52 protein-coding genes (2 of these 52 only partly in view) are annotated in these 55587 nt (G+C 72.3%); 35 read left to right on the forward strand and 17 right to left on the reverse strand.

What is annotated here, in order from left to right:
• Nucleotides 1-282, reverse strand: partial view of a glycoside hydrolase family 43 protein gene (locus tag BJY16_RS41650; RefSeq protein ID WP_185045104.1) — the beginning only. 1932 nt of this gene lie to the left of the window's left edge; only the first 282 of its 2214 coding nucleotides appear in the window; it begins with the start codon at nucleotides 280-282; its stop codon lies beyond the left edge, outside the window.
• A gap of 58 nt (nucleotides 283-340) precedes the next feature.
• Entirely contained in the window at nucleotides 341-685 is a 345-nt protein-coding gene (locus tag BJY16_RS41655; RefSeq protein ID WP_185045106.1) for a nuclear transport factor 2 family protein, read from the reverse strand.
• 275 nt (nucleotides 686-960) lie between these two features.
• Here BJY16_RS41655 and BJY16_RS41660 point away from each other — a divergent pair, with 275 nt between their 5' ends.
• The 4 genes from BJY16_RS41660 to BJY16_RS41675 all read left to right on the forward strand — a co-directional run bounded on the left by BJY16_RS41660 (nucleotide 961) and on the right by BJY16_RS41675 (nucleotide 4154).
• Nucleotides 961-1575, forward strand: coding sequence for a DUF4360 domain-containing protein (locus tag BJY16_RS41660; RefSeq protein ID WP_185045108.1), 615 nt, complete (start codon nucleotides 961-963; stop codon nucleotides 1573-1575).
• Nucleotides 1576-1940: 365 nt separating this feature from the next.
• The gene (locus BJY16_RS41665; RefSeq protein WP_185045110.1) at nucleotides 1941-2303 is read left to right on the forward strand and encodes a PadR family transcriptional regulator; all 363 of its coding nucleotides are present in this window, start codon (nucleotides 1941-1943) and stop codon (nucleotides 2301-2303) included.
• A 2-nt stretch (nucleotides 2304-2305) separates the two neighbouring features.
• Nucleotides 2306-2854 (forward strand): hypothetical protein, encoded by a 549-nt coding sequence (locus BJY16_RS41670; RefSeq protein WP_185045112.1) that lies wholly within the window; start codon nucleotides 2306-2308, stop codon nucleotides 2852-2854.
• Nucleotides 2855-3095: 241 nt separating this feature from the next.
• Complete coding sequence (locus BJY16_RS41675) at nucleotides 3096-4154, forward strand: glycoside hydrolase family 26 protein (RefSeq protein ID WP_185045114.1); 1059 nt, start codon at nucleotides 3096-3098, stop codon at nucleotides 4152-4154.
• Nucleotides 4155-4198: 44 nt separating this feature from the next.
• Here BJY16_RS41675 and BJY16_RS41680 read toward each other — a convergent pair whose 3' ends face one another.
• Nucleotides 4199-4711 (reverse strand): hypothetical protein, encoded by a 513-nt coding sequence (locus BJY16_RS41680; RefSeq protein WP_185045116.1) that lies wholly within the window; start codon nucleotides 4709-4711, stop codon nucleotides 4199-4201.
• Between the two features lie 202 nt (nucleotides 4712-4913).
• Here BJY16_RS41680 and BJY16_RS41685 point away from each other — a divergent pair, with 202 nt between their 5' ends.
• The 3 genes from BJY16_RS41685 to BJY16_RS41695 all read left to right on the forward strand — a co-directional run bounded on the left by BJY16_RS41685 (nucleotide 4914) and on the right by BJY16_RS41695 (nucleotide 6608).
• On the forward strand, nucleotides 4914-5483 hold the full coding sequence (locus tag BJY16_RS41685; RefSeq protein ID WP_185045118.1) for a copper resistance CopC family protein: 570 nt from the start codon (nucleotides 4914-4916) through the stop codon (nucleotides 5481-5483).
• Between the two features lie 133 nt (nucleotides 5484-5616).
• A complete protein-coding gene (locus BJY16_RS41690; RefSeq protein ID WP_185045120.1) occupies nucleotides 5617-5823 on the forward strand; it encodes a hypothetical protein in 207 nt (68 codons plus the stop codon).
• Between the two features lie 47 nt (nucleotides 5824-5870).
• On the forward strand, nucleotides 5871-6608 hold the full coding sequence (locus BJY16_RS41695) for a GntR family transcriptional regulator (RefSeq protein WP_185045122.1): 738 nt from the start codon (nucleotides 5871-5873) through the stop codon (nucleotides 6606-6608).
• Here BJY16_RS41695 and BJY16_RS41700 read toward each other — a convergent pair.
• The gene (locus BJY16_RS41700) at nucleotides 6605-7102 is read right to left on the reverse strand and encodes an SRPBCC family protein (protein WP_185045124.1); all 498 of its coding nucleotides are present in this window, start codon (nucleotides 7100-7102) and stop codon (nucleotides 6605-6607) included. The genes BJY16_RS41695 and BJY16_RS41700 overlap by 4 nt on opposite strands.
• A gap of 268 nt (nucleotides 7103-7370) precedes the next feature.
• On the opposite strand from BJY16_RS41700, the gene BJY16_RS41705 reads away from it, so the two are divergent.
• The 6 genes from BJY16_RS41705 (at nucleotide 7371) to BJY16_RS41730 (ending at nucleotide 13616) form a co-directional block, all read left to right on the forward strand.
• Nucleotides 7371-7589: a hypothetical protein gene (locus BJY16_RS41705; RefSeq protein ID WP_239176687.1), complete on the forward strand. Its 219-nt coding sequence runs from the start codon at nucleotides 7371-7373 to the stop codon at nucleotides 7587-7589.
• A 31-nt stretch (nucleotides 7590-7620) separates the two neighbouring features.
• Nucleotides 7621-9210 carry an FAD-dependent oxidoreductase gene (locus BJY16_RS41710; RefSeq protein WP_185045126.1) on the forward strand — a complete coding sequence of 530 codons (1590 nt, stop codon included), beginning with the start codon at nucleotides 7621-7623 and terminating at the stop codon, nucleotides 9208-9210.
• Nucleotides 9207-9560 carry a 4Fe-4S dicluster domain-containing protein gene (locus BJY16_RS41715; RefSeq protein WP_185045127.1) on the forward strand — a complete coding sequence of 118 codons (354 nt, stop codon included), beginning with the start codon at nucleotides 9207-9209 and terminating at the stop codon, nucleotides 9558-9560. Before BJY16_RS41710 ends, BJY16_RS41715 begins: the two co-directional genes overlap by 4 nt.
• A 107-nt stretch (nucleotides 9561-9667) precedes the next feature.
• Nucleotides 9668-10531 (forward strand): CDP-alcohol phosphatidyltransferase family protein, encoded by an 864-nt coding sequence (locus BJY16_RS41720; protein ID WP_185045129.1) that lies wholly within the window; start codon nucleotides 9668-9670, stop codon nucleotides 10529-10531.
• Between the two features lie 245 nt (nucleotides 10532-10776).
• Entirely contained in the window at nucleotides 10777-12663 is a 1887-nt protein-coding gene (locus BJY16_RS41725; RefSeq protein WP_185045131.1) for a carbohydrate-binding module family 20 domain-containing protein, read from the forward strand.
• Between the two features lie 362 nt (nucleotides 12664-13025).
• A complete protein-coding gene (locus BJY16_RS41730; RefSeq protein WP_185045133.1) occupies nucleotides 13026-13616 on the forward strand; it encodes a TetR/AcrR family transcriptional regulator in 591 nt (196 codons plus the stop codon).
• Between the two features lie 922 nt (nucleotides 13617-14538).
• On the opposite strand, the gene BJY16_RS41735 is transcribed toward BJY16_RS41730, so the two are convergent.
• The 3 genes from BJY16_RS41735 to BJY16_RS41745 are packed head-to-tail and all read right to left on the reverse strand — an operon-like array spanning nucleotide 14539 to nucleotide 18594.
• The gene (locus BJY16_RS41735) at nucleotides 14539-16236 is read right to left on the reverse strand and encodes a glycerol-3-phosphate dehydrogenase/oxidase (protein ID WP_185045137.1); all 1698 of its coding nucleotides are present in this window, start codon (nucleotides 16234-16236) and stop codon (nucleotides 14539-14541) included.
• The gene (gene glpK / locus BJY16_RS41740) at nucleotides 16236-17753 is read right to left on the reverse strand and encodes a glycerol kinase GlpK (protein WP_185045139.1); all 1518 of its coding nucleotides are present in this window, start codon (nucleotides 17751-17753) and stop codon (nucleotides 16236-16238) included. Before glpK (BJY16_RS41740) ends, BJY16_RS41735 begins: the two co-directional genes overlap by 1 nt.
• Complete coding sequence (locus BJY16_RS41745; RefSeq protein ID WP_185045141.1) at nucleotides 17746-18594, reverse strand: MIP/aquaporin family protein; 849 nt, start codon at nucleotides 18592-18594, stop codon at nucleotides 17746-17748. Before BJY16_RS41745 ends, glpK (BJY16_RS41740) begins: the two co-directional genes overlap by 8 nt.
• Nucleotides 18595-18725: 131 nt before the next feature.
• Between BJY16_RS41745 and BJY16_RS41750 the strand changes: the two genes are divergently transcribed.
• Entirely contained in the window at nucleotides 18726-19481 is a 756-nt protein-coding gene (locus tag BJY16_RS41750; protein ID WP_185045142.1) for an IclR family transcriptional regulator, read from the forward strand.
• Between the two features lie 12 nt (nucleotides 19482-19493).
• The gene (gene glpK / locus BJY16_RS41755; protein WP_185045143.1) at nucleotides 19494-20996 is read left to right on the forward strand and encodes a glycerol kinase GlpK; all 1503 of its coding nucleotides are present in this window, start codon (nucleotides 19494-19496) and stop codon (nucleotides 20994-20996) included.
• Here glpK (BJY16_RS41755) and BJY16_RS41760 read toward each other — a convergent pair.
• Nucleotides 20987-21208 carry a zinc-ribbon domain-containing protein gene (locus BJY16_RS41760; protein ID WP_185045144.1) on the reverse strand — a complete coding sequence of 74 codons (222 nt, stop codon included), beginning with the start codon at nucleotides 21206-21208 and terminating at the stop codon, nucleotides 20987-20989. The two genes, glpK (BJY16_RS41755) and BJY16_RS41760, sit on opposite strands and share 10 nt — an antisense overlap.
• Before the next feature lie 53 nt (nucleotides 21209-21261).
• Between BJY16_RS41760 and BJY16_RS41765 the strand changes: the two genes are divergently transcribed.
• The 3 genes from BJY16_RS41765 (at nucleotide 21262) to BJY16_RS41775 (ending at nucleotide 23680) form a co-directional block, all read left to right on the forward strand.
• Complete coding sequence (locus BJY16_RS41765) at nucleotides 21262-21957, forward strand: nucleotidyltransferase domain-containing protein (RefSeq protein ID WP_185045145.1); 696 nt, start codon at nucleotides 21262-21264, stop codon at nucleotides 21955-21957.
• Nucleotides 21958-22330: 373 nt separating this feature from the next.
• Nucleotides 22331-22996, forward strand: coding sequence for an NADPH-dependent F420 reductase (locus BJY16_RS41770; protein WP_185045146.1), 666 nt, complete (start codon nucleotides 22331-22333; stop codon nucleotides 22994-22996).
• A 156-nt stretch (nucleotides 22997-23152) separates the two neighbouring features.
• Nucleotides 23153-23680, forward strand: a complete 528-nt coding sequence (locus BJY16_RS41775; RefSeq protein WP_185045148.1) for a hypothetical protein — start codon at nucleotides 23153-23155, stop codon at nucleotides 23678-23680.
• Between the two features lies 1 nt (nucleotide 23681).
• Here BJY16_RS41775 and BJY16_RS41780 read toward each other — a convergent pair whose 3' ends face one another.
• Nucleotides 23682-24212 (reverse strand): hypothetical protein, encoded by a 531-nt coding sequence (locus tag BJY16_RS41780; RefSeq protein WP_185045149.1) that lies wholly within the window; start codon nucleotides 24210-24212, stop codon nucleotides 23682-23684.
• Nucleotides 24213-24314: 102 nt separating this feature from the next.
• Here BJY16_RS41780 and BJY16_RS41785 point away from each other — a divergent pair, with 102 nt between their 5' ends.
• Nucleotides 24315-24917 carry a lipoprotein gene (locus BJY16_RS41785; RefSeq protein ID WP_185045151.1) on the forward strand — a complete coding sequence of 201 codons (603 nt, stop codon included), beginning with the start codon at nucleotides 24315-24317 and terminating at the stop codon, nucleotides 24915-24917.
• On the opposite strand, the gene BJY16_RS41790 is transcribed toward BJY16_RS41785, so the two are convergent.
• Nucleotides 24914-25930 carry a lipid II:glycine glycyltransferase FemX gene (locus BJY16_RS41790; RefSeq protein WP_185045153.1) on the reverse strand — a complete coding sequence of 339 codons (1017 nt, stop codon included), beginning with the start codon at nucleotides 25928-25930 and terminating at the stop codon, nucleotides 24914-24916. The two genes, BJY16_RS41785 and BJY16_RS41790, sit on opposite strands and share 4 nt — an antisense overlap.
• Before the next feature lie 192 nt (nucleotides 25931-26122).
• Between BJY16_RS41790 and BJY16_RS41795 the strand changes: the two genes are divergently transcribed.
• From BJY16_RS41795 to BJY16_RS41845, 11 genes are read left to right on the forward strand one after another with little or no spacing between them, the layout of a single operon-like run.
• Nucleotides 26123-26893 (forward strand): polysaccharide deacetylase family protein, encoded by a 771-nt coding sequence (locus BJY16_RS41795; RefSeq protein ID WP_185045155.1) that lies wholly within the window; start codon nucleotides 26123-26125, stop codon nucleotides 26891-26893.
• Nucleotides 26886-28019 (forward strand): aminotransferase class I/II-fold pyridoxal phosphate-dependent enzyme, encoded by a 1134-nt coding sequence (locus BJY16_RS41800; protein WP_185045157.1) that lies wholly within the window; start codon nucleotides 26886-26888, stop codon nucleotides 28017-28019. The genes BJY16_RS41795 and BJY16_RS41800 overlap by 8 nt, the downstream gene beginning before the upstream one ends.
• A gap of 6 nt (nucleotides 28020-28025) precedes the next feature.
• Entirely contained in the window at nucleotides 28026-29285 is a 1260-nt protein-coding gene (locus BJY16_RS41805) for a glycosyltransferase family 4 protein (RefSeq protein WP_185045159.1), read from the forward strand.
• A 19-nt stretch (nucleotides 29286-29304) separates the two neighbouring features.
• Nucleotides 29305-30840, forward strand: a complete 1536-nt coding sequence (locus tag BJY16_RS41810; RefSeq protein WP_185045161.1) for a tyrosine-protein kinase domain-containing protein — start codon at nucleotides 29305-29307, stop codon at nucleotides 30838-30840.
• Entirely contained in the window at nucleotides 30833-32131 is a 1299-nt protein-coding gene (locus BJY16_RS41815; RefSeq protein ID WP_239176656.1) for an MATE family efflux transporter, read from the forward strand. Before BJY16_RS41810 ends, BJY16_RS41815 begins: the two co-directional genes overlap by 8 nt.
• On the forward strand, nucleotides 32124-33341 hold the full coding sequence (locus BJY16_RS41820) for an O-antigen ligase family protein (protein ID WP_185045163.1): 1218 nt from the start codon (nucleotides 32124-32126) through the stop codon (nucleotides 33339-33341). Before BJY16_RS41815 ends, BJY16_RS41820 begins: the two co-directional genes overlap by 8 nt.
• Entirely contained in the window at nucleotides 33338-34492 is a 1155-nt protein-coding gene (locus BJY16_RS41825; RefSeq protein WP_185045164.1) for a hypothetical protein, read from the forward strand. The genes BJY16_RS41820 and BJY16_RS41825 overlap by 4 nt, the downstream gene beginning before the upstream one ends.
• Before the next feature lie 10 nt (nucleotides 34493-34502).
• Complete coding sequence (locus tag BJY16_RS41830; RefSeq protein WP_185045166.1) at nucleotides 34503-35525, forward strand: GNAT family N-acetyltransferase; 1023 nt, start codon at nucleotides 34503-34505, stop codon at nucleotides 35523-35525.
• 9 nt (nucleotides 35526-35534) lie between these two features.
• Complete coding sequence (locus tag BJY16_RS41835; RefSeq protein ID WP_185045168.1) at nucleotides 35535-36728, forward strand: FAD-dependent monooxygenase; 1194 nt, start codon at nucleotides 35535-35537, stop codon at nucleotides 36726-36728.
• Between the two features lie 22 nt (nucleotides 36729-36750).
• Entirely contained in the window at nucleotides 36751-37764 is a 1014-nt protein-coding gene (locus tag BJY16_RS41840; RefSeq protein WP_185045170.1) for a GNAT family N-acetyltransferase, read from the forward strand.
• Nucleotides 37765-37805: 41 nt separating this feature from the next.
• A complete protein-coding gene (locus tag BJY16_RS41845; RefSeq protein WP_185045172.1) occupies nucleotides 37806-41258 on the forward strand; it encodes a hypothetical protein in 3453 nt (1150 codons plus the stop codon).
• A gap of 770 nt (nucleotides 41259-42028) precedes the next feature.
• Here BJY16_RS41845 and BJY16_RS41850 read toward each other — a convergent pair.
• Nucleotides 42029-42637, reverse strand: coding sequence for a TetR/AcrR family transcriptional regulator (locus BJY16_RS41850; RefSeq protein ID WP_185045174.1), 609 nt, complete (start codon nucleotides 42635-42637; stop codon nucleotides 42029-42031).
• A 56-nt stretch (nucleotides 42638-42693) separates the two neighbouring features.
• Here BJY16_RS41850 and BJY16_RS41855 point away from each other — a divergent pair, with 56 nt between their 5' ends.
• Nucleotides 42694-44052 carry an MFS transporter gene (locus BJY16_RS41855; RefSeq protein ID WP_185045176.1) on the forward strand — a complete coding sequence of 453 codons (1359 nt, stop codon included), beginning with the start codon at nucleotides 42694-42696 and terminating at the stop codon, nucleotides 44050-44052.
• Between the two features lies 1 nt (nucleotide 44053).
• Here the strand turns inward: BJY16_RS41855 and fdhA are convergent, their stop codons facing one another.
• Entirely contained in the window at nucleotides 44054-45289 is a 1236-nt protein-coding gene (gene fdhA, locus BJY16_RS41860; RefSeq protein WP_239176657.1) for a formaldehyde dehydrogenase, glutathione-independent, read from the reverse strand.
• Nucleotides 45290-45415: 126 nt separating this feature from the next.
• On the opposite strand from fdhA, the gene BJY16_RS41865 reads away from it, so the two are divergent.
• A complete protein-coding gene (locus BJY16_RS41865; RefSeq protein ID WP_185045178.1) occupies nucleotides 45416-46303 on the forward strand; it encodes a WD40 repeat domain-containing protein in 888 nt (295 codons plus the stop codon).
• Nucleotides 46304-46330: 27 nt separating this feature from the next.
• Here BJY16_RS41865 and BJY16_RS41870 read toward each other — a convergent pair whose 3' ends face one another.
• Nucleotides 46331-46687 carry a hypothetical protein gene (locus tag BJY16_RS41870; protein WP_185045180.1) on the reverse strand — a complete coding sequence of 119 codons (357 nt, stop codon included), beginning with the start codon at nucleotides 46685-46687 and terminating at the stop codon, nucleotides 46331-46333.
• 84 nt (nucleotides 46688-46771) lie between these two features.
• Here BJY16_RS41870 and BJY16_RS41875 point away from each other — a divergent pair, with 84 nt between their 5' ends.
• Nucleotides 46772-48562: a peroxidase family protein gene (locus BJY16_RS41875; protein ID WP_185045181.1), complete on the forward strand. Its 1791-nt coding sequence runs from the start codon at nucleotides 46772-46774 to the stop codon at nucleotides 48560-48562.
• A 22-nt stretch (nucleotides 48563-48584) separates the two neighbouring features.
• Nucleotides 48585-48818 carry a hypothetical protein gene (locus BJY16_RS41880; RefSeq protein ID WP_185045182.1) on the forward strand — a complete coding sequence of 78 codons (234 nt, stop codon included), beginning with the start codon at nucleotides 48585-48587 and terminating at the stop codon, nucleotides 48816-48818.
• Nucleotides 48819-48875: 57 nt separating this feature from the next.
• Here the strand turns inward: BJY16_RS41880 and BJY16_RS41885 are convergent, their stop codons facing one another.
• The 4 genes from BJY16_RS41885 to BJY16_RS41900 all read right to left on the reverse strand — a co-directional run bounded on the left by BJY16_RS41885 (nucleotide 48876) and on the right by BJY16_RS41900 (nucleotide 54209).
• A complete protein-coding gene (locus BJY16_RS41885; RefSeq protein ID WP_185045184.1) occupies nucleotides 48876-50120 on the reverse strand; it encodes a hypothetical protein in 1245 nt (414 codons plus the stop codon).
• A gap of 139 nt (nucleotides 50121-50259) precedes the next feature.
• On the reverse strand, nucleotides 50260-50919 hold the full coding sequence (locus tag BJY16_RS41890; protein WP_185045186.1) for a sugar transferase: 660 nt from the start codon (nucleotides 50917-50919) through the stop codon (nucleotides 50260-50262).
• Nucleotides 50920-50931: 12 nt separating this feature from the next.
• On the reverse strand, nucleotides 50932-52188 hold the full coding sequence (locus tag BJY16_RS41895) for a nucleotide sugar dehydrogenase (protein WP_185045188.1): 1257 nt from the start codon (nucleotides 52186-52188) through the stop codon (nucleotides 50932-50934).
• A 50-nt stretch (nucleotides 52189-52238) separates the two neighbouring features.
• Nucleotides 52239-54209, reverse strand: a complete 1971-nt coding sequence (locus tag BJY16_RS41900; protein WP_185045190.1) for a nucleoside-diphosphate sugar epimerase/dehydratase — start codon at nucleotides 54207-54209, stop codon at nucleotides 52239-52241.
• A 425-nt stretch (nucleotides 54210-54634) separates the two neighbouring features.
• Here BJY16_RS41900 and BJY16_RS41905 point away from each other — a divergent pair, with 425 nt between their 5' ends.
• Nucleotides 54635-55587 carry the 5' portion of a glycosyltransferase gene (locus BJY16_RS41905; protein ID WP_239176658.1) on the forward strand. It continues 169 nt past the right edge of the window, so 953 of the gene's 1122 nt are visible here — the first part of the coding sequence; its start codon is at nucleotides 54635-54637; its stop codon lies off the right edge, out of view.

A 55587-nucleotide genomic window follows, 5' to 3' on the forward strand; every position in this document is an offset into this window, starting at 1 on the left:
GTCCGCCGCATACGTCCAGTGGACGAGATCGGGCGACGACAGGATCGGCAGGATGTGCTCGCCGGTCTCGCCCCGGCTGTGGAAGATCGGGTTGGTGGTGCCGTAGGCGTACCAGGTCCCGTCCTTGCCGCGGATCACCGCCGGATCCGGGAAGGTGTCCACGGTCCCGGCGCTGACCGGGTTGGTGTAGGTGGCGGGGGCGGCGGCGGCCCGCGCTCGGGCAGGCGTCGTCAGCCCGGCCAGCAGCGTCACCGCGACCGCCAGGCAAGCGCGTAATTTCATACCGGGAAGCTAGGACTGGGGCAATTTTTCCAGCAACAACCCGGCATATTCACATCCGTTACACCTGATCCGGGGCGGTCATCGGCTGCGAGACGTCCCAGTGCTCGACGATCAGGTCGTCCGCGAAGCGCCACACGTCGACCACCGCCTCGCCGAGACCGCCCTCCGGCGGGATCAGCTGGTAGTGGGCCACCACGAAGATGTCGTCGGCGATCACCCGCTTGAGGTCGATCGTGGAGTTGACCAGCGGGCCGCTCTTGGTGAACTCGATCCACGCGTCCTTGTCCCGCGGGCTCGACGGGTCGTGGTTGACGAAGTCCGCGCCGATCACCTCGTTCAGCACGTCGAGGTCACCGGCGGCGAACCGGCCGAACGCGTCCAGGAAGATGTCCTTGATGCTCATGCCGGAACCATGGCATCGCCGCGGCCGGCCCGTCGATTACCCCAGCGGTAACCACCGCCCATAGCACCGGGCCCGGACCGCGCGCGGCAGAATCGGACATTTCTGCCCGGAAAGCCGGTCCGGTGATGCGCTGATCGGACAAATGGCGGGTACCCGTGAGCGGGTCGAGTGCCGATATCACGGAATCCGGACCTGCCGAAACGTACGTTTCCTCTCGGCGCCCGGCCATTTTCCGGGCGCCTTTCCCATTCACTTTCCGCTGTCGGAGGACATCGATGCTGAGCACGATCACCGCGGGCGCCCTGCTGCTCTCCACACTGGGCGGGACGCCCGCCCCGCCACCGCTGGACAAGATGGTCATCGACGTGGTCGCGACGAACGGCTCCGGCTGTCCGGACAAGACCGCCAAGGTGCAGGTGTCGCCGGACAACACCGCGTTCACCGTGACGTACAGCGACTTCGTCGCCCAGGTCGGCCCGGACGCCGGGCCCACCGACTTCCGGAAGAACTGCCAGATGGCCCTCAACGTGCACGTGCCGCAGGGATACACCTACGCGGTGGCCGGCGCCGACTACCGCGGCTTCGGTCATCTGGAGGCCGGCGCGACCGGCTCGGAGACCGCGTTCTACTACTTCCAGGGCGAGTCGCACACCACCCGGATCCGGCACGACTTCAAGGGCTGGATGGACACCGACTGGCAGCACACCGACCGCGTCGAGGTCGGCTCGCTCTCCTTCCTCCCCTGCGGCGAGCAGCGCTACCTGAACGTCAACACCGAGCTGCGGGTGAACGCCGGCACCTCGTCCCGCAAGACCACCAGCTTCCTCACCATGGACTCCACCGACGCCAGCCTGCAGACCGTCTACCACGTCTCCTGGCTCAAGTGCTGACCCCCGCACCGAGCAACCCATAACCTTCACGATCAAAACCGGGATCTCGTACGACTTGTCGTTCCCGGCCTGGACAGCACGCAAGGCCGCACCACCCCGGACCGCCACGCGTGTCATGCGGATCCGCCGCTGCCCACGGTCGCCGCGGAGGTCCCGCCGCCCGGCCCGCGGCGCGAGGTCCGCCGTGCCACCGGACCGCGACGCGCCTCGCGGCCGCTCGGCTGGGCGTCAGGGGTGTCTCGGGGTACCCGAGACACCCCTGACTACCAGCCGGACCACCGCAAGACGCGCCACGGGCCGGGCCGACCGCTAACAGACGGCGACCAGTACTTGACATTCACTAGTACTGGGTCAAGCATAGAAGTGTGACCGAGAGCCATGACCCGCAACTCCTCAAGGGCGTGCTGTCGCTCCTGCTGCTGCACCTGCTCGCCGAGCGGGAGTCGTATGGCTACGAGGTGGTGCAGCGCCTGCAGGCGGCCGGGTTCACGGACGTGCTGGAGGGCAGCGTCTATCCGGCGCTGAACCGGTTGCAGCGCGACGGCCTGCTCGGCACCCGGCTGGTGCCGTCGCCGAACGGGCCGGCCCGCAAGTACTACCGGCTGTCCGAGCCGGGCCGGCGGGCGCTCGCCGAGTCCACCGCCGCCTGGGCCCGGCACGTCGCCGGCGTCGAGGCGGTGCTTTCCCGGCCGCTCAGCGAGGCCGCCGGCCACGAGGGAGGACACTGACCGTGACGATCGGATGGTTCGACCGGCTGCGCATCGAGCGCCTGGTCTGGATGCTCGACCAGCAGCTCTACGACCTGCCCCGCGCCCAGCGGATCGCCACCCGGCGGGAGGTCCGGGCCAACCTCGTCGAGGCGAGCGCGGACGTCGGCACGACGGAGGCGTTGCGCCGGATCGGTGGCAGCCGCGGGCTCGCCGAGCAGTATCTGCGGGCCGAGTTCGGCGACCGTCCCCGGCACTCGTGGATCGGCGCGGTGTTCGCCGCCGGGCTCCTTCCGCTGCTGCTGAACTTCGTGCTCAGCGAGGCGGCACGGGCCTTCCAGGACGGGGTCGTCGCCGCGCACGGCGCCGGCACGTTCACCTGGTCCGGGGTGGCCGGGCTGCAGACCGCGCTGACCGTCACGGTCACCGGCGACGGCCTGGTGAGCCGCTCCGGCGGCGGGTGGACCCCGCTCGCCTACGTGCTGTGGGCCCTGGCGGTGATCGCTTTCGGGCGTCTCTGGCGACTGCGGTTCCGTTCTTCTCATGTCGCCGCGACCTCGACCGACAAGTGACCCCGAGCGATTCTCCGGGCCGTGGCGGCGGTCCGGAGAGCAGCTGACCAGCGTCCCCACGACGGACCCCGGCGGCCCGGAGAGCAGCCTGACCAGCGTCCCCACGACGGACCCCGGCGGCCCGGCGAACAGCAACCGGCGAGCACCTTTCCGGGCACCGCCGTGACAACTCCGTCCCTGGAATCTCTTACCCATGCCCGGCGGGCAACACCGCTGGACAACTCGGGGGAGATTCCACGTGATGCGCTCGACGCTGCGCAAGACCGTTCTGACGCTGACCGCTCTCGCTGCCGGCCTCGGCATCGCGACGGCCGCGCCGGCTTCGGCCCAGGCCGCGCCGACCACCGCCGGTGCCACCGGCAAGACCTGCGTGACCGGCGCCAAGCTGGTCCCGTCCTGCGGCGTGCTGTGGGGCGCCGCGGCCGGCGGCTTCACCGGCAAGCCGCGCGACGCGGAGCACAAGGCCTGGGAGAAGCTCTCCGGCCGGACCGCGACGATCTTCCACACGTACCACAAGGGTGACGAGAAGTTCCCGACCGACGCCGAGATCGCGATGGCCCGGGACAAGGCGCACCCCCGGGTGCTGCTCCTGAACTGGCGCGTCGAGTACGGCTCGACCTGGGCGAACGTCGCCGCCGGCAAGATGGACAAGCGGATCGACGCGTTCGCCGACCGGCTGAAGAGCAAGTTCACCGACAAGTTCTTCCTGGTGCTCAACCACGAGCCGGAGGACGACGTCCGCACCGACGCGAAGCTGGGCATGACCGCGAAGGACTTCGCCGCGTCGTACCGGCACGTGATCCAGCGGCTGCGCAGCAAGGGCGTGACCAACGCGGTCAGCGTGATCGCCTACATGGGCAACGAGAAGTGGATGGGTCAGTCCTGGTGGAAGGACCTGTACCCGGGCAACGACGTGGTCGACTGGATCGGCCTGGACTCCTACGTCAGCGCCGAGAAGAACTACTACCACGCGGGGGTCTTCAAGGACCTGCTGGACCGTAAGGCCAAGGGCGGCGTCGGCTTCTACGACTGGGCGGTCAAGAACCACCCGGCCAAGCCGATCATGGTCGCCGAGTGGGGCGCCTACCACCGGGTCGGCACGGTCGTCGACAAGGCCGCGCAGTTCACCAGCGTCCTGCCGGAGCTGGCCAAGCGCCCGGCGATCAAGGCGATCGTCTACTTCGACACCAAGAAGGACCTGTTCGGCGACCGCGACATCAGCATCGACAGCACGCCGGCCAGCCTCGCGGCGTTCCGCAAGCTGGCCGCGAACCCGCTGTTCAACGTCACGGTCCGCTGATCCACCGAGCCGCCCGGCATGCTGCCGGGCGGCTCGTTCGCTTCCTAGCTCGACGCGGACGGCGCCGGGGTCGCGGCGGACGGCGCGGTTCCGGGCACGCCGCCCCGATCTCCGGTACGCCCATCGCCTCGCCGTCCGTCGCGTCCGAAGCCGCCCCGCTCGGTGCCGAACCGGTTCCCGGCCGGCCCGACCTGGTCGTGGTGCCCGCCGCCGCGGTGATGCCCGGCCACCGCCGCGCCGATCGCGGTCACGCCCGCGCCCAGCACGCAGCCGAGCAGCAGCGCCGCGACGGTGGCCAGCAGCGGGACGCGCCGGCCGCGCCACGAACCGGCCGGGCGGGCGGGGCCGCCCGGCGGGCCGACCGGGACGTAGGCCAGGCCGGGCGGGGGCGGCGGCAGGTGGCTGCTCGCGCCGGCGGCCGAGACGTAGGCCCAGCCGGGCGGGGGCGGCGGCACGGCCGGGGTCTCACCGGCGACCGCCGAGACGTGCTCGGTCGCGGGTGCTTCGGCCGGGGTGGCCGCGGTGGGTGCTTCCGAGGGTGGTGGGGTGTCGCTCATCAGGGACTCCGTAGTTCCGCGCATTCGGGGGGCCTGACCAGAGTGCCCGCGAACGGCTAAGAGGCGCAGCTCACGGCGGGTAAGAAACGGCTAAGAGCGCTCCGGCCGTACCGCCAACCGGTTTTGATCTTGAAGTCGCTGGAACCGGACGGCACCGTGGGCCGACTAACCGGCAACCCGGAGAGAGAGATCTACTGACGCCATGACGAAACGCCTCCTGCTCGCCCTCGCCGCCGTGCTGACCCTGCTGCTCCCGGCCGCGCCGGCGTGGGCGCACAACTCGCTGGTCGAGGCGACGCCGGCCAAGAACGCGACCCTGAAGAAAGCGCCGGCGGCGGTGAAGCTGCGGTTCCTGGACACCCTGGCGGACTCCACCAAGCTGGCGGTGACCGCGGCGGACGGGTCGACGCCGGCGCAGTCGCCGGCCACGGTGAGCGGCAAGACGATCTCGCTGACCTTCACCGAGCCGCTGCCGAACGGCGTCTACACGGTCGCTTACCAGGTGGCCGCCGGCGACGGGCACGTGACCGAGAGCAGCTACAAGTTCACCGTGGCCGCGCCGGTCGCGGCGACCTCGGCGCCGGCCGGCGCCCCGGCCGGCGTCCCATCCAGCGCCGCTCCGGCCGCCACCTCGCCCTCGGCGGCCCCGGCGGCCGAGCCGGTCGCCGACGACAGCGACGGACCGTGGCTGGGCCTGGCCGCCGGGCTCGGCATCCTGGTCCTGGCCGGCGCCGCGGGTTTCGTCTTCCTCCGGCGGCGCTCGGCTCGCTAGGTCTTTCTTCCGGCGGCCCACTGAGGCAATTGGTCCGAACCTGTTACCGAAGTGCCCGCCGGACGGGCACTTCCCGTTCACGCTGATTGATTTCGATGCGTTGCAGGCGAACTCCCCCGCACTGGAGGAACGAATGCAACGAACCATCGGACGGCTCGGTCTGGCCGCCGCCCTGCTCGCCGGGATGGCGGTCAGCGGCCCGGCCACCGCCGCCGCCCCGGTCAAGAAACTGCTGGTCGTCGGCATGGACGGGCTCAACTGGGACAACGTGGTCGCGGCCGCCGCGCCGAACCTGGACGCGCTCGCCGCGCAGGGTCTGCTCGCAACTGGTACTGGGTGATCGACGACCTGACGGTCGGCTGACCCGGTCCGCCTATCATCGGGCCGGTGACGGTCGAAGCGGTTCGTGGGGGCGTCCCCGAGCACGGTCGGGTCCCCAAGTACTACGTGGTCAAGAGTCAGCTGCTCAACCTGCTGGCCGAGCTCGGCGAGGGGGCGCTGCTCCCCGCCGAGCGGGACCTGGCGGCGGCGTACGGGGTGGCCCGCTCCACGCTCCGCCAGGCGATCAGCGAGCTGACCATGGAGGGCCGGCTGCGCGCCCACCGGGGCCGCGGCACCTTCGTGGCCGCGCCGAAACTGGTCCAGCCGCTGGCCCTGCGCAGTTACACCGAGGCGCTGCGCGAGATGGGTCGCCGCCCGAGCCGCCGGGTCGTCACGGTGGAGACCGTCCCGGCCGGCCCGCTCGGCGCCGACCTGGGCATCGCCGCCACCGACCAGGTGCTGCACCTGGAGCGGGTGCTGCTGGCCGACGACGAGCCGCTCGGCCTGGAGAGCACCTACCTCCCGGTGGCCCGTTTCCCCGGCGTGATGGACGGCTACGACGGCACCGGCTCGCTCTACCAGCACATGATCGACCGGTACGCCCTGACCTACGCCGCCGCCGTGGAACGCATCGAGACGGTCCTGGCCAGCCCCCGTGAGGCCATGCTGCTGGACACCAACCCGGCCCAGCCGATGCTCCTCATGCAGCGGACCTCCTCGGACGCCGACGGCCACCCGATCGAGCGGGTCCGCTCCCTGTACCGAGGCGACCGCATCGGCTTCGAGACCCACCTGCACCCCTAGCGCCCGCCCGCCGCGTCGCGGACGTCCGTTCCCCGCTCGGCGAACGCCTTGAAGTCCTGCATGTGCAGCAGCGACTGCCGCCGGAAGGCACCGGGCATCACCCGCGCCATCAGCCGCATCGGCAGGCTGCCGAACCGGTACTCGTTCTCGCTCTCCCAGAGCGTCGCGCCCGGGCCGGCCTCGGTCAGCCGCTCACGCGCGGCGTTCCACATGCCCTTGGTGACGATCTCCCGCTCGTAGTACACGACGCTGTCGCTCGGGATGCCGTGCAGGTCGGCCGGTTCCAGGCGAGTGATGGTCTCGGTGGCCTCGATCCGCTGTCGTCCCATCTGGAGCACGACGCGCGACGTGGTACCGACCTGTCCGTGCTTGCCGTCCAGCGGCTCGTGCAGCACCAGGCCGCGCAGCCACATCGGCAGGTGTGCCGGGTCGGCAAGCAGCCGCACCACCCTCTCCCGGGGCACGGCGATCTCGATCGAGACGGTGTACTTCATGCGGAGCACTCCAGAGTCCGTAGTGGAGGTCAGGCACTCACCAACAGTCTCGGCCTCTCCGCCCGTCTTCGGTATCCGGTCCGGTGGACCACCAGCCCTTCCGCACCGAAGGTTAAAGGTTCGAACCTTTCGGGTTCGTTCACCTTCGGGACACCGGCTGGGCATGTCCGGGCAAGCGCTGTTCCCCAAGCTCATCGGCGAGTGAGGGAGAAGCCTCGACGAGCTGCGGCGCGGGCAACCGCAGCCGCCGGTCGCCGCCGAGCACGCCATGCAGCTGCTGATGGTGCAGCGCCTGGACGGCGGGCTGACCGTCGGCGACACCCACGCGTACGCCGAGCCGTTCCCGGTCACCGTGTTCACCCTGACCGACCGCGGCCAGACCTTCGACGCGGCCGCCGCCACCCTGGTCCTGCTCGCCGCCACCCTGGTGGTGCTGCTGGTCCTGGGCCGGCTGACCCGCGTTCCCACCCCTCGATCTCCTAGTTGACCCATAGGCTTTGGGGGTTCATGCTGGCCGCATGAGCACCGATCCGAGTCCCCTCGATCTCACCGCCGACGTGGTCGTGGCCGGCGGCGGGCCGGCCGGCGCCTGGGCCGCGCTGGCCGCCGCCCAGACCGGCGCCGACGTGCTGCTGCTGGACAAGGGCTACTGCGGCACCAGCGGGCCGACCGCCTCCGGCGGCACCGGCGTCTGGTACGTCCGCCCCGACCCGGACGACCGCGAGCAGGCGATGGCCAGCCGGGAGGCGCTCGGCGGCCACCTCGCCGACCGGCGCTGGGCCGCCCGGGTGCTGGACCAGACCTACGAGAACATGCACCGGCTGGGCACCGAGGCGCGGTACCCGTTCCCGGTGGTGGACGGCGAGCCGTACCGGCGCGGCGTGCAGGGCCCGGAGTACATGCGGCGGATGCGCTCCTGGATCCGCCGGGCCGGGGTGCGGATCCTCGACCACAGCCCGGTGCTGGAGCTGCTCATCGACCCGGCCGGGACGGTCGCCGGGGTGCGCGGGCACCGCCGCCAGCACGACCTGGACTACCGGGTACGGGCCGGCGCCGTGGTGCTCGCCACCGGGGGCTGCGCGTTCCTCAGCAAGGCGCTCGGCTGCGACGTGGACACCGGCGACGGCGCGCTCTACGCCGCCGAGGTGGGCGCCGAGCTCTCCGGGATGGAGTTCTCCACCGCGTACGGGATCGCGCCCGCCTTCGCGTCGGTGACCAAGACCGCCTACTACAACTTCGCCACCTTCTTCCGGGCCGACGGCAGCACTCTGGAGGGCGCGAGCAACCAGGGCGGCCGCTCGGTGATCGCCGCCGAGCTGCTGCGCGCCGGGACCGTGCTGTGCACGCTGGACCAGGCCGACCCGGACCAGCAGGCCCGGATGCGCCGCGGCCAGCCGAACTTCTTCCTGCCCTTCGACCGGCTCGGCATCGACCCGTTCACCGACCGGTTCCCGGTGACCCTGCTGCTGGAGGGCACGGTCCGCGGCACCGGCGGGATCCGGATCGCCGGCGACGACTGCGCCACCACGGTGCCCGGGCTCTACGCGGCCGGTGACGCGGCCACCCGCGAGCTGATCTGCGGCGGGTTCACCGGCGGGGGCAGCCACAACGCGGCGTGGGCGATGTCCTCCGGCACCTGGGCCGGGCGCGGGGCGGCCCGCTTCGCGGCCGGTGTCGGGGGCGGGTCCGCGCGGCGGCGGCTGGTAGGGACCGGCGGCGCGGGGTTGCGGTCCGGCGCGGCGGTCACGGCGGAGGCGTTGCTGACGGTACGTGAGCAGGTTCACCCGTACGACAAGAACTACCTCCGTCACGGCGACCGGCTGCGGCCCGCCCTGGCCGAGCTCGACGGCGTCTGGTCCGCCCTGCGCGACGGCGCGGCGACGCCCGGCGCGGCGGCGGTGCGCACCCGCCCGGCGGCGGCCATGGTCGCGCACGCCCGCTGGATGTACACCAGCGCGCTGGCCCGCACCGAGAGCCGCGGGATGGCCCGTCGCGAGGAGTTCCCCGAGCTGGACCCGGCACAGCAGCACCGGCTCACGGTCGGCGGCCTGGACCGGATCTGGGTGCGCCCGGAGACCGCCGGCGCCCGGCAGGCGGTGGCGTCATGATCGAGGTGGTCTCCACCGACCGGTGCGTGAGCTGCGACGTCTGCGTCGCGGTGTGTCCGACCGACGTCTTCGATCGGGGCCCGGACGGGGTTCCGGTGATCGCCCGGCAGGAGGATTGCCAGACCTGCTTCATGTGCGAGGCGCACTGTCCGGCGGACGCGCTGTTCGTGGCGCCGCTGCGGCATCCGGTCGAGCCCGGGTCACCGCTGCGCGACGAGACGTACCTGGCCGAGCGGGGCCTGCTCGGCAGTTACCGCAAGGAGATCGGCTGGGGGCGGGGCCGCAAGCCGGGCGCGCGGCTGGCGGTGGGCCCGGAGCTGGGTGTCGCCCGGATCACTCCCCGGACATAGCCGTTCTTGCGCGGGTGGTGTTGGATGTCTGCCACAGGCGCGGTGACGAAGAGTGTAAACGCTTCGTTCCACCGCGGTTCATTTTCACGGTGGGTGGAGATCGGTAGATGGCACAGCGTCCAACTCTCGCGGAGATCCGCGAGCGCACTTACAAGGCCCGGGACGCGTGGTGGACCGTCTGGTTGGTGGATCCGCTGGCGTCCCGCCTGGTGTGGCTGGTGGCGCCGTGGCGGTGGGTGACGCCGAACAGGTTGACGGTGGCCGCGTTCGCGGTCGGTCTGGGCTCGGCGGCCGCCTTCTGGCAGCAGGGCTACGCCTGGCTGCTGCTCGGCGCGCTGCTGTTCCACGTCAGCTTCGTGCTGGACTGCATGGACGGCAAGATCGCCCGGCTGAACGGGACCGGTTCGCTCTTCGGCACCTGGCTGGACTACGTGTTCGACCGGCTCCGCGTGCTGGCCTGCGCGATCGGCCTGTTCGGCGGCGAGTTCCACCGCACCGGCGACGCGACCTACGTGTGGCTCGGCCTGGTGGTCATCTTCCTGGACATGTTCCGCTACCTGAACAACCTGCAGATGGCCAAGGTCAAGGGTGAGATGCGCAAGCGTCTGGCCGAGGTCACCCCGGCGCCGGTGGCGGTCATCCCGGCCCAGCGGCAGCCGGAGCCGGACGACGCCGACGAGACGCAGGACGGCTTCCAGCAGCACTACGGCCGGCTCGCCCCGGTGCGCCGCCTGATGGCCTCGAACCGGATCCGGCCGCACCTGTTCAGCGGCATCGAGTTCATGATGTTCGTGTTCATCCTCGGCCCGGTGACCAACCAGCTCACCGTGGTGATCCTGGGCAGCGCGGCGCTGATGCTCGCCTTCGAGCTGCTGCTGATCCTCAAGCTGTACCGGACCACCAAGAGCTTCACGGCGCGGTACGCCACGCTGCAGGCCGCCGCCCTGGCCCGGGAGACCGCGCCCGTCTGATCACCCGTCGCAACGCGAGGCGCCCCCGATCCCGGGGGCGCCTTTGTTTTTGATAACGACAGCCGGCGATCCCTTTACGTCGCCGACACGGCTTGGTAACTTCCTGAAACAACTTGCAAGGACTTGCAGGGCGCCATCGACCTACCGCTCCGTAGGCGTCCCGCAAAACCGGGCACATCCCCCTAGAAGCCCGGTAAGGCAGGTGAAAGAACTTTCATCCCGTCCTCAGCAGAAAGCTTCCCGCCATGCGAAAGAGAACTCTGGTTCTGGGCGCGGCGACCAGCGTCGCGCTCGCCGCCGCGAGCCTGGCCGGCGTCAGCCTGGCCACCACCGCCAGCGCCGCCGTCACCCTGAACAACAGCGACGTCACCGCGAACCTCTGGGAGTGGAACTTCCGGTCGGTCGCCGCCGCCTGCACCAACCAGCTCGGCCCGGCCGGGTACGGCGCGGTCCAGGTCGCCCCACCGCAGGAGTCGGTCACCCTGCCCTCCAGCAGCGACGGCGCGCACCCGTGGTGGGAGGTGTACCAGCCGGTCTCCTACAACATCGCCGGGCGCCTGGGCAGCCAGGCCGAGTTCAGCAGCATGGTCACCGCCTGCCACAACGCCGGTGTCCGGGTCTACGTGGACGCGGTGATCAATCACATGGCCGGCAAGAACAACACGGTGACCAGCGGGTACGGGGGCTCGACGTTCAACCCGAGCGGCTACTCGTACCCCGCGGTGCCGTACTCGTACAACGACTTCCACCACCCGAACGACGGCTACTGCAACGACGCGGACGGCGAGATCGACGACTACAACAACGCCGCCGAGGTGCAGAACTGCGAGCTGGTCGCGCTCTCCGACCTGAAGTCGCAGGACGGCTCGGTACGCACCAAGATCGCCGGGTACCTGAACAAGCTGATCGACCTGGGCGTGGACGGCTTCCGGGTGGACGCCGCCAAGCACATGGCGGCCGGCGACCTGTCCGCGATCAAGGCACAGCTGCACAGCACCACGGCCGAGGGCAAGGCCGCGTACTTCGCCCAGGAGGTGATCCCGGGCGGCGGCGGTGACATCGCCCCGTCGGCCTACACCGGGATCGGTGACGTGCTCGGCTTCTCCTACGCCTACGGGCTGAAGACGCAGTTCGCCAACGGCACGCTGAGCAACCTGTCCGGCATCGGTTCGTGGAGTCTGGACGCGTCCAGCGACCTGACCGCGGCCATGGTCACCAACCACGACCTGGAGCGCAACGGCAGCACCCTGCGCTACCAGGACGGCAGCACCTACACGCTGGCCAACTACTTCCTGCTCGCGTTCCCGTACGGGCAGCCGTTCCTCTACGACGGCTTCACCTTCTCCACCTCGGCCACCGGCGCCTCCCCGCCGTCGAACGCCAACGGTTACGTCAGCGACACCAGCTGCGGCAACGGCGCGTGGCAGTGCCTCACCCAGAGCACCGGGATCAAGGGCATGGTCGGCTGGCGCAACACCACCCGGTCGGCGACCACCGTGTCGAACTGGACGAACACCGCGAGCAACGTGATCGGTTTCAGCCGCGGCTCGCTCGGCTGGTTCGGCGTCAACCGGTCCGGCAGCGCCTCCACCGCGACCTACACCACCGGCCTGGCCGACGGCACCTACTGCGACCGGATCACCGGCGGCGCCAGCACCGGCGGCTGCGCCGGCACCTCGGTCACCGTCTCCGGCGGCCGGGCGTCGGTGACCATCCCGGCCAACGGCGCGGTCGCCATCGACGTCAACGCCAAGTCCGGCGGCGGCACCAGCTCCCCGACCGTCTCCCCGACGACCAGCCCGACCTCGTCGCCCACGCCCAGCCCCTCGGTCACCAGCAGCACCACGCAGGTCACCTTCAAGGAGTACGCGACCACCACCTGGGGCACCAACGTCTTCGTGGTCGGCTCGATCCCGGCCCTGGGCAACTGGGACACCTCGAAGGCGATCGCGCTCAGCTCCAGCGGCTACCCCACCTGGTCGGCAACGGTCACCCTGCCCACCGGCACCGCCTTCGAGTACAAGTACGTCAAGAAGGACGCCAACGGCACCGTCACCTGGGAGTCCGGCACCAACCGCAGCTACACCACCGGCACCGCCAAGACCTACACCCTCAACGACACCTGGAAGTAACCCCGTCCACCAGCCCGCAGCAACCGCCCAGCGAGCACTGAAACGGCGCCCAGCGAGAGTGCAGCAAGCCCAGCGAGCCCTCACCGGGCACCCAGCGAGGGCGCAACAAGCCCAGCGAGCACTCACCGGGCGCCCAGCGAGGGCGCAGCAAGCGTCCAGCGAGCATTGAACGGGCGCCCAGCGAGAGTGCAACGAGTCCGCAGCGAGAGCCCGGCGAGCACTGGAGCGGGTGCCAGCAAGGGCGCGGCGAGGGCCTGAGCCGTGTCGTCGCGGAGCACGCGAAGTACCAGCACGGAGGGCCCGTAGCGATCGGCTACGGGCCCTCCGGCATGAACGGAATCGGTCAGGGCACACTTGCGATCGTGACCTCCAGCGCCACCCCGCCGCGCCGCCGGGACGCCACCCGCACCCGGCAACTCCTGCTCGACGCCGCCCGCCGCCGCTTCGCCACCGCCGGCTACGCGGAGACCACCGTCCGCCACATCGCCGACGACGCAGGCGTCAACGTAGCGTTGATCAGCCGCTACTTCGACGGCAAGGTGGGCCTGTTCGAAGCCGCCCTGAAGGCCAGCTTCGAAGAGCTCCGAGCCGCCGCCGGCGAGGTCGACCCGAACCGCGTCCCCGAGACCATCGCCGAACAGATCATCGGCCAGTCCGGCGACACCGGCCCCAGCAGCGCCCTCCTGCTGATCCTCCGCTCCTCCGGCGACCAGCACGCCGACGAGATCCGCCTCCGCTTCCTCCAGATGTTCGCCGAGAAGCTGGCCAAAGCCGCCCTCCTCCAGGGCGCCACCCCCGACATCCTCCGAGCCCAGATCCTCCTGGCCACCGCCATCGGCGTCACCTTGCTGAGAGCCACCCACCTGGAGCCCTTGGCCTCCACCTCCGCCCAGTCCCTGACCGCCCCCATAGCCGAAGTCCTCAAAGCCCTCTTCCAACCCCCCACCCCCTAACCCACCCGGCCCCCACCCCACCCGCATCCGCACCCCGCACCCATACGCCCGTGCACCCATGCACCCATGCGGCACCGTCCGCCCCTGCCGAACCGGCGTCGACGCGGCGCCGACGCAGGGCGGACGCGGCGCGACGCAGGAGATGTGTTGCCGACGCGGCGGACGCGGCGCCGGCGCAGGGCCGACGCTGCGCCGACGCAGGGCGCGCGGTGCCGACACTGTGAGCGGACCTCCCCGCCAGCGACCTCCACCCGCAACCTCGGACAACGCACCGGCCCCACCGTGAACCGGAATCCCGCCGAAGAACCGCGAGCACACCCGCCAAGGACCGCACGGCGCCGCAGCCCCGGCGAGCAGGCAAGCAAGCAAGGCTCGGACGGGAACGGCCATCCGCGCATGGCCGACGCAAAGCCGACGCCATGAACGGACCTCCGCCAGCAACCTCCGACGCACCGGCCCACCGCGAACCCAAATCCCGCCGAAGAACCGCAACCACACCCGCCAAGGACCGCACGGCGCGGCAGCCCCGGCAAGCAGGCAAGGTTCGGGCGGGGAGGGCCATTCGGAGGTATCAAGCCTGACGGCCTTCGAATGGCCCTCCCCGCCCGAACCGTCCCCCTCGCGAACGACCGCAAGCCCCGATCCCGCGAGAAGACCCCAGCGAGCCCGATGCCGTGAGAAAGCAGCGACCGCACGAGCCCGATGCCACGAGACAGCAGCGACCGCGCGGGCCCGATGCGCCACCAGACAGCAGCGACCGCGCGGGCCCCGGGAAGCGACCCCGCACGGCATCGCGCCGAGACCGCAAGGCGAAGCGGACCCGCACGAGCCGCGCCACGGTCGTGCCCCGGAGCGACCCGGCGAGCCGACCGCCACGGGACCCCCAGTCGTACCGGAAAAGGGTTTTGGCGATCGGAAGCGGTCAAGAAACCCGGACCGGCACCACATCCGGAGCGCCGAGCCGAGCCGCGTCGGCGGTCTCGTCGTCCTGCTGTTCCTGCGAGGCGCGCTCCGCCGCGACCCGCAGACGATAGTGTTCCACCTCGCGGTCCCTCTGCTCCTTGGTCCAGCCGAGCACCCGCCCCATCAGATCAGCCACCTCCGAGGCCGAAGCGGTCCCCCGGTCGAACGTCTCGATCGAGATCCGGGTACGCCGGGTCAGCACGTCGACCAGATGCCGCGCGCCCTCGGCCGCCGCCGCGTAGACCACCTCGGCCCGCAGGTAGTCCTCGGCCCCGGTCAGCGGACGACCCAGCGAAGGATCGTCCTCGATCAGCTCCAGCAGATCCTTGATCAGTGATCCGTATCGGCCGAGCAGATGCTCGACCCGGGCCACGTGCAGCCCCGACTCCGCGGCGATCAGACCGCGCCGGTTCCACAATGCCGGGAAGCCCTCCGCCCCGACCAGCGGGATCCTGTCGGTGCAGCACTTGGCGATCGGCCGGTTCAGGTTGAACGCGCAGGCGTCCACCGCGTCCTTCGCCATCACCCGGTACGTCGTGTACTTCCCGCCGGCCACCACCACCAGCCCGGGCACCGGACTGCCCACCATGTGCTCGCGGGACAGTTTCGAGGTGGACTCCGACTCGCCGGAGAGCAGCGGCCGCAGCCCGGCGTAGACGCCCTGCACGTCGGAGCGCTCCAGCGGGGTGGACAGCACCTTGTTGACCTCGGTCAGCAGATAGTCGATGTCCTTGGCGGAGGCGGCCGGGTGCGCCTTGTCCAGGTTCCAGTCGGTGTCGGTGGTGCCGACGATCCAGTGCCGCCCCCAGGGGATCACGAACAGCACGCTGGTCGCGGTCCGCAGGATCAGCCCGGTGGTGGACTGGATCCGGTCACGCGGGACGACCAGGTGGATGCCCTTGGAGGCGCGGACGTGGAACTGGCCGCGCTCGCCGACCAGCGACTGGGTGTCGTCGGTCCACACCCCGGTCGCGTTGATCACCTGCTGGGCGCGGATCTCGAAGGTGCGATCGGTCTCCAGGTCCCGGGCGGTGACGCCGGTGACCCGCTCGCCCTCCCGCAGGAAGCCGGTGACCTCGACCCGGTTGGCCACGTGCGCGCCGTAGGCGGCCGCGGTCCGGGCCAGGAACATGGTGTGCCGGGCGTCGTCGAGCTGGGCGTCGTAGTAGGTCAATGCCCCTTTCAGCGCGTCCTTGCGGAGCGCCGGGCAGGCCCGCAGCGCACCGCGCCGGGTCAGGTGCCGGTGGTTCGGCAGCGAGCTGGACCAGGCCATCGTGTCGTAGAGGGTGACGCCCGCCCCGGCGTAGGCCCGCTCCCAGACGTGGTGCTTGAGCGGGTAGAGGAACCGGACCGGGCGGGCCAGGTGCGGGGCCAGCCGGGTGAGGATCAGGCCCCGCTCCCGCAGCGCCTCCCGGACCAGCCCGAAGTCGAGCATCTCCAGGTAGCGCAGGCCGCCGTGGATCAGTTTGCTGGACCGGCTGGAGGTGCCGGAGGCGAAGTCGCGCGCCTCGATCAGCCCCACGGAGAGACCCCGCGTGACCGCGTCGAGCGCGCAACCCGCCCCCACCACTCCCCCACCGATGACGAGCACGTCCACCTCGGCCACCTCGAGGGCGGCCAGCGCGGCGTCCCGTGTCTCAGGTGAGAGCATCGACATCAGTCCACATCCACCCAGTCGAGGGTCCGCTGCACCGCCTTCTTCCAGCGGCCGTACCCCTGCTCGCGCTGCTCGCCCGACCAGTTCGGCTGCCAGCGCTGCGACTCGTTCCAGTTGTCCCGCAGCTCGTCGGTGGATTTCCAGTAGCCGACCGCGAGCCCGGCCGCGTAGGCCGCGCCGAGCGCCGTGGTCTCGGCCACCACCGGCCGGCTGACCGGCACGCCGAGCACGTCCGCCTGGATCTGCATGCACAGGTTGTTGGCGGTGATCCCGCCGTCCACCTTGAGCACGTCCAGGGTCACCCCGGAGTCCTGCGCCATCGCGTCGACCACGTCCCGGGTCTGGTAGCAGATCGACTCGAGGGTGGCCCGGGCGATGTGCGCGTCGGTGTTGAACCGGGACAGCCCGACGATCGCGCCGCGCGCGTCGGACCGCCAGTACGGCGCGAACAGCCCGGAGAACGCCGGCACGAAGTAGACGCCACCGCTGTCCGCCACCGTCGCCGCCAGGGACTCGCTCTGCTCCGCCGACTTGATCAGCTTCAGCTGGTCGCGCAGCCACTGCACGGCCGAGCCGGTGACCGCGATCGAGCCCTCCAGGGCGTAGACCGGGGCGGCGTCGCCGAACTTGTAGCAGACCGTGGTGAGCAGCCCGTTCTCCGAGCGGACCAGGTTGGTGCCGGTGTTCAGCAGCATGAAGTTGCCGGTGCCGTAGGTGTTCTTCGCCTCGCCGGGCGCGAAGCACACCTGACCGACCGTGGCGGCCTGCTGGTCGCCGAGGTCCCCGGTGAGCGGCACGTCCCCGCCGAGCGGACCGTCCACGTGCGCCGTGCCGTAGCCGCTCGGGTCGGACGACGGCCGGATCTGCGGGAGCATCTGCCGCGGGATGTTGAAGAACGACAGCAGCTCGTCGTCCCAGTCCAGGGTCTCCAGGTTCATCAGCATGGTGCGGCTGGCGTTGGTCACGTCGGTGACGTGGTTGCCGCCCTTGGTGCCGCCGGTCATGTTCCAGAGCAGCCAGCTGTCGGTGTTGCCGAAGAGGGCGTCGCCGCGCTCGGCCGCCTCGCGGACCCCGTCGACATTCTCCAGGATCCACTGGATCTTGCCGCCGGAGAAGTAGGTGGCCGGCGGCAGCCCGGCCTTGCGCCGGATCACGTCGCCGCGGCCGTCCCGGTCCAGCGCCGAGGCGATCCGGTCAGTGCGGGTGTCCTGCCAGACGATCGCGTTGTAATAGGGCCGGCCGGTGCGCCGGTCCCAGACCACCGCGGTCTCCCGCTGGTTGGTGACCCCGACCGCGGCCAGGTCGCGGGCGCTCAGGTTCGCCTTCTGCATCGCGGTGCGCACCACCGCGACGGTCCGCTCCCAGATCTCGATCGGGTTGTGCTCCACCCATCCGGCCTGCGGCAGGATCTGCTCGTGCTCGAGCTGGTGGCGGGCCACCTCGTTGCCGCCATGGTCGAAGATTATGAAGCGCGTGCTGGTCGTGCCCTGGTCCACGGCTCCGACGAAGTCAGCCACGGTGTGCCTCCACAGTCTCGTCAGTCTGATCCGGCAGCCTGCCCGGCTCCTCCGGCCCGGCCACCGGGAGGAATCGTCCCACCAGGACTTTGTACAGCCCAGCGCCGAGCAGCCCGCCGAGGATCGGTGCCACGATCGGCACCCAGAAGTAGAGATATCCGGTCTGGTCCCGGAACGCGCCGCCGTAGCCGGTCAGATAGCTGGCGAGTCGCGGGCCGAAGTCGCGGGCCGGGTTGATCGCGTAACCGGCGGCGGTGCCCCAGGCCATCCCGATGGCGACCACGATCAGGCCGATGATGAACGGCGCCAGGTTGGCGCCCGGCGGGGTTTGCGCCGCGTCGGTGACCGCGAGGATGAGGAACAGCAGGATCGCGGTGCCGATGATCTGGTCCCGGAACGCGCCCCACTCGCTCACCGGCAGTGCGCCGTTGCCGGGCAGCGTGGAGAAGACGCCCTGCGTCTTGATCGTCAGACCGGGGTCCGCGGCGTTCAGCACCTCGGTGTAGTTCCACCGCACGATCAGCGCGGCGATGAAGGCGCCGAGCATCTGCGCGCCGATGTACGGCGCCACCTTGCGCCAGGAGAAGCCCTTGAAGGCGGCCAGCGCGATGGTGACGGCCGGGTTGAGGTGTGCGCCGCTGATCCGCCCGGCGACGTAGACACCGAAGGTCACGCCGAGCCCCCAGGCCCAGGCGATGCTGTCGTGATCACCGATGCCGCCGGCGACCACCTGGGCGACCACGCCCACCCCGAACAGGATGAGGATCAGCGTGCCGGCGAACTCGGCCGCGACCTCGGCGAGCAGTGTCGGTACGCGAGGAATCTTGATACTTGTAGCCATGCTCCCTCCCTGCTTCCCGCATCGATGCCAAGGACGCTAGGAAGACCGGTGGCCGGGAGCAACGAACGGCGGTCGGCATTGTCGAACATCAATTACGGCGAGTCGTAGCACGATCGCATAGAGTGCGAAACATGCCCGGCACCGTGCAGTCGATCGAGCGAGCCGCCGCGATCCTGCGGATGCTCGCCGGCGGCCCGGGCCGGCTCGGGCTCAGCGAGATCGCCCGCTCCCTCGACCTGGCCAAGGGCACCACCCACGGGATCCTGCGCACGCTGCAGGGAGTCGGTTTCGTCGAGCAGGACCGGGTCTCCGGGCAGTACCAGCTCGGCGCCGCGCTGCTGCACCTGGGCACCAGCTATTTGGACATCAACGAGCTGCGGTCCCGCTCGATCAACTGGGCGGATCCGCTGGCCGCGCGCAGCGGGGAGGCGGTCCGGATCGGGACCGTCTACGAGGGTCAGGTGCTGGTGGTGCACCACGTGTTCCGGCCGGACGACACGTTCCAGACGCTCGACGTGGGCGCGCTGCTGCCGCTGCACGCGACCGCGCTGGGGAAGGTGCTGCTGGCGTACCGGGCCGGGATCTTCGACTCCGATCTGGCGTCCTACACACGGAAAACCCTGGTCACCCCGCGCGAGCTGGTCACCGCCCTGGAGCAGGTGCGCGAGTGCGGCTGGGCGGCCGACGTCGAGGAGTTCACCCTCGGCGAGGCGGCCGTCGCGGCGCCGATCCGCGGTTACGGCGGACTGGTGATCGGCGCCATCGGCATCTCCGGACAAGTCGAACGGATCTGCGACAGCCACTACCAACCACGCCCGCACCTGGTCACCAGCGTGCGGGACGCGGCCCGGGCGATCTCCAGGGACTTGGGAGCGGCCCGGCCATAGAAGGGATCAACCATGACCGAGCGCTATGTGGTGGCGATCGACCAGGGCACCACCTCGACCCGGTGCATCGTGTTCGATCGGCGCGGGCAGTTGGTCTCCCTGGCCCAGCAGGAACACAAACAGCACTTCCCGAAACCGGGCTGGGTGGAGCACGACGCCATGGAGATCTGGCGGAACGTGGAGCGCCTGGCGCCGCGGGTGTTGCGCCGGGCCGGGATCACCATCGACCAGGTGGCCGCGGTCGGCATCGCCAACCAGCGGGAGACCACGGTGATCTGGGACCGGCGGACCGGGATCCCGGTCGGGCGGGCGATCATCTGGCAGGACACCCGCACCGACGCCCTGGTCCACGACCTGTCCTCGCGACCGTCCGCCCAGCACATCTCGGACCTCTCCGGGCTGCCGCTCGCCACCTACTTCTCCGGGCCGCGGCTGCGCTGGATGCTGGACCACACGCCGGGCCTGCAGGCGCGCGCGGAGCGCGGCGAGGTGCTCTGCGGGACCATGGAGACCTGGCTGATCTGGAACATGACCCGGGGCGCGCACGTCACCGACGTCACCAACGCCAGCCGCACCATGCTGCTCGACGTGCACACCCTGGAGTGGTCGGCCGAGGCGCTCGACTTCTTCGGGATCCCCCGCGCGATGTTGCCGGAGGTCCGGGCTTCGATCGGCGCCTTCGGCACCGCCGCGGAGGCATTTCCTTCGGTACGGATCGGCGCCGCCCTCGGTGACCAGCAGGCCGCCCTGTTCGGCCAGACCTGCTTCACCCCCGGCGAGGCGAAATGCACCTACGGCACCGGGAGCTTCCTGCTGCTCAACACCGGTCAGGAGCTGATCCGGCCGGCGCACGGGCTGCTCAGCACGGTCGCCTACCAGGTGGCCGGGTCGCCGGCCAGCTACGCGCTGGAGGGCTCGATCGCGATCACCGGCTCGCTGGTCCAGTGGTTCCGCGACCAGCTCGAGCTGATCTCCAGCGCGCCGGAGATCGAGACCCTGGCCCGGACCGTCGCGGACAACGGCGGCTGCTACATCGTGCCGGCGTTCTCCGGGCTCTACACGCCGCACTGGCGGTCCGAGGCGCGCGGGGTGATCGTGGGGCTGACGTCGTACATCACCAAGGGGCACCTGGCCCGCGCGGTCCTGGAGGCGACCGCCTGGCAGACCCGCGAGGTGGTGGACGCGATGAACGCGAACTCCGGCCTGGCCCTGAAGACCCTCAAGGTGGACGGCGGGATGACCGCCGACAACCTGCTGATGCAGATGATCGCCGACGTGCTGGACGTGCCGGTGGTCCGGCCGCTCGCGGTGGAGACGGTCTCGCTGGGCGCCGCCTACGCCGCCGGGCTGGCCGTCGGGTACTGGCCGGACCTGGACGGGCTGCGCCGGAACTGGCACATCGCCGGACAGTGGATGCCGGCGATGGACCCGGGGCTGCGCGACACCGAGTACGCCAACTGGCAGCGCGCCGTGGAACGCACCTTCGACTGGATCCAGCCGGCCGCTCAGACGTAGGCGGCGCGGGCCGGGCGCAGCGCCATGCAGTGCCCGCAGCGCAGGAAGTACCGGGTCGGGGAGACCGGGAACAGGGGGATGAAGAACAGGGTGAACTTGCTGGTCCGGGCCAGCCGCGCCTGCGGGGCCGCCCAGCCGCAGACCTCACAGGTCTGCACCCGGTTGTCGACCAGCTGGTCCTTGGTACGCACGCCGAACAACACGAAGAACATGTCCCCAGCGTGTCATCAGTTCGCCAGATCCGCCGGGCGAATAGCGTGGCGGCATGACAGCGGTCGATGAGTTCGGCGACCGGCTGAGGGCCACCGGCTGGGTGACCGACCTGCTGGTCGCCGGGTCCCTCGCCACCGGCGACCACATCCCCGGGGTGAGCGACCTCGACCTGGTGGCGATCGTGCCGGCGGCGCCGGATCCGGCCCGGATCGCCGAGGCGCACGCCGGCGTCGACCCGGCGCTCGCCCTGGGCTGCGTCTACGTCGCCGAGGACCGGCTCGGTGACCTCGCCGCCGAGCACCCGACCTGGACGCACGGCGTGCTGGTGCACCGGATCCTGTCCGGCGTGACCCGGGCCGAGCTGGTCCGGCACGGCTACCCGGTCTTCGGCCGGCGGCCGGCCGAGCTGCTGCCGCCGATGACCGCCGACGACATCCGGGCCGCCGCGCGCGCCGAGCTCACCGGCTACTGGGCGTGGGCGGCCCGCCGGCCGTGGCTCTTCGCCGACCCGGCGCTCGCCGACCTGAGCCTCACCTCGATGGCCCGCGGCCGGCACGCCCTGCGCCACGGCACCCTGCTGACGAAGTCCGCGGCGATCGAGGAGGCGTCCGCCCCACCGTGGCTGATCGCCCAGCTCCGGGACCGCCGCCGAGGCGGGACGGCCCGCTCGCCACGGCTGCGCACGGCGTGGCTCGCGTGGCGGGACGCCCGCCGTACCGTCGCCGCCGCCCGCCACCCCACCGCCTGACCCGCCGGCCCCCTTCCCGCGCGATCGCCAGAGCGCCGTGCGCCTCCGGCCGCCACGAGCCGCCGCGCGCTTCCGCCCACCACGAGCCGCCGTGCGCTTCCAGCTGCCGCGAGCCGCCGTGGCTGACGGAGGGTGGGCCGGCGGCAGGTTCCGGCTGGGCGTGAGGGGTGCCTCAGGACGGTGGAGGGACCCGTGGGAGCCAGCCGGGAGCTGTGGGCGCGGGACGGGCCGGGAGCGGGCCGGGCCTCGCGGAGGGGTGGCGACGGGAGCTGGCAGGCGGGCGTAGCGGGGCGGGGTGCAGGGGTCGGTGTGCCGCCGGTCACGACTGGGGAGTAGGTGGAATCGGGGCGGGGCGGGCCGGGTTCGCGAGGGTATGACGACGATCGGACTCATCGGCAGTGGGAACATCGGGGGCACCGTGGCGCGGCTCGCCGTGGCAGCCGGGTATGACGTGGTGCTGAGCAACTCGCGCGGGCCGGAGACCCTGCGGGGGCTGGTCGAGGAGCTGGGTCCGAGGGCGCGGGCCGCCACCGCGGCGGAGGCGGCCGCGGCCGGGGACATCGTGGTGGTGACCGTGCCGCTGAAGGCCTACCCGGAGGTGCCGGTGGAGCCGCTGGCCGGCAAGGTCGTGATCGACACGAACAACTACTACCCGGAGCGGGACGGGCAGATCGCGGCCCTGGACAGCGACGAGAGCACCACCGGTGAGCTGCTGCAGCGGCACCTCGCGGAGAGCAAGGTGGTGAAGGGGTTCAACAACATCTGGTTCCAGCACCTGGCCGAGCTGGCCCGGCCGGCCGGGGCCGCGGACCGGACCGCGCTGCCGGTGGCCGGCGACGACCCGGCGGCGAAGCTGGTGGTCACCGAGTTCCTCGACCGGATCGGGTACGACACGGTGGACGTCGGACCGCTCGCCGAGAACTGGCGGACCCAGCGGGACACGCCGGTCTACGTGACGCCGTACGGGCCGTACGACGGGGCGGCCACGCCGGCCGGCGCGGCGACCGTCCGCGAGCGGGTGGCCGAGGCCAAGCGCTGAGCACGCCGGGCCGGTCGCCGCTGCGGCGACCGGCCCCGCACCGCACCGGGCCGCCGGGACCGGCGGGAAGCGGAACGGTTCGACCGATCCGGGAATCGCCGGAGTGCGCCCGCCGTGCGACACTGGGCCGCCGGATCGCCGCTCGGAGGCCCGAAAATGCGAAAGCAGCTGGTCATCGCCGCTCTCGCCGCGCTGTTCCTGGCCGGGATCGGCACGGCGTTCGCGGCCTCGCGGGGCGGCGGCGCCGCGGACCGGCCGCCGGTGACCACCCCGGCCGTGCCCACCCCGGCCGTGCCCACCCCGGCCGCGCCCACCCCGGTCGCTGACCTGAGTGGCGTCGCCACCACCCGGGCGGTCACGCCGGCCCCCGCGGAGCCGGCCACCGTGGGCTCCGGCTCGCGTCCGGCCACCAGCGCTCCGGCCAGCCGGCGCCCGGGCAGCGTCGCGCCGACCACCGGCCCGGTGGTGGCGCCGCCCACCGATCTGCCACCGGCACGGCCGCCGACCACCGGCAGGCCGTTGCGGCCGACCGGCTCGATCAGCCCGCCGCCGCCGCTGGGCGACCCGGACGACCCGGAGCTGGAGCACCGAAGCGTCCCGGGCGCCGGGGACGGTGACGGGCGGTCCGGGACGACAGACGCCCGCGACCACCAGCGTGGTCACGGGCGTCCGAGTACGTCGTAGGTCAGAAGTTGACCGAGACGCCCGCGGTCTTGCAGGCGGCGGTGAACTCGGTGCCCGCCTTCTCGAAGGAGGGCGCCGCCGCGGCCTCGACCGGGTCGGCGGCCGAGGCGGCCTTGGCCGCCTCGTCGGCGATCTTCTGCGCTGCGGTCGACACCGGGCTCTCCGGCGCCTGGTCCACGGCCTGGTTCAGCGACTTGGTGAAGTCGTCCAGGATCGCCTTGGCGTCGGCCGGCTTGATGTCGCCGTTGTTCGCCTTCATGATCGTCAGCATCGCGTTCTTCATCGCCTCGCCGGCCTTGTTACCGGCCTCGCAGACGACCTTGTCGGCGGCGCCGTTGGCGGCCGAGCCGGGGATCGAACCGGCCTCGGACACCGAGGTGTCCGGCTGGGAGGCCGCGGTGGCCGGCGCCGAGGCGGCGCTGGCGGCGGTGGTGGGGGTGCCAGCCGCCTCGGTCTTGTCATCGTCGGAGCAGGCCGCGAGGCTGAGCACAGCGGCGGTGAACAGAACGGCGGAGGTAACCCGGGTACGCATCACGGCCGGTACGGTATCCGATGCGAAAAGTGAGATCAACTCACCTTTCCCCCTGTTGCCCCTGTTCACCCGCCTGATCAGCGACCCTATACTCCCGTCTCTGTGAAGATCCTGTGCAGTACCACCCTGCTGAGCGCCCTCGCCGTCCTGGCACTGACCGGCTGCGACAGCAGCAGCGACGAGGTGATGACGACGCCGGCCACCGCGGCGCCGGACGCCGCCGCGGCGACCGCCAAGGTCGGCGCCGCCGGCAGCGGCTGTGAACTGCCGGTCAGCTTCGGCGTCGCGGACGGCTGGAAGCCGAAGCAGGTCACCGTCGAGGCCGGCGACCCGCTCGCCGCGCTGGCCAAGAAGGGCCCGTTCACGATGGCCTGCGAGATCGACGCGAAGCCGGCCGGCAACATCGGCTTCCTCCGGGTCTGGACCGGCGAGCAGGCCGAGCTGAAGGCCGGCCTGACCGCGTTCATCGGCGACAAGGCGCAGGACCCGACGTTCACCGAGGCGCAGATCGGCGGCAAGCCCGGCCTGTCCGTCGACTACCAGCAGAAGAGCCAGCTCGACGACAGCGTGGAGAAGGAGTCGGCGTTCGCCGTCGACACCGGCAAGGGCCTGGTCGTGGTGTCGCTGGACAGCTTCGACAGCGGCGAGCACGCCGAGATGCTGCCGGCCTACCAGCTGGCGCGGAACTCGCTGGCGGTGAACTAACCGGAGGCGGAGGAGCGGGTCAGCCGGGCGGCTGTCCGCTGCTTGAGGGCGAAGGCCTGCTTGGCGGCGTCCCGGAGCCGGCCGATCAGCGGCGACCGGGACTGCCGCGCCCACGGCACCGGGACCTCGACGGTGCCGTACTTCTCCTTGTACGAGTTCGAGCCGACGAAGTCGAACTCGGTGACGCCCCGCTCCTTGGCCCAGCGCAGCGCGTACCAGATCAGCGCCTCGTTGGGCCGCAGGTGCTGGTGCTCGCGGTGACTGGCGCCGCCCCAGAAGTACATGGTCCGGTGGTACCAGGGCAGCACCGCGGTGGCGATGCACCGGCCGTCGCCGTCGCGGGCCCGGAGCAGGCTGATCCGGCCCGCCGGAGCGAGATGTCGGATCAACGACTTGACCCGTTCCACCGAATAGGTGGGCACCAGATTCTGCTTGGCGAAAACGTCGCGCAATTGATCGTAGAATTCGTCGGCGAATGCCGGATCCGGATCCGCCTCCTCGATGATCACGCCGGACTTGGCGGCCTTCCGGATATTGCGGCGGCAGGCGCTGGCCATCGCGCCGAACAGCGCGTCCTCGTCCGGGCTCAGATCGATCACCGCGGTCGGCGCGGAGTCCCAGCGCAGGCTCAGCCCGGCGTAGTCGGCCTCGGTCGCGGCCCGGTCCCGCACCTCCAGGTGGGCGCAGCCCAACTCGTCGAAGGCGAACCCGGTGAGCGCCCGCAGAGCGGCGCGGCGGGAGACCCCGGGCCGCAGGTTGAACCCCTGGTAGGAGGTGGTCCAGCCGGCCATCGGGCTGCCCAGGATGCGGAGCCCGTAGCGGCGGGTGAGCAGGCCGGTGAAATGGCCCACGGTGCCGCCGTCGTCGCTGACCGTGGCCAGCACCGGCTCGGCGCGCTGGCACTCGGCCACGAACGAGAGCCACTCCGGAGTGTGGAAGATGAGGCGGTCCTGGTAGGTGGCGCGGTCGGCGGTGAGGGCGGCACTCGGCTCCACCCGTTGCAGTCGAAGCATCCGTTCGCCTCACTCGAATAGGCGTCGAAGCCGGATGATGCCCCGCCGTACGGCCATTCCGCAAGGCCCGAAAGGACCATTAGCGAATTGACGTGAATGATCCTCGCGTTCGGGGTGACAATTGCTACTGCCGCTCACCGGTATCCATTTGTCAGGGTGATGGGAACCGACGAGCGGGAGGGTGCCGGTCGCATGGAGGCGCCGACGGCGATCAAACGACGTCTGAACGAACTGGGCCTGCGGACCCGCCTCCGGGCCAGGCCACGAGCGCAGGGCCGGGTGCTGGCGCCGGCCGGGCTGTTCCGCCGCCTGCCGAGCGCGCCCGGCCTGTTCTTCCCCTTCTACCACGACGTGCTCCCGGAGTACGCCGGCGACCTGCGCCGGCACCTGCTCCGGATGCGCCGGATCGGCACCATGGTGACCTGGGACGAGGCCCTCGCGGTGCTGGCCGGCGACCGGCCGCTGACCGGCCCGACGTTCTGCCTCAACTTCGACGACGGCCACCTGAGCTGGCGCGACGTGGTGGTGCCGATGCTGCTGGAACTGGAGCTGCCGGCCACCTTCTTCCTCACCTCCGGGCTGGTCGGCCGGCCCGGCAACCTGAGCTGGGACGACGTCCGGGACATCCAGCGGGCCGGGTTCCGGTTCGGCTCGCACACGGTGACCCACCACCGGCTGGCCGATCAGGACGACACGGAGATCTGGCACGAGATCGTCGACTCGAAGAAGGAGATCGAGGACCAGCTCGGGTGCGCGGTGCGGGACTTCGCCGCGCCGTACGGCTACCCCCGGGTCGACTTCACCGAGCGCGAGGTGCGGGTGGCCGAGCAGGCCGGGTACCGCAGCTTCGCGTCCACCCGGCGCCCGGCCATGCACGCCGGCGACTCACCGATGCGGATCCACCGGCAGGGGCTGCACCCGGCCTGGCCGCTGATGGCCGTGCGGACCCGGGTCCATGACTGAGCCGCGGATCTACCTGAGTCCGCCGGACGTCACCGACGTCGAGCGGAAACTGCTGCTGGAGGCGTTCGACTCGAACTGGGTCGCCCCGGTCGGCCCGGACCTGGACGCCTTCGAGGCCCGGTGCGCCGAGCTGGTCGGCGTCCGGCACGCGGTGGCGCTGAGCAGCGGCACCGCGGCCCTGCACCTGGCCCTGATCGCGGCCGGGGTGCGGCGCGGCGACACCGTGCTGGTCCCGTCGTTCACCTTCGCCGCCACCGCGAACGCGGTGATGTACCTGGGCGCCCGCCCGGTCTTCCTGGACAGCACCCCGGAGAGCTGGAACGTCGACCCGCAGATCCTCGCCGACGAGCTGCGCGGCCGGGCGGTCCGCGGCCAGCTGCCGCGCGCCGTGATCACCGTCGACATGTACGGCCAGTGCGCCGACTACCGCCCGATCCTGGAGGCCTGCGACCGGTACGGCGTCCCGCTGATCGAGGACGCCGCCGAGGCCCTCGGCGCCACCTACCGGGACCGCCCGGCCGGCTCGTTCGGGCTGGCCGGGGTGCTCTCCTTCAACGGCAACAAGATCGTCACCACCGGCGGGGGCGGGGTGCTGGTCACCGACGACGGCTCGGTCGCGAGCCAGGTCCGGCACCTGTCCACCCAGGCCCGCGAGCCGGTGGCGCACTACGAGCACCGCACGGTCGGCTACAACTACCGGCTGAGCAACCTGCTCGCCGCGGTCGGCCGGGGCCAGCTGCAGCGGCTGCCGTCGATGATCGAGGCGCGCCGGGTCACCTTCGAGCACTACCGCGCGGCGCTCGGCGACCTGCCCGGGGTCAGCTTCCTGCCGGTGGCCGGGTACGGCGTACCGAACTGGTGGCTGACCTGCCTGCTGGTCGGCTCGCCGGCGACCCGGGACCGGATCCTGGCCGGGCTGGCCCGGGAGGACATCGAGGCCCGGCCGACCTGGAAGCCGATGCACCTGCAGCCGGCGTACCGGGACTGCGTGATGCGCGGCGGCGCGGTCAGCGCCGACCTGTTCCACCGCGGGCTCTGCCTGCCCAGCGGTTCCGCCCTCACCGGGCACGACCGGGATCGCGTCGTGGCCGCCGTTCGCTCGGTCGCCGCCGAGCAGGAAGGGTGAAGGCGGATGCGCGTCGTCTACATCCACCAGTACTACTGCAACCCGGGGATGGCCGGGGGCATCCGCTCCTACGAGCAGGCCAAGCGGCTGGTCGCCCGCGGGCACACGGTCGACGTGATCACCACCGACATCACGCCGGGTGACCGGGAGCTGGGCTGGAAGGTCACCCACGAGGACGGGATCACCGTCCACTGGTTCCGGATCCCCTACGACAACCACATGTCGTACGCCCGCCGGCTGCGCGCGTTCGCCGAGTTCATGGTGCTCGCCACCACACGCGCCGCCCGTCTGAGCGCGGATCTGGTCTTCGCCACCAGCACCCCGCTCACCGTCGCGGTACCCGGTGTACTCGCCGCTCGGCTGCGCCGGGTGCCGTTCGTCTTCGAGGTCCGCGACCTGTGGCCGGAGGTACCGATCGAGATGGGCGCGCTGCGCAACCCGGTCACCCGGGGGCTGGCCGGCGCGCTGGCGAGCTTCGCCTACCGCAACGCCTCCGAGGTGGTGGCGCTCTCCCCCGGGATGGCCGACGGGGTCGTCCGGCGCCGGCCCGGCACCCCGGTCACCGTGGTGCCGAACGCCGCCGACCTGGACCTCTTCCACGTCGACCCGGCTCAGGTCAAGCGTTTCCGCGGCGAGCACCGCTGGCTCGGCGACCGGCCGCTGATCGTCTACACCGGCGCGCTGGGCGCGGTGAACGGGGTGGAATACCTGATCCGGGCGGCCCGGCGGATGCGCGAGCAGGACCCGGAGATCCAGGTGCTGATCGTCGGGCACGGCAAGGAGTGGGAGAGCACCGGCCGGCTCGCCGCCGAGCACGGCCTGCTCGACCGGACCGTGCGGATGTGGGAGAAGGTGCCGAAAGCCGAGCTGCCGGTGATCCTCGGCGCGGCGACCATGTCGACCAGCATGGTCCGCCCGATCCGCGGGCTCTGGGACAACTCGGCCAACAAGTTCTTCGACGCGCTCGCCGCCTCCCGGCCGATCGCCATCAACTACGGCGGCTGGCAGGCCGACCTGCTCGCCGAGACCGGCGCCGGGCTGGTCCTCGACCCGTACGACGCGGACGCCGCCGGGGAGCTGATGGCGGCCCGGGTCCGGGACGAGGACTGGCTGGTCAAGGCCCGGGCCGCGGCCCACCGGCTGGCCGTCGACGAGTTCTCCCGGGACCTGCTCTTCGACCGCTTCGAGGCGGTGCTGACGCGAGCGGCGACGAGCGGCCGGGGCCGGGCCGCCGACCGCCGAGACGTGCTGTCCCAGCAGTCCTGATACCGGGGGGATCTGACAAGTGGAACTGCGTGCGTACCTGAGGGCCTGCCGCCGCCGATGGCTCTGGCTGCTGATCCCGGTGCTGGTGGCGACCGCGATCAGCGCCGGCCTGACGCTCACCGCGAAACCCGCCTACAAGTCGTCGATGCTGCTGTTCGTCTCGGCCGGCACCGGGGATCCGGACGCCAACTCGCGCCGGCTCAACTCCTACATCGCCCTGCTCACCGGCCCCCGGGTGGCCGAGGGCGTGGTCGCCGAGCTCGGCCCGCAGATCACCGCCGCGCAGGTCCGCAAGAGCCTGTCCGCCCAGGTCAGTGAGGGCACCGACCTGCTCCAGATCGCCGCCACCGACCCGAGCGCGGCGCGCAGCCGGGAGATCGTCACCACCGCCGCCGACGTGCTGGTCGTGGTGGCCAAGGGGATCGCCGCGCCGAACCCGGACGGCGGCCCGCCGCCGACCCTGTCGATCCTGCAGGACGCCGAGACCACCCGGCAGCCGAACGGGCTGGCCCGCAACGCCGGCTTCGCCGCGGTGCTCGGCCTGCTGATCGGCGCGATCGCGGTGGCGGTCCGGGAGATCGTCGGCAAGACCGTGGCCGAGGAGGAGGACCTGCGCCGGCTCGGCCTGGACACGGTCGGCGTGATCGCGCTGGACGGCCGGGGCCGGGACGACCACCCGGACCAGTCGCTGGCCGAGGCGTTCCGGCGGCTGCGCAGCCTGCTGCCCGGCGTCACCGACGGCCGGCGGGGCAACCCGCGCGGCCGGTCGCTGCTGCTGGCCGGCCCCAGCCGCAAGGAGGGGACCACCGCGGTGACCTGCGGGCTGGCCATCGCGATGGCCGAGACCGGCGCCCGGGTGGTGCTGGTCGACGCCAACCTGCGCACCCCGGGGGTGGGCCGGTACCTCTCGCTGGACCCGGCGCCCGGGCTGGCCGAGGTGCTCTCCGGCGCGGCCCGGGTCCCGGACGTGCTCCGCGAGTCGCTGAACGGGCGGCTCACCGTGCTGCCGGCCGGTGAGCAGGTCCCGGACCCGGGCGGGCTGCTCGCCTCGCCCCGGCTGCCGGCCACCGTCCGCACCCTCACCGAGCGGTTCGACGTGGTGCTGGTCGACGCGCCGCCGCTGAACGGGCCGGCCGACGCCGCGGTGCTCGGCAAGGTGACCGACAGCGCGCTGCTGGTGGTGCGGGCCAACCGGACCCGGACGGCGGACGTCGAGAAGTCGATCGAGCTGCTCGAACGGATCGGCGCCAAGCTGGCCGGCGCGGTCCTCAACGCCCTGCCCCGCAAGCTGCCCACCGGCCAGGCCTGGGCCGGCGCCGCCCAGGTGCCGGCGTCCGACCTGCTCATCCCGCTGGACGAGCCGGCCGAGGAGAGCGCGCCGGCCAGCGGCATCCCGGCGCCGCGGCCACCGGCCGGCGTGGTCCGCGGCCGGGCCCGGGTGGTGAAGGCGGCGCTGGACGGCGCCCCGGAGGAGGTGGCCCGGGGCAAGGCGCAGGTGATAGAGCCCGCCGAGGAGCCGGATCCGGAGCCAGCGAAGCGGCCTGACGGTGAGTGAGCTGCGGGTCGGCCAGCAGGCCACGGCGGGGCCGGCGCCCCGCCGGGCGCACCGGCTCGGGTGGCTGCTCGGCCAGCTCCGGGAGCCGTACGTCCAACTGATCGCCTCGCAGATGCTCACCGGCGCGGTGGCGTTCGCGGCGAACATCCTGATGGTCCGCTCGCTCACCCCCACCCACCGCGGTGAGGTCGCGCTGCTGCTGCAGGTCACCTACCTGGCCACCCAGGTGCTGCTGCTCGGCACCGAACGCAGTTTCGTGGCCACCTACCACAACGTGGCGCCGGCGCCCGCGGTCAAGGCGTACGCGAAACTGCTCTTGATCCCCTGCGCGGTCGGCCTGGCCGGAGCCGTGCTCTACACCGCGGTCGCGCCGCACTCGCACAACCCCGGCCCGGTGCTGGTGGCGATGCTCGCCTGGTACACCGTGGTGGAGGCGTCCTCGCTGGCCACCCGCTCGATCGCGATCGCGGTGGGCCGGGTGCGCGATTTCATGATGTGCCGGGTGATCGAGTCGGCGCTGCTGCTGGTGATGCTGGCCGGCCTGTACGCCACGCACGCCTCGCATCCGGAGGTCTGGTTCCTCGCCTACCTGGTGGCCGGCGCCGTGCCGACCATCGTCTACCTGGTCGTCTGGCTGCGGCTGCCGCCGGACCCGGCCGCCGTCCCGGTCCGCCACGAGCAGGCCCGGATGGTCCGCCGGGAGGGCCTGTCGCTGTTCCCGGCGGCCATCTCGAACATGGCGATGCTGCGGGTGGACCGGCTGGTCATCCCGGCGCTGGCGTCCACCGCCGCGCTCGGCCTCTACACCAGCGTGGCCACCATGACCGAGCTGCTGGCCTGGCCGCTGCGCGCCTACGCCGACTCCCGGCTGGGCCGGTGGCGGGCCGCGCACCAGGACGGCACCCTGCGGGCCGCCCCGATCGTGCTGGCCGCCGCGGTCTACACGCTGGTCGCGGTCCCGCTGGTGGCCGGCACGCTGTACCTGCTGATCGTCCCGGTCTTCGGCCACCAGTACGCCCCGGCCAAGGTGGTGGTGCTGCCGCTGGTGATCGCCGCCGGCCTGTACGCGCTCTCCCGGATCAGCCTCGGCCTGCTGATCGCCCGCGGGCACGGCACGCTGGTGTCGGCCGCCGAGATCACCGGGTTCGCCGTCAGTTTCGCGGTCTACCTGCTGCTCATCCCCCGGCTGGGCATCCTCGGCGCGGCCTACGGCTCGCTCGCCGGGTACGGTGCCTGCCTGCTCTTCGCGCTGGTGGCGAGCCGCCTGGTGAAGGACCGGAGCCATGTCTGACCCGCGGGTGTTCCTGGCGCCCGGCCTGCTGCTCGTGCTGATCGCGGTCGGCGGCCGGTTCACCCTGGACCGGGCCGGGTTCACCGGGCTGGGCTGGGTCGACCTGCGGGTGGTCGGCCTGATCGTCGCGCTGGTCCTGCTGGTCGTGGACCTGAGCCGCCGGGCGCGAGCGACCACGAGCCGGGACGAGACCTGGCTGGTGGTCACCCTGCTCTTCTTCCTCTTCCAGATCGCCTCGGCGCTCTGGGCGCCGCCGGCCGCGCGGATCGGCGCGCAGGTGCTGGACCTGGTCCTGCTCGCCGCGCTGACGCTGGCCTTCTACTACTGGACGCTGGGCGACCCGGACCGGGCCGTCCGGTTCACCTTCCAGCTGTTCTACCTCACCGCGATCGTCTTCGCGCTGGCCGCCATCTTCATCAACGGGCCCGGCGAGCAGGGCCGCTACTCCGCGTTCGGCGGCGGGCCGAACGTCTTCGTCCGGATCCAGCTGCTCGGCGTGATCAGTGCGATCGCCCTGGCCCTGCTGCACCGCCGGCTGCTGCCGCTGCTGGCCACGCCGCTGCTGGTGCTGGCCGCGCTGCTGTCCGGGTCGCGGGGCGCGCTGATGGCCGGCGGCGTGGTGGGCGGTTACGCGCTGTGGAAGATCCGCGGCCGGCTCAAGCCCGGCCCGGTGATCGCGGCCGGCGGGTTCCTGGTGGTGGCCGCGGTGGTCATCTGGTTCACCGCGCCGCCCGCGTTCACCTCGCTGTTCCAGGAGCGGTTCGTCGAGCAGACGGTCCAGGAGCAGTACCTGTCCAACCGCACCGACATCTGGGCGGCCGCGCTGAACCTGGGCTGGGAGCACCCGGTCGGCGGCGCCGGGCTGGACGGCTTCTACGGGCTGATCGGCATCAACCAGATGATCGAGTACCCGCACAACTACGTGCTCGCCGTGGTGGCGGAGGGCGGCGTGATCGGCATCAGCCTGCTCACCGGCGCGGTCATACTGTGGGCCAGGACCGTACGCGGTGGCGGCGCCCGTCCGCAGGTGACCGGGCTCGCCGTGTCGGCGGCCGTGTTCGTGGCGCTGAGCAGCCTGTTCTCCGGTGACTACTACGACGCCCGGCTCGCTTGGATCTTCGCCGCGATGGCCGCCGCGGCCGCGGTCGCGCAGGCCCGGACGGCGCCCGCCGCCGCGTCTGCCGGTGAGCGAGAGGCAGTACCACGATGACTTCTGCGAAGAGATACGGACGGCGGGCGGTGCTGCTGCTCGGCGTCGGCTCGGTGGTGGCGGTGACCGCGGCGAACAGCGCGGCCCGGCCCTGCAACGCGGAGCCCCTGCCGCCCCCGGAGCAGCCGGTGGCCGTACCCGAGGCGACGGTGAAGGTGAACCTGAAGCCGGTCAGTTACTGGCAGGGCGTGTTCGAACGCAGCTGGGACTACCAGGCCCGGACCGCGCAGCCGATGAGCCGGTCCCGGGACAGCCAGGACCACTACGACCTGTCGTACACGCTGGACGCGAACGTGGCGATGTTCCGGGCCACCGGCGCGCTGCGCTACCTGGACCGGTCGCTGGCCTACGTCGACAACGTGGCCGCCTCGGCGGCGCCGTCCACCTCGCTGCCCGGCAGCAGCTTCCGGGACCGGTACCGCGGCTGGCCGTCGAGCAAGTCCGGTGAGGGCGGTGACGAGGTGCCGCTCTACGAGAGCTACTTCTGGCGGTACGCCACCCAGCTGCTGGTCGCCATGCGACAGAGCGCCGCGGTGTACGGCAACGCCGGCTACCGCGCCGTCTACGAGCGACTGCACACCTTCGCCGAGGTGGACGTCTTCGAGAAGTGGTACTCACGGGGCGCCGGCGAGACCATCTTCCGGGACCGCACCCACATGGCCGCGCACTGGGCGCTGATCGCGCTGAACCTCGGGCGGCTGGCCACCGACCCGGACCGCCGGGCCCGGTACAAGCAGGTGCACGACACGATCAGCGCGCAGCTGCGCAACCAGATGACCCGCAACCCGGCGGAGCCGACCGCGTACTTCTGGAGCGACGTGTGGGGCTCCACCCGCCGGCCCGGGCAGGACGTCGGGCACGGCAACGGGGTGATGGCCTACGTCGTCGAGGCGCACGACCACAGGCAGGGCTGGTCGACCGCCGACATGGCGGCCTTCGGCGCCCTGCTCGGCAAGGTGATCTGGCCGCGCGGCACCACCTATCGGGAGTTCGTCGACGGGTCCGGCTCGGACAACGGCTGGATCGCCGACGGCTTCGTCAAGCTCGGCCGCTACGACGCGAACCTGCAGCACCGCCTGGACTCCTACCAGGTGGTGAACGACCAGTTCGCCGGGAACATGGCGCTCAACGCAAAGATCCTGCGCGGGTGAGGAGACATCTATGACGGCATCGCTGCTGGACCCCGCGGCCCGGGAGTGGAAGGAGACGCTGCAGCACGTCGCCCACGACATGTACCACGTGCCGGCCTACGTCGTCCTGGACGCCCGGCTGTACGGCGGCGCGCCGGCCGCGTTCCACTTCGAGCAGGGCGCGCGGCGGCTGCTGATTCCGCTGATCGTCCGGGAGATACCCGGCTCGGAGCTGCGGGACGCGCTGTCGCCGTACGGATATCCGGGTCCGGTCAGCGATGCCGCGCCGCACGAGGCGGCCTTCTGGCGGGCGGCCTGCGCCGCCCTGGTCGAGACGCTGCGGGCGGCCCGGATCATCTCGATGTTCGTCCGGATGCACCCGTTGCTGAACCCGCCGTCGCCGGTGCTCGGCGAGGCCGGCGCGCTGGTCCGGCACGGCGAGACGGTGTCGATGGACCTGACCGTCAGCGCCGAGGAGATGTGGAGCCAGACCCGCGGCGACCACCGCAACCACATCAACCGGGCGCGGCGCGCCGGCACCCGGGTCGTCTTCGACGACTGGGGCCGGCTCGCCGAGTGGGTCGAGGTCTATCACGACAACATGCGGCGGGTGGGCGCGGCCGACTACTACTTCTTCACGTACGACCACCTGGCCGCCCTGCACGACGCGGTCGGTGACCACATGCACCTCGCGGTCGCGCTGGAGGGCGACGAGGTGGTGGGCGGCAACACCTTCTTCGAGTACGACGGGATCGCCACCGGCTACGTCTCGTCCACCCGGCGGGCCCGCGGCCGGTACGCCGACGAGTTGCTCTACGACTCGGTCCGGCGGTGGTGCAAGGAGCGCGGCGCCCGGGTCTTCCACCTGGGCGGCGGCAAGGGCGGCGCGAACGACTCGCTCTTCTCCTACAAGGCCGGGTTCTCGCCGAGCCGGCACCCGTTCCACACCTGGCGCGTGGTGACCGACCCGGGGGCGTACCGGGATCTGGTCCTGCAACGGCGGCCCGGAGCCGATCCGGCGGACCTGTCCTCCACCTTCCCGTCCTACCGCTAGGAGCGCGCCATGCGGATCACCTGCGTCGGCGGCGGACCCGCCGGACTGTACTTCGCGGTGCTGGCGAAACTGGCCGACCCGAGCCGCGAGATCACCGTGCTGGAGCGCAACCCGGCCGGGGTCACCTACGGCTGGGGCGTGGTCTTCTGGGACGACCTGCTCGACGACCTGTTCCGGTACGACCCGGTCAGCGCCCGCCGGATCTGGGACGCCGCCTGCAAGTGGGACGAGTACGAGGTCCGGGTCACCGGCAAACCCGACTCCCACCTGGGCGGATACGGCTACAGCATGGGCCGGCACAAGCTCCTGGAGATCCTCGGCGAGCGCGCCCGCGAGCTGGGCGTCGAGGTGCGCTACTCCGACGAGCTGACCGACCCGGCCGCGCTGCCGCCGGCCGACCTGGTGGTGGCCTGCGACGGCGCCGGCAGCCGGATCCGCGACGAGCACGCGGGCCACTTCGGGGCGACCGTGGAGACCGGCCGCAACAAGTACATCTGGCTGGGCACCCCGCACGTGTTCCGCACCTTCCGGTTCGGATTCGAGCGGACCGAGGCCGGCTGGATCTGGTTCCACGCCTACCCGTTCAGCGACACGGCCAGCACGTTCATCGTGGAGTGCACCCCGGAGACGTGGACCGGGCTGGGCCTGGACGAGCTGGACTCGAAGGCCGGCAACGCCCGGCTGGAGGAGATCTTCGCGAAGCACCTGGACGGTCACCCGCTCGACGACGCCGGGCGCGGCTGGCTGAACTTCCGGCGGGTCACCGCGGAGCGCTGGGACCACGGGAACCTGGTGCTGATGGGCGACGCCGCGCACACCACGCACTTCGCCATCGGCTCCGGCACCAAGCTGGCGATGCAGGACGCGATGGCGCTGGCGGACGCCATCGTCGGTCTGGCCGAAGAACCGTTGCCCGCCGCGCTGGAACAGTACGAGCACCGGCGCAAGGCCGCGCTCGCCCCGCTGCAACGGGCCGCGCTGGCCAGCAGCGAGTGGTTCGAGCGGATGCCGGAGTACGCCGAGCTGCCGGCCACCCGGTTCTCGTACGCCCTGTCGAACCGCCGGGAGGACTTCCCGGCATGGCGGTACCTGCTGCACGTATCGACCCAGAGCACTGTTCCGCGGACCATGCTGCGCTGGACACTGAGTGCACGACGGTGGAACCGGGCCCGCCGCAGGCCGGTCACCGCGGCAGTCCCCTGACGGACGAGGACGAGGAGTACCGATGGCCGAAGGCGCGCTCCTGGAACCGGACGACACCGCGTGGGCCGAGGCGCTGGGCCGCACCCGGCACGACGTCTACCACCTGCCCGCCTACGCGCGGCTGGACGCTCAGCTGGCCGGCGGCACCGCGACCGCGTTCCGCTACGACGAGGCCGACCACGTCCTGCTGCTGCCGCTGATCCTGCGCCCGATCCCGGAGACCGGGCTGCACGACGCCGTGTCGCCGTACGGCTACCCCGGCCCGGTCAGCGACGTCTCGCCGGTCAACAGCGGGTTCTGGGCGCGGGCCGCCCGGGCCCTGGTCGCGCTGCTGAACACGCACGGGGTGGTGACCGCCTTCGTCCGGCTGCATCCGCTGCTGCCGGCCCCGGAGGTGTCGCTGCGGCAGGCGGGCACCCTGGTCAACCACGGCCAGACCGTCTCCATCGACCTCACCGGCAGCGCCGACCAACTCTGGCAGGACACCCACCGCACGCATCGCAAGCAGATCAACCGGGCGAAGCGCGCCGAGGTGGAGATCGTCTTCGACGAGTGGGACACCTTCGACACCTGGATCGACACGTACCACGCGACCATGCAGCGGGTCGGCGCCCGGGACTTCTACTTCTTCGGTCACGAGCACCTGCACCGGCTGCGCCGCGCGCTCGGCGGCCACCTGCACCTGGCCACCGCGGTCCGGCGGGGCGAGGTGCTCGGCGGGAACCTGTTCTTCGAGTACGACCGGATGATGCACACCCACCTGCAGGCCACCCGGGACGGGGAGATCTTCTACGCCGACAAGCTGCTCTACCACGAGGTGCGGCTGTGGGGGCGGGAGCGCGGGAACCGGGTGGTGCACCTGGGCGGCGGGGTGGGCGGGGCGGGCGACTCGCTGTTCCGGTACAAGGCGGCGTTCGGCACCGGGCGGCAGGACTTCCACACCTGGCGGCTGATCACCGACCCGGCCGCCTACGCCCGGCTGGCCGGCGAGCCGACCGCGGAGTCACTGGAGGGGCGTTTCCCGCCGTACCGGTAAATGGATCGGCTGGGAGCGCCCGGACGACCAGAATGATCGGCATGCTGGCCGCCACCCGGGAACTGCTCGACACGCTCGATCCACTGCCGTACCACGTGCGGATGCGCCGCCTCGCCGCCTGGGCCCGCACCGCCGCGGACCGGGCCGAGGTCTGCGCCGACCTGCGCGCCGGCGACGGATACCAGCGGCATCTGGCCCTGGTCGCCGCGCTGGTCGCGCGGGACGCCGCGGCCATCGACGCGGCCCGCCAGGATCCGCTGCCCGGCCTGCGGTCGGTCGCCATCCAGGCCGCGTTGCGCGCCGGCCGCCTCGGGCCGCGGGTCGCCGAGCTGTCCGCTGCCGATCGCCGCCGCGTCTACCGTACGCTGCGCGCCCGCCCCCATCCGTCGACAGCGGACGCCCTGATCCACGACATCCGCGCCTGCTTCGGCGACGCCGAGGCAGCTGCCCTCCTCCCCGGCTGCAGCGCTGCCACGGTCCGCGAGCTGCTCCCCGACCTGGCCCACGCGACCCGGCTGGCCGCCGTGGTCCGCCGGCACCCCGCGGTGCTCGCCGAGTACGCCGCCGCGACCCTGGCCGCCGCCCCGCCGGAGGATCTGAGCCGGGAGTGGGCCCGGCTGGCCGGGGCGATCCTCACCCTGCCGCCCGGGACCGCCCTCGACCTGCTCGACCGGTACGCGCCGGACAACGCGCTGCCCGGCGACCTGCAGCGGTACGGGCCGCTCGCCGGGCACGACCCGCGCCGGCTGCTGCGGCTGCTGACCGCGCCCGGCCGGGCCGGCTGGCTGCGCCGGACCCGGCTGCCCCCGGTGGTGCTGCGCCGGCTCGCCACCCTGCCGGACGACGAGCTGGCGCCGCTGGCCCGGGGCGTGACCGGGCTGGCCCCGCTGCTCCGGGCGCTACCGCCGGCCCGGCGCGGCACGATCTACGACGCCGGGCTGGCCGAGCAGGACACCAGCCGGTTCGTGCCGGACTGGGCGGTGCTCGACCTGCTGCCGGCCGCGATCCGGGTCCGGGAGGTGCGGCGGCTGCTCGCCCTCGACGAGGTCGCCCGGCAGGAGCAGCGGGTCCTCGACCTGAGCGGGTACCTGGACTGGCCGGAGGCGGCCGCGGCGCAGCAGACCGCGGTCCGGTCCGGGGACGCGGGTGAGCGGGCGCAGGCGTACGCCCGGCTGGTCGCGGCGGCCGGCCGGTCCCGGGACACCGCGGTGGTGGCCGAGGTGGTCACCCGGCTGACCCGGCTGCGCAACGAGCAGGACCCGGTCCGCTCGGTGGCGCTCACCGCCCTGGCCGGGGTGGCCCGGCTGCTCACCGCCGGCTGCGCCGCCGCGCTGACCACGATCACCACCGACGCGGTGGAGGCCCGGGACGCGTCCGCGGCGACCAGTTCCGCGCTGAGCCGGCTGGCCACCGAGACCCTGCAGCGCCACGTCGACGTGCCCGAGCTGCGCGAGTGGGCGCTGCTCACCATCGACCTGGTCAGCACCGCGTCGAAGGTGCCCACGCTGCGCCGCTTCGACCAGGTGCTGCGCCGCGGCCAGGAGACCATGGTGGTCGACCGGCTCCGCCCCTGGGTGCGCGCCAACCTGGACCGCGCCCGGTACGCCCCGCTCTTCGCGCTCACCGAGGCGCTCGGCAAGCGCGCCTGGCGGGTGCCGGAGCTGCAGGACATGCTGCGCGAGGCGGCCGGGCCGGGGACCAAGGCGTGGGTCGCGCGGGAGGCGATCGACCGGTGGCTGGAGGACCCGCGCGAGCGTGACCGGCGGGTGGCCGAGGTGCTCGCCGCCGACCCGTCCGCGGTGCTGCTCGACCCGGTGTGGCGGATCGTCGCCACCCGCCGGACCGACCTGGTCGACGAGGTGCTGGCCGGCCGGCCGGTCGGCCGGTTCGCCGACGCCCGGACCCGGGCGGTGCCCGGCTGGGTGCCGGACCCGCGGCGGTGGCTGCCCCGCCAGCTGGCCGCGCTGGTCGCGCTGCACGCCCCGATCATCGCCGACCCGCAGGCCCAGCTGTGGGAGCGGACCGGGTCGCTGCGGGCCGTCGCGCCGCTCGGCGAGACCGGGCGGGAGCTGGTGCTCCGCTACGTGGCCGCGCCGGAGGTGCACCTGGCCGAGACGGCCCTGGCCGCTCTGGTCTGGACCGAGCGGCCGGATCTGGCGCTCCCGGTGCTGCTCCCGCACGCCGGCGACGACCGGGCCCGGGTGGCGATGTACGCCGCCGCCCGCGCCGCCAAGCACCTCCCGCCGGCCGCCCTCACCGGCCCGTTCGCCGCTCTGCTCGACACCCCCGCCGCTCCGGCCGTTCCCGGCGGCGACCCCACGGGCGGTCCCGCCACCACGGCCGTTCCCAGCAGCGACGCCACGGCCGGTCCCGCCACCACGGCCGTTCCCAGCAGCGACGCCACGGCCGGTCCCGCCACCACGGCCGTTCCCAGCAGCGACGCCACGGCCGTTTCCGGCGGCGGGGCGGCGGTCGTTTCCGGCGGCGGCTCGGCGGCGGTCAAGGTGACCAGCCGGAAGGAGGCCGTGCGGATCCTGGCCCGCTACGGGCCACCGGCCTCGATGGACCGGCTGCTCGCCGCCTACACCGCGCCGGACCAGCACCGCGACGTACGTGCGGCGATCGTCGGCGCGGCCCGGCAGCGGCTCGACGCCGAGGCGAGCTGGGCCGTCCTGGAGCGGGCGATCCACGCGAGCCGGGAGGAACGCCGGGCCGTCCTGGACACGTATCCCCACTCGATCCCGGCCCGGCACCGCCCGCGCTACGCCGCGCTGATCGCCGCCGCGTGCCGGGCCGACGACCGGCAGATCCGCCAGGCCGCCTTCACCAAACTGCCGGACTGGGCGCGCTGGGCCGGCGACCTCACCGCACTCGTCGTCGACCGCCTCACCGACCTGGCCGAGCCGGTGACCAACATCCAGGTCGCCGCCCTGCTGCGGGCCACCGGTGGCGCCGCGCTGGACCCGGTGCTGCACCGCCTGGCGGCGCGGACCGAACCGCAACCCGAGCCGGGCGCCGACCTCCCGGCCCGCCGCCGGGTCGAGGTGCTGGCCCAGGGCGTGGCGACGCTCGGGCGGTCGCTGCCGCCGGCCGCCGATCGGAGTGCCCTGATCGCCGGGATGCACGCGCTGGCCGCCCGGCCCGGCTACCTCACGGTGGCCCTGTCCGCGCTGGTCAGTCTCGGTCACCTGGACAACCTGCTGGAGATCGCCGACCGGTGCGCGGGCCGACCGGTGATCGCCGCCCGGATCGCCGAACGGGTCGGCGCCCGGCTGCGCGAGGACCGCGACCCGCCGTCGCCCGCGGTCCTGCACGACCTGATCGAACGGCTGGCGTGGCGCGGCGACCTGGCCGCCGGGCTGTTCGCGGTCCAGCTGGTCCGGTTCGGCGCGGGCTACCGGTGGGCCGGCCGCTGGCGCGAGCTGCTGATGGCGCTGCGGTCACACCCCGACCCGGACGTCCGCGACGACGCCGTCACCGTCACGATGACCTGACCACTCACGCTCTCCGGCCGCCCCTCACGGGTGCCTCACGCCCCTCGAGACACCCGTGAGCGCCAGCCCACCCCCGCAACCAAACCGCCGACCGCAACCGCGTCATCGGCTGGCTCCCACGGGTGCCTCACGCCCCTCGAGACACCCGTGAGTGCCAGCCCACCCCCGCAACCAGACCGCCGACCGCAACCAGGCCATCGGCTGGCCCCCACAGGTGCCTCACCCACCCCGAAACACCCGTCAGCGCCAGCCCACCCCCGCAACCAGACCGCCGACCGCAACCAGGCCATCGGCTGGCCCCCACAGGTGCCTCACCCACCCCGAAACACCCGTCAGCGCCAGCCCACCCCCGCAACCAGACCGCCAACCGCAACCAGGCCATCGGCTGGCCCCCACAGGTGCCTCACCCACCCCGAAACACCCGTGAGCGCCAGCCCACCACCGCAACCAGACCGCCAACCGCGACCGGGCCATCGGCTGGCTCCCACGGGTGCCTCACGCACCCCGAGACACCCGTGGGGGCCAGCCCGCCGCCGGAACCGGACCGCGGACCGCGACCGGGTCACTCGGCTGGCTCCCACGGGTGTCTCACGCGGCTTGAGACACCCGTGGGGGCCAGCCGCGGCGGGACGGGCCGTGGGCGGCGGCGGGCCCGCATGACACGCGTGGCGGTCCGGGGTGGGCCGGGCCTCGCGGGCCGATCGGCACGGGACTCCGGTCGTACCGGAAAGCGGTTGATCTGAACCGGGAGCGGACCGCGGAGATCAACCTCAGGAGATCTGACCGTCTCCGTCAGTCTGGAGGAACTCGGTGTCCCGGGCGGGCGGGACACCGAGGATCAGCGCGGCCACGGCCTTGGCCGCGCGGGCCGGATGCGCGCGCGGCCGGGTCACGCCGTGCGCCAGCACCCCGTCGATGAGCACCAGCAACTGGGTGGCGCCGAGGTCCGGATCCGGGTGACCCAGATCGGTCAACTCGGCCGAGAAGAGGGCGTGCAGCCGCTCCTTGTAGCCGCGCACCTCGGCGTGCGCCGGATGCGCCGGGTCGGCGAGGGCCAGCTCGGCCGCGGTGAACCGGCAGCCGCGGAAGGTCTCCCGGCTGACCACCACGTCCAGCTCGTCGAAGACGGCCAGGATCCGCGCCCGCGGATCGGTGCCGGCCGCGTCCATCACCGCCCGGTAGCGCGCCTCGTTCGAATTCGCCCGCAGCATCTCGGTGACCAGCCCGTCCTTGCCGCCGAAGTGCTGGTAGAGCGAGCGCCGGGCCACCTCGGCGCGCTGCAGGATGGCGTCCACCCCGACGTGCACGCCCTGGTCATAGGTGAGATCACGGGCCGCCTCGAGGAGACGCTCGCGGGGACCGGGACGGGTGGTCGGCATGCCGTCATCCTGCCACGGGCTTGACCGTAGACCAACCGTTCTATCTAATCGTCGGCATGAGTAGACCGACTGTTCTATCTACGCGACCGCACCCGCTGCTGCTGCCCACCGTGCTGACCGGGGTCTTCATCACGATCCTGGACTTCTTCATCGTCAACGTGGCGATCCCGACCATCCGCGCGGACCTCGACGCCGGTCCGGCCGCCATCGAGTGGGTGGTCGCCGGGTACGGCCTGGCCTACGGCTCCGGCCTGGTCCTCGGCGGCCGGCTCGGCGACCTGCTCGGCCGGCGCCGGGTCTTCGCCCTCGGCCTGGCCCTGTTCACCGTCGCCTCGCTGGCCTGCGGCCTGGCCGGCACCGCGGGCCAACTGGTCGCCGCCCGGGTCGCCCAGGGCCTGGCCGCCGCGCTGCTCACCCCGCAGGTGCTCGCCGTCATCCGGACCGCCTACGACGGCCCGGAGCAGGCCAGAGCCATCAACCGGTACGCCCTGACGATGGGCCTGGCCGCCGTCTTCGGCCAGCTCGCCGGCGGCCTGCTGATCACCGCCGGGCTGGGTCTGGGCTGGCGCGCCTGCTTCCTGATCAACGTGCCGGTCGGGATCGCCGCGCTGCTGCTCACGCTCCGGGTGGTGCCGGAGAGCCGGGCGACCGGCAGCCGTCTCGACCCGGCCGGCGCCGCGCTGATCACGCTCGCCCTGGTCGCCGTGCTGCTCCCGCTGATCGAGGGCCGGGAGCAGGGCTGGCCGGCCTGGACCTGGCTGAGCTTCGCGGCCGCGGCGGCGCTCCTCGGGTGGTACGCCCGCCGCCCGCACCCGGCCCCGCTGATCGACCCGGCGCTGTTCCGCGACCGGGCGGTCACCATCGGCCTCTTCGCCCAGCTGGCCTTCACCATGACGATGGCCGGCTACTTCCTGGTCTTCGCGCTCTGGGCGCAGCAGGACCGCGGCCTCGGCCCGCTCGGCGCCGGCCTGCTGTTCGCCCCGATCGGGCTGGGCTATCTGGCCGCCTCCCAGCTGGCGCCGCGGTTCACCGCCCGGTACGGCCGGCAGACGATCGCGCTCGGCGGCCTGCTCCGGGCGGCCGGACTGACCGTGCTGCTGGCGCTGGTCGCGGCGGACGCGCCGGTCGCGGTGCTGGTCCCGGTGCTGGCCGCGGACGGGTTCGGGATGGGCCTGGCGCTCGCCCCGATCATGGGAACGGTGCTGGCCCGGGTGGCGGCCCGGCACGCCGGGGCGGCGGCCGGCGTGCTGACCACCACCCAGCAGGTCGGCGGCGCGCTCGGGGTCGGGATCATCGGGGTGATCTTCTTCGGAGAGGAAACCCGGGGCTTCGGCGCCGGACTGGTCTATCTCATCGTGGTGAGCCTGGCGCTGGCCGCGATCGTGCAGGCACTGCCCGCGGCCAGCGCGAGGTGAATCACCGGCGGACCATGCCGTGCGGGTCGATCACGTACTTGCGGGCCGCGCCCTGATCGAACTCCAGGTAACCCTGCGGGGCCTGGTCGAGCGGGATCGGGGTGGCGTTGACGTTCTTCGCGATCTGCACCCGGTCGTGCAGGATCGCCATCATCAGCCCGTGGTGGTACTTCATCACCGGGCACTGACCGGTGACGAACGAGTGCGATTTCGCCCAGCCCAGGCCGAGCCGCAGGGACAGGGACCCGACCTTGGCGGCGTCGTCGACCCCGCCCGGGTCGCCGGTCACGTAGAGGCCCGGCACGCCGATCGCGCCGCCGGCCCGGGTCAGGTCCATCAGCGAGTTCAGCACCGTGGCGGGCTTCTCCACCTGGGCGTCCTGGCCGTGGCCGCGGGCCTCGAACCCGACCGCGTCGACCGCGCAGTCGACCAGCGGCTGCCCGATCGCCGCCGCGGTCGGGCCGAGGATCTGCTGTACCTGGTCGGCCGGTTCGCCGCGGGACACGTTCACCGTCTCGCAGCCGAAGCTGCGGGCCTGGGCGAGCCGCTCCTCGTTCAGGTCGCCGACGATCACCACCGCCGCGCCGAGCAGGAACGCCGAGGTGGCCGCGGCCAGCCCGACCGGTCCGGCGCCGGCGATGTAGACGGTCGAGCCGGTGGTCACGCCGGCGCTCACGCAGCCGTGGTAGCCGGTCGGGAAGATGTCGGAGAGCATGGTGAGGTCGAGGATCTTCTCCAGCGCCTGGTCCCGGTCCGGGAAGCGGAGCAGGTTCCAGTCGGCGTAGGGGACCATCACGTACTCCGCCTGGCCGCCGACCCAGCCACCCATGTCGACGTATCCGTACGCCGAGCCGGGCCGGTCCGGGTTCACGTTCAGGCAGACGCCGGTCTTGCCCTCCTTGCAGTTGCGGCACCGGCCGCAGGCGATGTTGAACGGCACCGACACGATGTCGCCGACCTTGACGAACTCCACGTCCGAGCCGGTCTCGACCACCTCTCCGGTGATCTCGTGGCCGAGCACCAGGCCCTCCGGGGCGGTGGTGCGCCCGCGGACCATGTGCTGGTCGCTGCCGCAGATGTTGGTGGTGACCGTCTTCAGGATGACGCCGTGCGGGGTCCGCCGCCCGACGTTCATCTTGTTGACGCCGGGGCCGTCCTTCATCTCGTACCCCGGGTAGTCGATGTCCTGGACCGCAACGCGCCCGGGACCCTGGTAGACAACGGCTCTGTTGCCCATGATGGCCTCCATCGTCGGGTGGACTCGGTCCCGATGTTTCTCGCGCGGTAGCCGAAAATGAACCGTCGGTAATATCAACGCGCGCCGAAAATCGCATTGCAGTCATTCGATGGCATGATGCGGCTCATGATCACCGAGCTGCGCACGCTTCCGCTCGACGGCGTCGACATGCTGGTCTCCCGCAACGGCGATCAGGTCCAGGTGCGCGACCCGCGGACCAACCGGTTGATCAGCTCGTCCGTGCCGTTGCCCGGGATCACCGGGCTGGCCGTGTGCCCGGTCGGCTGGCGCGACCCGCTGATCGCGGTGACCAGCGACGACGGCCTCCACTGGCTGGAGCCACGCTCCGGCGCCCGGCCGTTCACCGCCGACCGGTCGCCGTACCTCGAGTCGATGGCCGTCTGGGCCGGGACGCTGCTCGCCGCCTCGCTGCTCGAGCCGTTCCCGCTGGTGCGCTGGGACGCCGGGACCGGCGCCCGGCTGGAGCCGCTCGGCGTGCACGGCGACCAGGTCAGCGCGCTCGCCGTCCTGGACCTGCCCGGCGGCCCGGTGGTCTGTGCCGGCGACCGGAGCGGGACGGTGCACCGGTGGAACCCGCGCACCGGCGCCCGCGCCGGGGATCCGCTGACCGTCGGCGACGAGCAGATCAACGCGATCGCCGGGGTGCGGCTGCCGGACGGCCGGCGGCTGATCACCGCGGCCACCGCCGACCTGCACCGCTGGGACGCCGCGACCGGCGAGCCGATCGGGGTGCCGGTGGTGATCGACAGCTACGCGGTGCACCGGATGGACACGGTCCTGGTGAACGGCCGGGCCGAGCTGATCACTTGCGGCCACGACGCGGTGGTGCAGCGCTGGGACGCGACCACCGGCGAGCGGATCGGCGACCCGCTTCCGGGCCGCTGCGCCACGGTCTTCCACCGGTACGGCGAACTCACCCTGGCGATCGGCACCCTGGACGGCACCGTGGACCTGCGGCCGCTCGGCCAGCCGCACCCGGACCGTCGCACCTAGCGCCTGTGCCGGCCTCCGAAACAGGCGCTAGCGCCGCGACGCCAGAAGAGCCAGCGCCACATTGATCGACGAAAGGGTGATCGCGGTTGTCGCGGCCCGCGGCGGCAGCGCCCCGGACCGCCCGGCCAGCACCGCGGCGAGCACGTCGCTGCCGTGGATCAGCACCCCGCGCTGCGCCACCCGGCGTCTCTCCTCACCGCTGTTGACCAGCAACTCGGTCCCGAGCAGCACGGTGCGCACGCCGAACATCCGCAACGGATAGATCGCCGCGGCGTCCTTTCCCGGATCACCACCGAATCGCTTCACCATCATTTCCGGTACGACGAGCGCGGCGGACCCGACAGCCACCCGGATCACACCCAGCGCGGTAGCGGCGATTGACATTCCGCGACGATTTCAGCCGTTCCCGGGGACGTCAGTCGGGCGGGCGACAGAGGCCCGTACCGAAAGGGTGTAGACGTTGCGGACATGGCTTTCTGGCGCACCTATGACCGCATCGCCGAGTTGGTGGACCGGCGCTGGCGCTGGCACCGGCTGCCCCGGGTGCTGGGCCTGGCCACCCTGGTCGGGGTCCGGAACACGTTGCGCCGGGAGAATCTCTACGACACCGGCCCGGCGTCCGGCGCCCCGGACCCGCCGCCCGGCCCGCCGACGCCCGAGCAGCTCGCCGCGCGTACCGTCGACGGCACCTACAACGACCTGACCAAGCCGCTGATGGGGATGGCCGGCAGCCGGTTCGGCCGCAACGTGCCGCTGAGCAAGGCCTTCCCGGAGCCGGCCGGCCGGATCCTGTCGCCCAGCCCGCGCGAGGTCAGCCGCACCCTGCTCACCCGCTCCGCGCTGATCCCGGCCACCTCGGTCAACGCGCTGGTGGCGGCGTGGCTGCAGTTCATGATCTGGGACTGGTTCAGCCACGGCCGGCACGTCTCCGAGGACCCGTGGGTGATCCCGCTCGCCGACGACGACCCGTGGCCGGACCGGCCGATGCGGATCATGCGGACCCCGCCGGACCCGCAGCCGGTCGGCTCGGCCGCTCCCCCGGCCTACGTCAACACGCTGACCCACTGGTGGGACGCGTCGCAGATCTACGGGACGACCCGGGAGTACCAGCAGTTCGTCCGCAGCGGCGAGCACGGCAAGCTGCGGATCGACGCGGACGGGACGCCGCCGATCCCGGCCGGCGACCTGGACCCGACCCGCGAGCCGGGTTTCTGGCTCGGGCTGCTGATGCTCCAGTCGCTGTTCACCCGGGAGCACAACGCGATCTGCGACATGCTGGTGGCGTCCTACCCGGACTGGTCCGACGAGGAGCTGTTCCAGCGGGCCCGGCTGGTCCTGGCGGCGCTGATCGCGAAGATCCACACGGTGGAGTGGACGCCCGCGGTGATCAACAATCCGACCACGGTCACCGCGATGCACGCCAACTGGTGGGGGCTGGCCGGCGAGAGGATCAGCCGGGTGGCCGGGCGGATCAGCGACAGCGAGGTGATCAGCGGGATCCCCGGCTCGCACACCGACCACTTCGGCGTGCCGTACTCGCTGACCGAGGAGTTCACCGCGGTCTACCGGATGCACCCGATGATGCCGGACGACTTCGACCTGCGGTCGCTCACCGACGACCGCGGGCACGGGCAGTACACGCTGCGCGAGCTGTCCGGCCCGGCCTCGATCGACCTGATCGGCAAGATCGGCCACACCGACCTGCTCTACTCGCTCGGCACCATGCACCCCGGCCTGGTCACCCTGCACAACTTCCCGCGCTGGCTGCAGGAGTTCCAGCGGCCGGACGGCAAGCTCGCCGACCTGGCGGCCACCGACATCATGCGGGACCGGGAGCTGGGCGTGCCGCGCTACAACGAGTTCCGCCGGCTGCTGCACCTGCCCGCCCCGGCCACCTTCGCCGAGCTCACCGACGACCCGGCCTGGGCCCGCGAGATCGAGCAGGTCTACCACGGCGACATCGAGCGGGTGGACCTGCAGGTCGGGCTCTACGCCGAGCCGCGCCCGGCCGGCTTCGCCTTCTCCGACACCGCGTTCCGGATCTTCATCGTGATGGCGTCCCGCCGGCTGAACAGCGACCGCTTCCTCACCAAGGACTTCACCCCGGCGGTCTACACGCCGGAGGGGCTGCGCTGGATCGCCGACAACACGATGACCACCGTCCTGCTCCGGCACCACCCGGAGCTGCGCGCCGCGATGCGCACCCTGGAGAACGCCTTCCAGCCCTGGTCGAAGGTCCGGACCGCGCCGATGGGCTGAACCCGGCGGCGCGGTGACGCCGGTGCTGCTGTGCGCGCTGTCGTTCGTCGCCGGCACCGGCGCCACCCAGCTGGTCGAGGGGGCGCTGACCCGGCTCGGCGCCGCCGTCCGCCGCCACCCACGCCCCGCCGCGAGCCGCACCCCGATCCTGCCGCGACTGGGAGAGAAGACGGCGGTCACGGTCAGCACGCCGAAGCCGGGCGCCAGGCTCCGGCTGGGCGTCAGGGGTGTCTCCAGCCCGTCGAGACACCCCTGACGCCCAGCCGGGGCCGCGCCCGCACCGCGCACCGCACACCCGCCCGGAGGCGGCTGGTCAGGCGGCGTCGCGCTCGTCGCGCTGCTGCCCGGGAATGATGATCTCGCGGTGCCGGGCCGGCCGCCGCGCCGCCGGCAGTTGCGGCCCGACCCGCGCGGGCCAGATCCGCTGCGGGCGGTCGGCGAGTTTGGGCCGGTCACGCGGGATGAGCGTGCGGTCCGGCGGCACCCAGATCGGCAGCGGCGCGCTCGGCGGCCCCCACCAGACGATCGTGCCGTAGCCGCGGACCAGCGGCGGCTGCAGCGCCGGCCAGCGCGCTTCGAGCGGGATGGCCAGCCGCCACGCCTCCATCGGCACCAGCGCGGTGACCGGGTGCCCGGCCGCTCCGGGCAGCACCGGCAGCGGCGGGGACGGCAGCGCGTGCGGCTCGGCGCCGGGCGGCAGCGCGAACTCGCCGGCCGGCTCGGCCGCGGCCGCGGTCGTCGCCGGGGCGCTGGCCAGCACGATCGCGCAGGCCACGGTGATCAGCGCGGCGGCGAGGGCGACCGGCTCCCAGCCGGGCCGGACGGTGTCGCCGAGGATGGTCAGCGCGATCACCGACGGGGCGATCACCTCGCCGGTCCAGTGCACCGCGGTCACCCGGCCGACCTCGCCGCGCTGCAGGGCGTTCGCGTACATCACCATGCCGTTGGCGGCGAAGACCAGCAGCACGTAGGTCAGCGGCTCGCTGAAGATGGTGAGCAGCGCCGAGCCGACCGTGGTCATCTGGTCGTCGGGCAGGTGCAGGGCGCGCCCGCCGAGGGCCGCGGCGCCGACCGACAGACCGCCGATCGAGGCGATCAGCCCGGGTGAGCCGACCTTGGTGGCCGCCCAGCCGAGGATCAGCACGACCACCAGCGCCACGCAGAAGCCGAGCCGCAGCTCCAGCGAGGCCGCCACCACGGTCTGCTGGCCGGCCGAGAGGGCCAGCCCGGCCAGCGCGCAGATGGTGATCACGATCGCCACCACGTCGCGGGTGCGCAGCTTGGAGCCGAGGAACAGCCAGGCGGCGAACGCGGTGATCGCCAGCGAACCGGCCAGCACCGACTCGACCAGGTAGACCGCCAGCTCGCGGAGCGCGATCATCGAGCCGAACCAGGCGGTCATGTCCAGCGCGATGCCGACCAGGTAGAGCGGGTGGCCGAGGGTGGAGACCGCGCTGGTGCTGCGCCGGGCGCCGATCGCCTGGAGGATCGAGCCGGCCGCATAGCAGAGCGAGCCGAAGATGGCGATGCCCAGCGCGATCCAGCCACCGGCGGTCATCGCGATCGACCGCCGTCACCGAGGGTGCAGGCCGCTCTCACGCTCCGATCATATGGCCGGCCCTCGATTCGCGCGAGCCCCGGAAAAGGCCAACTGAGCTGCGCCGATGATCAAAACCAAGCCCGCTTGACGGTACGCCCTAAGCGGCGCGACGGAGATCCTGCGTGCTCTCCCCGGACGTCCGCTGCGCGGGAAGCGTCTCCACCAGCGCCGGCCGCTCCCCCCGGTGCGATCCCTGGAACGTCCGCCAGATGATTCTCAGGTCCAGCAGCGGCGACCAGTTGTCGATGTACCAGCGGTCCAGCACGAACCGTTCCGACCAGGGGATCGCGTCCCGCCCGTTGATCTGCGCCCAGCCGGTGATCCCGGGCCGCACCTCGAGCCGCCGGGCGTCCTGAGCCGAGTACTCGGCGACCTGCGGCAGCACGTCCGGGCGCGGCCCGACCAGGTTCATCTGCCCGCGCACCACGTTGATCAGCTGGGGCAGCTCGTCCAGGCTGGTGGCCCGCAGGATCCGGCCGCACCGGGTGATCCTCGGGTCGTCCGCCAGCAGGTCGTTCGGGTTGGCCATGCCGAGCCGGGCGCCGACCGCCAGGTTGTCGTGGATCATCGAGCGGAACTTCAGGATCCGGAACGTCCGGCCGCCCCGGCCGGCCCGGTCCTGGACGAAGAACACCCCTTTGCCGTCGGCGATCCGGATCCACAGGGCCACGCCCAGGAAGACCGGGGACAGCAGGATCAGCGCCACGGCGGCGACCAGTTGGTTGAGAACGTTCCAGATCGGGCGCAGGCGGTCCACGATTCCCCCAGCTCAGATCGATTCCACGGTGTCGCCGGTGAGGCGGTGACGGGTGTCCAGGACGTAGCGGGCGTGCTCGACCACCAGGTCCAGGTCGAAGGCGTCGTGGTCGGCGAGCAGCACCACGGCGTCGGCGGCGGCGAGCAGTTCCGGGCTGAGCTGGACCCGGGTGATCCGCTGGTCGACCCGGGCGTCCTCGACCACGTGCGGGTCGGCGGCGAGCACCTCGGCACCCATCTCCAGCAGCAGCGTGGCGACCCGCCGGGCGGGCGACTCGCGGGCGTCGCCGCTGTTCTTCTTGTAGGCCAGGCCGAGCAGCAGCACGGTGGACCCGTTGACCGCCTTGCGGTGCTGGTTCAGGGCGGCGACCAGCCGGCGCACCACGTAGTCCGGCATGTGGTTGTTGATGTCGTTGGCCAGCTCGACGAAGCGGAAGCTCTGCCCGAGGGTCCGCTGCACCCGCCAGGACAGGTAGGACGGGTCGATCGGCAGGCAGTGCCCGCCGACCCCGGGACCGGGCACGAACCGCATGTAGCCGAACGGTTTCGTGGACGCCGCGTCGATCGCCTCCCAGACGTCGATGCCCAGGTCGTGCGCGTACACCGCGAGCTCGTTGACCAGCGCGATGTTGACGTGCCGGAAGGTGTTCTCGAGCAGCTTGGCCAGCTCGGCCACCTTCGGGTCGGAGACTTCGACGGTGGTCTCCACCACCGAGGCGTAGAAGGCGCGCACCCGTTCCAGGGAGGCCGGGTTGATCCCGGAGACCACCTTCGGCGTGGTGACCAGGTTCCACCGCGGGTTGCCCGGGTCGATCCGTTCCGGGCTGAAGCCGAGGAAGAAGTCCTCGCCGGCGATCAGCCCGGAGCCCTCCTCCAGCAGCGGCCCGACCAGCTCGGTGGTGGTGCCCGGATAGGTGGTCGACTCCAGGGCGACGGTCGCGCCCGGGCGCAGGTAGCGGGCCAGGGTGCGGGCCGAGTCCTCGATGTAGCGCAGGTCCGGGGTGCCGTCCCGGAGCGGGGTGGGCACCGCGATCACCGCGATGTCGAAGCCGGCGCAGGCCCGCGGGTCGGACGACGGCAGGAAGTGGCCGCCGGCCAGCACCGCCTGCAGCTGCGCCGAGCCGATGTCGTCGACGTAGGACTCGCCGGCGGCGAGCCGCTTGATCCGCTCGTCGTCGACGTCGAAGCCGACCACGGTGTGCCCGACCTCGGCGGCCCGGACGGCGAGGGGCAGGCCCACATAGCCCTGCCCGGCGACGACTACTCGCATCGGTGCGCTCCTGTCCGTACGCGAAACCGGTCTTGATCGGGGTTTTCTGCTCATGGATGCCGGCCCAGGCGCATGGTGAACTCGGCCTGGCGCTTGCCGTTGCGCCCGCCGGTGCGCGGAGCCGGGGCCGGCGCCGGGGTCTCGATCCGGCCGGGCAGCGCCGGGCTCTCGGCGAGCCAGCGCAGCACCGCGATCAGGTCGGCGCGCGGCGCGGCCGGGTCCATCAGCGAGAGCACCGCGCCGTCCAGCGGCGGCACCGGGGCCTGCGAGATCAACGGGTGGTTCGGCCGGTGGTCCGGTTCGGCCGGGCCGAGCAGCACCTCGGCCAGCTTCTCGCCGGGACGCAGTCCGGTGTAGACGATCGGCACGTGCCCGCCGGCGCTGTCCGCGATCCGCTTGGCCACGTCGGCGATCCGGACCGGCTCGCCCATGTCGAGGATCAGCACCTCGCCGTGGCTGTCCACCGCACCGGCCTGGATGACCAGCCGGACGGCCTCCTGCACGGTCATGAAGTACCTGGTCACGTCGGGGTGGGTGACGGTGATCGGGCCGCCCGACTCGACCTGCGCGGCGAACGCGGTGAGCACCGAGCCGCGGCTGCCGAGCACGTTGCCGAACCGGACGCTGGTGTAGGTGCCGGGCGCCGCCGCGTCGGCGGCGGCGGTGAGCCGTTCGGTGATCCGCTTGGAGTAACCCAGCACGCTGCACGGGTCGGCGGCCTTGTCGGTGGAGATGTTCACCAGCCGGTCCACGTGGTGCCGGATCGCGGTCTGCAGGATCTGGTACGTGCCCAGGATGTTGGTCTTGAGCGCCTCGGACGGGTGCATCTCCAGCAGCGGCAGGTGCTTGAGCGCCGCGGCGTGGAAGACCACCTGCGGCTGGTGCTCGGCGAACACCTCGTCCAGGCGCTGCTGGTCGCGGATGTCGGCGACCACCAGGTTGCGGTCGTCGAGCATGCCCCGGCCGTCCAGGGACAACTGCACCGCGTGCAGGCCGGACTCGTCGCGGTCCAGCATCACCAGGGTGGCCGGGTTGAACTGGGCGACCTGCCGGCACAGTTCCGAGCCGATCGAGCCGCCGGCCCCGGTGACCAGCACCCGGCGCCCGGCCAGGTAACCGGCGACCGCGGCCAGGTCGATGCTGATCTCCCGGCGGCCGAGCAGGTCGGCGTGACTGACCGGGCGGATGTCCTCGACCCGCACGGTCCGGCCGAACAGCTCGACCACCGGCGGGACCACCTTGACGTCCACGTTCAGCGGGGCGGCCAGGTCGGTGAGGCTGCGGACCAGGCCGGCGCCGGCGCTCGGGATGGCGATCAGCACGGCGTCGGCCCGGAACCGGCGGACCACCTCGGCCATCGCGTGCCGGTTGCCGGCCACCCGGACGCCCATGATCTGCAAGGTGCGCTTGGTCGGGTCGTCGTCGAGCAGGGCGACCGGCACGTACGGGCTGGCCGGGTCGCGCAGCATGGCCCGGATGACCTGGGTGGCGCCCTCCCCGGCGCCCATCACCACGACCCGGGTGCCGGTCTCCGGGCTGGGTCGCAGCCGCTGGTCCTGCAGCAGGCGGACGGCGTACCGGACGCCGGCCGCGAGGACCAGGCCGATCAGGCCGGCCGCGATGATCGCCGAGCGCGGCGCGAGCCGGCCCAGCGCGGTGTCCAGCGCGAAGACCACCGGGATGGTGACCGCGGTGGTCTTGGCCAGGGCCAGGATCTCCTCGAAGCAGCCGTAGGACCAGCGGCCGGTGTAGAGACCGAACTGCACCCCGGCGACGGTCTGCACCAGCACGGCCACCGCGGTCAGCTCGATCAGGCCGGTGCCGTTGAGGTATGCCAGGTGCCCGTCGTAGCGGAGCAGGGTGGCGACGAGCAGGGCGGTCGCCAGGGCCAGCGCGTCGGCGCCGGCACGTGCCGCCCGGCCGGGCAGTGCCGCGCGGAACCACGGCGCTGCCCGGCCGGGCCAGTCTCCAAGGGATGCGTCCGTTGCTGGGTCGCCAGCAGCGGCTCGCCGTGTCTGCATGGGATTCCCCCTCGTACGATGCCGGCGGCAAACCGGCCGCGGATCCTTGCTTCGGCGTATTTTTTGAGGAGCCGGAAAATGGCGTTCCAAGATTCATTCAGGCCGCGCTCGGAACCATTCGTGGCATTCAGCGTTCCAGTCGCCGAGGAGCCATTACAGTAGCAATTGTCATGGCCTACGCGAGAACTTCTCATGTTCCTCTATTTGTCCAGCACAGGCCCTCGATCGCCATTCCGGGGACACCATTCGGAGCCGTCGGCCCGGCCATTCGGTGGAGGATGTCATATCGACGGTGAATGATCCTCACCTTAGACATGACATCTGCGACTTCCCCTTCCCCCGCTATTCCGGCACCGTTCTGGCAGGAGCCGTCGCAAGCGTTCTGTCGTCTATGCGACTGGGGGAACGACATGAGGGTGCTGCATGTGATCAGCACTGCGGCGGAGGGCAGCGCCGAGCATCAGCTCCGGCTGCTGCTGCGCCGGTTGCCGCACGACAGCGAGGTGGTCACGCTCTCCCCGCCGGGCACCGAGGCCCGCGCCATCCGGGCCGGCGGGATCCCGGTGCACGAGCTGAGCACGGCCTGCGACCGGGACCTGGCGGCGATCCTCCGGTTGCGCCGGCTGATCCGCCGCGGCCGCTTCGACCTGGTGCACACGCACCTCTACCGGGCCTGCGTGCAGGGCCGGATCGCGGCCCGGCTGGCCGGCGTGCCGCACATCGTCGCCACCGAGCACCACCTGGGCCGGGCCGGCGCCACCCGGCTCGGGCCGCTCTACCTGGTCAGCGAGCGGCTCGGGCAGATGACCATCGCGGCCACCGCGGCGATCGCCGACCGGCTGCGCGGCTGGGGCGTGCCGGACCACCGGATCGCCACCATCCCGCGGGCGATCGATCCGGCCGAGTTCCGGTTCGACCCGGCGCTGCGGGCCGCGGCCCGGGCCCGGCTCGGCGTGGCCGACCACGTCCCGGTGATCGGGGTGACCGGCCGGCTCACCCCGGCCAAACGCTTCGACCTGCTGATCCGGGCGGTCGCCGAGGTGCCCGGCGCGGTCCTGCTGCTGGTCGGCGACGGCCCGGCCCGGCCCGCCCTGGCCCAGCTCGCGATCATCGAGGGGGTGGCCGACCGGGTGCTGTTCGCCGGTGCCGTCCGGCACCCGCGGGAGATGCTCTGCGCGATGGACATCTTCGCCTGCCCGGACCGCAACACCTGGGGGCTGGCCGTGCTGGAGGCGATCGCCGCCGGGCTGCCCGCGGTTTACGCCGCCTGCCCGCCGCTGGAGGAGCGCGCCGCCGGCCGGGCGCCGGTCCGGGCCACCCACCGGCTCTCCCCGCACGACCGGGAGTCGCTGCCCCGGACGCTGCGCGCCGAGGTGCT

Origin of the sequence: Actinoplanes octamycinicus (assembly GCF_014205225.1) — a bacterium.
GTDB classification, from domain to species: Bacteria; Actinomycetota; Actinomycetes; order Mycobacteriales; family Micromonosporaceae; genus Actinoplanes; species Actinoplanes octamycinicus.

Excerpts from the sequence above, each read along its gene's own strand:
- glpK (WP_185045143.1), top strand. The coding sequence starts at position 19,494 with ATGACCGAGCGCTATGTGGTGGCGATCGACCAGGGCACCACCTCGACC.
- BJY16_RS41770 (WP_185045146.1), top strand. The coding sequence starts at position 22,331 with ATGACGACGATCGGACTCATCGGCAGTGGGAACATCGGGGGCACCGTG.
- BJY16_RS41805 (WP_185045159.1), top strand. The coding sequence starts at position 28,026 with ATGCGCGTCGTCTACATCCACCAGTACTACTGCAACCCGGGGATGGCC.
- BJY16_RS41700 (WP_185045124.1), bottom strand. The coding sequence starts at position 7,102 with ATGAAGTACACCGTCTCGATCGAGATCGCCGTGCCCCGGGAGAGGGTG.
- BJY16_RS41680 (WP_185045116.1), bottom strand. The coding sequence starts at position 4,711 with ATGAGCGACACCCCACCACCCTCGGAAGCACCCACCGCGGCCACCCCG.
- BJY16_RS41895 (WP_185045188.1), bottom strand. The coding sequence starts at position 52,188 with ATGCGAGTAGTCGTCGCCGGGCAGGGCTATGTGGGCCTGCCCCTCGCC.
- BJY16_RS41845 (WP_185045172.1), top strand. The coding sequence starts at position 37,806 with ATGCTGGCCGCCACCCGGGAACTGCTCGACACGCTCGATCCACTGCCG.
- BJY16_RS41795 (WP_185045155.1), top strand. The coding sequence starts at position 26,123 with ATGGAGGCGCCGACGGCGATCAAACGACGTCTGAACGAACTGGGCCTG.
- BJY16_RS41850 (WP_185045174.1), bottom strand. The coding sequence starts at position 42,637 with ATGCCGACCACCCGTCCCGGTCCCCGCGAGCGTCTCCTCGAGGCGGCC.
- BJY16_RS41715 (WP_185045127.1), top strand. The coding sequence starts at position 9,207 with ATGATCGAGGTGGTCTCCACCGACCGGTGCGTGAGCTGCGACGTCTGC.
- fdhA (WP_239176657.1), bottom strand. The coding sequence starts at position 45,289 with ATGGGCAACAGAGCCGTTGTCTACCAGGGTCCCGGGCGCGTTGCGGTC.
- BJY16_RS41775 (WP_185045148.1), top strand. The coding sequence starts at position 23,153 with ATGCGAAAGCAGCTGGTCATCGCCGCTCTCGCCGCGCTGTTCCTGGCC.
- BJY16_RS41660 (WP_185045108.1), top strand. The coding sequence starts at position 961 with ATGCTGAGCACGATCACCGCGGGCGCCCTGCTGCTCTCCACACTGGGC.
- BJY16_RS41765 (WP_185045145.1), top strand. The coding sequence starts at position 21,262 with ATGACAGCGGTCGATGAGTTCGGCGACCGGCTGAGGGCCACCGGCTGG.
- BJY16_RS41690 (WP_185045120.1), top strand. The coding sequence starts at position 5,617 with ATGCAACGAACCATCGGACGGCTCGGTCTGGCCGCCGCCCTGCTCGCC.
- BJY16_RS41705 (WP_239176687.1), top strand. The coding sequence starts at position 7,371 with ATGCAGCTGCTGATGGTGCAGCGCCTGGACGGCGGGCTGACCGTCGGC.
- BJY16_RS41675 (WP_185045114.1), top strand. The coding sequence starts at position 3,096 with ATGCGCTCGACGCTGCGCAAGACCGTTCTGACGCTGACCGCTCTCGCT.
- BJY16_RS41865 (WP_185045178.1), top strand. The coding sequence starts at position 45,416 with ATGATCACCGAGCTGCGCACGCTTCCGCTCGACGGCGTCGACATGCTG.
- BJY16_RS41735 (WP_185045137.1), bottom strand. The coding sequence starts at position 16,236 with ATGTCGATGCTCTCACCTGAGACACGGGACGCCGCGCTGGCCGCCCTC.
- BJY16_RS41830 (WP_185045166.1), top strand. The coding sequence starts at position 34,503 with ATGACGGCATCGCTGCTGGACCCCGCGGCCCGGGAGTGGAAGGAGACG.
- BJY16_RS41655 (WP_185045106.1), bottom strand. The coding sequence starts at position 685 with ATGAGCATCAAGGACATCTTCCTGGACGCGTTCGGCCGGTTCGCCGCC.
- BJY16_RS41790 (WP_185045153.1), bottom strand. The coding sequence starts at position 25,930 with ATGCTTCGACTGCAACGGGTGGAGCCGAGTGCCGCCCTCACCGCCGAC.
- BJY16_RS41685 (WP_185045118.1), top strand. The coding sequence starts at position 4,914 with ATGACGAAACGCCTCCTGCTCGCCCTCGCCGCCGTGCTGACCCTGCTG.
- BJY16_RS41725 (WP_185045131.1), top strand. The coding sequence starts at position 10,777 with ATGCGAAAGAGAACTCTGGTTCTGGGCGCGGCGACCAGCGTCGCGCTC.
- BJY16_RS41885 (WP_185045184.1), bottom strand. The coding sequence starts at position 50,120 with ATGACCGCCGGTGGCTGGATCGCGCTGGGCATCGCCATCTTCGGCTCG.
- BJY16_RS41720 (WP_185045129.1), top strand. The coding sequence starts at position 9,668 with ATGGCACAGCGTCCAACTCTCGCGGAGATCCGCGAGCGCACTTACAAG.
- BJY16_RS41870 (WP_185045180.1), bottom strand. The coding sequence starts at position 46,687 with ATGTCAATCGCCGCTACCGCGCTGGGTGTGATCCGGGTGGCTGTCGGG.
- BJY16_RS41855 (WP_185045176.1), top strand. The coding sequence starts at position 42,694 with ATGAGTAGACCGACTGTTCTATCTACGCGACCGCACCCGCTGCTGCTG.
- BJY16_RS41835 (WP_185045168.1), top strand. The coding sequence starts at position 35,535 with ATGCGGATCACCTGCGTCGGCGGCGGACCCGCCGGACTGTACTTCGCG.
- BJY16_RS41780 (WP_185045149.1), bottom strand. The coding sequence starts at position 24,212 with ATGCGTACCCGGGTTACCTCCGCCGTTCTGTTCACCGCCGCTGTGCTC.
- BJY16_RS41750 (WP_185045142.1), top strand. The coding sequence starts at position 18,726 with ATGCCCGGCACCGTGCAGTCGATCGAGCGAGCCGCCGCGATCCTGCGG.
- BJY16_RS41840 (WP_185045170.1), top strand. The coding sequence starts at position 36,751 with ATGGCCGAAGGCGCGCTCCTGGAACCGGACGACACCGCGTGGGCCGAG.
- BJY16_RS41875 (WP_185045181.1), top strand. The coding sequence starts at position 46,772 with ATGGCTTTCTGGCGCACCTATGACCGCATCGCCGAGTTGGTGGACCGG.
- BJY16_RS41710 (WP_185045126.1), top strand. The coding sequence starts at position 7,621 with ATGAGCACCGATCCGAGTCCCCTCGATCTCACCGCCGACGTGGTCGTG.
- BJY16_RS41900 (WP_185045190.1), bottom strand. The coding sequence starts at position 54,209 with ATGCAGACACGGCGAGCCGCTGCTGGCGACCCAGCAACGGACGCATCC.
- BJY16_RS41760 (WP_185045144.1), bottom strand. The coding sequence starts at position 21,208 with ATGTTCTTCGTGTTGTTCGGCGTGCGTACCAAGGACCAGCTGGTCGAC.
- BJY16_RS41825 (WP_185045164.1), top strand. The coding sequence starts at position 33,338 with ATGACTTCTGCGAAGAGATACGGACGGCGGGCGGTGCTGCTGCTCGGC.
- BJY16_RS41745 (WP_185045141.1), bottom strand. The coding sequence starts at position 18,594 with ATGGCTACAAGTATCAAGATTCCTCGCGTACCGACACTGCTCGCCGAG.
- BJY16_RS41820 (WP_185045163.1), top strand. The coding sequence starts at position 32,124 with ATGTCTGACCCGCGGGTGTTCCTGGCGCCCGGCCTGCTGCTCGTGCTG.
- BJY16_RS41800 (WP_185045157.1), top strand. The coding sequence starts at position 26,886 with ATGACTGAGCCGCGGATCTACCTGAGTCCGCCGGACGTCACCGACGTC.